This window comes from Cochlodiniinecator piscidefendens, from assembly GCF_011326755.1.
GTDB classification, from domain to species: Bacteria; Pseudomonadota; Alphaproteobacteria; order Rhodobacterales; family Rhodobacteraceae; genus Cochlodiniinecator; species Cochlodiniinecator piscidefendens.
In genome coordinates, this window is the sequence record NZ_JAAOIE010000010.1 from 1 (window position 1) to 57,671 (window position 57,671).

Below are 57,671 nucleotides of genomic sequence, written 5' to 3' on the forward strand. Positions count from 1 at the left end.
TGCAAGTGAACGTTACTCCCGCAACTTCTCCCGCAACGGTGCCCGCGAAAAAATCATTCCGGCCTATATGGGATTGATCAAACAAATTGATGACCAACTGGGGCATCTCTTTTCTTTCATGCAGGATCAGGGGTTGATGGGCAATACCATGATCGTCTTCACATCTGATCATGGGGATTTCTTGGGAGACCACTGGATGGGTGAAAAATACCTCTTTCATGATCCATCCGCCAAAGTACCAATGATCATCTATGATCCTGATGCCTCCGCAGATTCCACGCGGGGCACCACCTCAGATGCATTGGTTGAAATGATCGACCTCGCGCCCACTTTTGTAGATATAGCGGGGGGTATTGACGCGTCCCACATTCTCGAAGGGCGTTCGCTTATGCCACTGCTACGGGGGGAAAATCCCGATTGGCGCAATTACGTTTTTTCCGAATTCGATTTTGCTGCGGAAACTGTACGCCTGAAACTAAACCTTTCCGTGCAAAACAGCCGCTTGACCATGGCATTTGATGGTCGTTTCAAACTGATTGAATGCCATAACATGCGCCCAATGCTATTTGACTTAAAAACCGACCCCAAAGAATTGGTCGATTTGGGTGCAGACCCTGCGCATAAGGAAACATGTAATCGTCTCATTGATGCGATCCATTCTTGGTACCGGAATGCGCGCAACCGGATCACGGCAACAGATGCCACATTTACCCAAGATGATAAGTTGATGCAGGCCGGCGGCGATCCTGTGCTTCAGGCTGGAATTGTTATCGGCTACTGGGACGAAGCAGAACTAAACGAAGAACAAAAACGACTGCGCAAATTCAATCCTGAGTAAGTCTCAGAGGGTCGGATTACTTAGGACGTTTCAAAACGAACGTATCTGCGATGGCACTATAATCCTGATACCCAAGCCGCGTAAGCGGCCGATAGGTTTTAATTTCAAATTTGCCATCACGAATACAGTCATCTCGCATATGGACTGCTTTGACAAATCCCAAAACCAGATGATTGTTTTCGCCGGGTAAATCAATGATTTCATTCAAACAACATTCCAGCGATGCAGGAGCATTAGCAACGCGAACGCAATCGATGGTCTCGCAAGTGGCCTGTTCAACGCCTGCGTGCTCAAACTCGTTCATCTCTTTGGGCAAAGGTGCAGAGGATTTATTGACCGCTTCTGCCGAGGCGAGTTCCGCCACATTTATGCAAAATACACCGGTAGCTTCAATATTCGCCACGGTATCCTTTGAGCGTATCTGGTCAGTTTTCGTCAACGTCGAAGCAAACATAACCTGTGGCGGATCATAAGCCGTCAGATTGAAAAACGAATAGGGGGCTAAATTGCGCACGCCCTTCCCGTCCTGTGTGGAAATCCACGCGATCGGGCGCGGCGTCACAATAGCACTCAGCGGATTGAACCGGAACGGATGCCCGTCTTTGGTGTTGTAAAACATCGCCTTTAACTCGGCAAACTGCCAAGGCTCGTGCCCCCACACACATAAAGGACCTGCCCAGTTACAAAGCTAGACTTTTCATCCAGAAAAAACCCCGCAGCGTTGGCGATATCTTCCACATTGCCAATCCGCTTAACGGGTACTCCATTGGCAATTTTATCCTGTAGCGCGCCATCTTTAGGCACAACGCCCCAGAAATTTTCTGTCAATACTGGGCCCGGTGCAATGACATTAACTGTGATGCCTTTCGGACCAAGTTCCAACGCCCAGGTTTTGGCTAAACCATGCACCCCGGCTTTGGTCGAAGCATAGGCCGAACGGGTTGGCATCCCCATAGACGCCCGGGATGATACGAATAAAATTCGCCCACCTCCGCGCGTTTCCATCCCGGGTAAAAATGCCTGTGTCAGCGCCATAGGTGCAGCCAAATGCAATTGAGCAAGCGTCAGAATGTCCGTCGGATTTGCATCCTCCAAAAGGCTTGGCAGGATCATTCCTGCATTGTGTACCACCCCATCAACGTCATATCCTTCGGCGATTTTTGTTGCCACCTCAGCCACCGCAACGGCGTCGGTCAAGTCAACTGTAAAACCAATCAGATTGTCATGCTTGGTCGTCGGAAGCTCTAAACCAAGCGAGATTACGTTCTCCCCCCGCGCCAGTAACAAATCAGCAATCGCGGCCCCAATGCCCGAATTGCCACCTGTAATCAATGTGGTGGTCATACGTTCTTTCCTTCAATCATCGCAACAACGCGCAATGGGCTACCGGAGCCCCCTTCTATCTTCAGCGGGCAAGCAATGATCATCGCGCCAAAAGTTGGCAATTTGTCCAGATTGGTCAAACATTGCAGGCCAAACCTTCCGTTCCCGTGTAGAATTGAATGCGCAGGCAATGGCGGATTGAAATGCATCGCTTGTCCGGCATCCGTGCCCACAGTTTCCACCGCCAAACCGATGCAGTCGCGCTCATGAACCATAAACTCAACCGCGCTTGCATCAGGACCCGGTGAATGTGCGCCATCTTCCTGCATGTTCACATAATCCGCCGTGCCAACGCGCTTGTACCAATCGGTGCGCAGAGCGATCCAGTGGCGCGGCGGGATCCGGCCGAATTCCACTTCCCATTTTGTCAAAAATTCGCGTGTAACGACGAAATCAGGATCAACCGCAGATTCAGCGGAAATATCAATCACCACGGCTGGGGCCATAAACTCCCGCGCTGGAATTGCATCTACCGTGTTAGACGGGACATCCTTACCGGTCACCCAATGCGCAGGCGCATCGAAATGTGTACCCGTGTGTTCGTTCATCGAGATATTGTTCCAGTACCAAGCTGGGCCATTTTCATCATAACGCGAAACCTTTTCCATTCGAAAAGGTGCACATTGGCCGAACTCAGGTGGTAGCACGATTACTGGAAAGTCAGGGCTAAGCGTATTGGTCAGATCCACCATCTGCACCCGCCCTGAGACGAGCGCCCCAGCAAGATCGCTCAACAGGGAATTGCTCATTGGTTTTCCTCCCGAATGGTCAAGAATGGGTCAGCCTGCCAGCGCGCAAAAAGGTCTTTGGCGGCATCGCCGGCACAATTAATCTCAAGTCCGCGCGTCAACGCGTCGATCACGGATTTCGCTATCTGAGCAGGCGCAGTTTTTGGCGGTGGAACATGTTGATGCCAGACGTCGTCAACTGGCCCGGTCAGCACAGAAATGACGCGGATGCCGGTCTGTGCCATCTCGCCACGCAAACCAGAAATCAGTGCCAAACGTGCAGCAGCAGTGGCCGCCTGCCCAGCAAACCCCGCTCTTCCTGTCAAACCATAAACCGACGCCACATCGACAAATGCCGCTGCCGAATTGGTCCCATCATCCGAACGCGCAGACATCGCTGGACCAAACCCCTGAGCCAGCCGCATCAAACCTGTCACTTCGGACTCAAATCCAGCTTGCAAATCCGTCAGCTTACTGCCGAAGGCGACCCCACTTTGTCGCGTCACCGCTGCGGTATTCACCACGATATCAATACGCCCACCCAACTGATGGGCCAATTTTGTCACGCTGTTGGTATCAGTGACATTCAATGGCACAATTTCCACGTTCTCATGGGCAACCATTTCAGCCTCTCCGTCAAAACGCATCGTCGTGTCGCCATTGCCTAAAAACACAGCACGTGCGCCTGCTTTCAGCAACGCCTTAGCCATCGCCTGCCCGACCGGGCCGCGCCCATCGGTGACCAGCACACGGCGATGTTTCGGGTCTGCGGTAAAGGTGCGGTATTGTGCGTCATCAACCATATTTGGCGTCTCCTTTTCCGGCATTGCAAACAGTGCGGGATTGCCCCCGCGATCCAGTTTTAGCTCCATACGCACCCGATCCCCGGGACGCACATCGCTATGCAAATGAACGATTGCCGTTGGGCCCGCTTCCAACTGAACTGAACCAACGCGCCACGGTGCATGTTCCTTAAAGAATAGATCTGTGGTCACACGAATGGTGGTTTCCGTCATGACGGTCGCGCCTGTGGGTTGATCCTGCCAATCCAACGTGCCCCAACATTTTGGGCAACGATCACGCGGAGGATAGGTTGCCGTGCAACAGTAATCACAGACTTGAAGCACAAACCGCCCCTGACCTGCGCGCACCGCCATAGCGCGTGCCGCCCGACTACGCAGCCCCGGCGAGACATGCCCCATGCGTGTATTCTTCAACGGGTCTTTCTTGACCGGAGGAGACAACGGATCAGTCATCGCAAATCCTCCGGTTCGATGACAGCGGCGCCTGTGCAAACACCTCGGTCGTAGTTCACCAGCCCAAATCCCGATATCAGCGCCTTTTTTGCGTCAGGGACCTGATCACCAAGCGGACAATGCAGTATCTGACGCAGCCCCTCTGTCACATTTTGGAACCCTCCCGCTGCCCCAGCCTGCCCAGCGGACAACTGCCCCCCATTGGTGTTCAGTGGCAAGGAACCGGTGATCGTAAAGTCGTTATCAGCGATAAACCCAGGCAATTCCGTTTTGTCGCAAAACCCTAAATCGGCCAATTGCATCGCAACGATAACGGGGTAGTCATCATAAGCCTGCAACATATCCACATCCTGCGGACCACAACCCGCAGCAGACCAAAGGGCGTCAATATCCCGCGCCCAACCTCCGCGAGTCTGCACAGGATCATCAATATATGCATTGTGCCGTTCAATCGTGGCCGAAAGACGCGCCGTCGAGAGACCTAGCTCAGCTGCTTTTTCCGGCGTGGTAACAATAAAAGCCTCAGCACCAGCACAAGGCATAACACAATCAAAGAGGTGCACCGGGTCAGCAATAGGTCGCGCGTTCAAGTAATCGTCGTGGGTCAGAGGTTTTTTCAACAAAGCAATCGGGTTGGACAGCGCATTGTCCCGCTGCGCAACACAAAGCTTCGCGAAATCCTGCCGACTTACATTGTATTTCCGAAAAAAATTATCGGTGATCATGGCAAAGGTCGCATTAGGCCCCCCAAACCCATAGGGGTAGGTGGCGTCTTGCGAAAACCGCGAAAATCCGGCTAGCGTCTGGCGGAAACTGTCGATTTGATTGGTGTCGGCCGCCACGCAGGCCACAATCTCAGCATCGCCACATTGCACGGCGCGCGCCGCACGACGCAACGCCATCACACCAGATGCCCCCCCTGTCGGAATATGATCCATCCAACGTGGGCTAAGACCCAAATGCTGCACCATGCCGACCACACTGTCAGGCATCGCCGAAAAGCTGGCAAAACAAAACCCATCAAAATCGGCTGGACCTAACCCTGTTTCGCGGGCCAACGCCTGCATCGCGCCCCCAGCCCACCAATGGGCTGTTTCAACCGAAAACCGCACATACGGAACCGTAACAGGGGCGCAAATGACAACACCATCATATGGAAGCTGTCCAACCATCAAATCTTCCGCTTCTTCAGGTGCCGCATATCGATAAATGCACCCTTCTCAAACGTTTCCACCATCAAATCCTTCAACTGCCCGCGCAAAACCTTCTGCGTGGCGGTCAACGGTAAATCTGTTGCGAAAGCGATCCAGCCAGGCACCTTGTAATATGCCATCTGATCCAACGCCCATTTGACGATTTGTTCAGCCTGAACCACGTCTCCTGCGCCCTCTTCAAGGATCATAAACACAGCTACCTCGTCCCCGCGGACCTCATCCGGCGCTGCAACCGCTGCAGAGATTTTGATATCTGGATGGCGGTTCAGAATAGATTCCACTTCGACCGCAGCGATGTTTTCGCCTGAGCGGCGGATCACGTTTTTCTTTCGATCCACAAAATGCAGCGCGCCATCTTCGTCTTGTTGCACCACATCACCTGTGTGCAACCAACCACCTTCCCACAACTCATCAGTTGCCGTTTGATTTTTCAGATAACCTGAAAAGAAGCCATATCGTGGATTGTCACCTGAGCGACGCACCAACAGTTCGCCGGGCTGCCCCGTCATCACATCAAGACCAGCGTCGTCCACAACACGTACATCGACATCTTTGCAAGGACGCCCAAAACAAGAATTGCCAATTTTGCGCGGCTCCTCATGCGCGCAGATCACACCGCCCGAACCTGTTTCGGTACAGGCCCAGGCTTCGATCAACGGAAATCCATACCGATCCTCAAACGCCGCGTGCAACGTCTTGTCCACACCAGCGCCAAAGCCAAAGCGCACATTGTGATCGCGATCATCAGGCGACGGCTCTGCACCCATAAGCATAGGAGGCATAACACCAAGATAGTGCACAACTGTAGCGCCGCTTTTGCGCACGCTGTCCCACCAACTGCGCGGATGAAAACGGTCCAGCATAATCAGGCAACCGCCTACCGTGACCATTGCTGTAAACGAAACGGCCATAGCATTCATGTGAAAGACAGGAAGCGGGGTAAGCATCCGCTCGCTGTCTTTTTGCAAACTGATGTAGCCACCCGTTTCCGCATACCAGTCCCCAGAATGAAGGTAATATTCATTCGTCAGAATACAGCCCTTCGGTCGTCCCGTGGTACCAGAGGTATAAAGCAACGCACATTCCGTCGCGGAGCCAAGCTCCATCTCGCCTGCGGATTTTGCGGCGATAGGTAAACGGTCATCCGCTGTGATCACCGGTACCATCAACCCCGCATTGGCGACGGCCTGCTGCATCTCTTCAACTCGATCAGGTAAAACAATCGCAAGGATCAACTCTGAATGTTCCGAGAGATATTCAAGTTCGGCCACCCGCAAATCCGGGTTTATTGGCACCACCGAAACACCAAGCGCATTTAACGCAAGCCATATTTCCAAAAACACCGGACGATTTTGCAGCAACAGTCCAACCCGGTGCCCCGGACCATACCCAGCCTCAGCAAAGCGCGCGCGCCAACCGTCGACCCGCGCGGCCATATCCGCATAAGAAATATCGCCAGCCGGAATGCCGTAGATCCCAGCGGTTTCGTCAAGCACATGAAGGAACGGAGCATCCCCACGACGCCGCGCAGTTTCAATGAACCGCGTATATACTGTTTCGGTGGTCATCATATCCTCAGATGAACAATTGAATATTGCTGAAAGGCGCATCAAAATTGATCAGATCAATGCGTTTAAGTTGTATTTTCAAAGCCCCTTCGACCTCGACCAGTTCGTGACTGACCCAGCCGGAATAGCGATCCAAAAGATCCCCTCGCGTTTCGGTGTAAATAAACGAAGTCCGCATTTTATAGACGCCGTCCTCTTCGCCCATCGACACCACTTCAGGCCGTTGCAGCAAATGATGACAGCGGCTTTTTGGTTTTTGGCTAAAGGTCCGTTCCCCGGACAAACGCTCCACGCGTACAGTCAGCAACAGCTGATCCTCATACATCAAAGATGGTTGCAGAATGGGGTCCTCTTGTTGCCACTCAAGCGGCATCCAATACCGCCCGTCCTTGTGAAACAGTGCCAACCATTCTTTCCATTCCATCCGGTCCAGCGTGGCAGCCTCGGCGTAGACGAAGTCAATCAGATCATCGCGGTTCATTCTGCGGCCTCCACTGGGGTTCCTGTGGTATCTTCCATGTTCTGGATCATAAATTTGCGCCAAGCGTAGAATTGATTACGCATCTGCCGCTCCGAAGTACCGTTGACCACATCAGTGGCCTCTGTTGGCTCATCATCTTCCCATAATCGACGCAGATTGACCCATTCATTGCCATCTGACAGAAGGCCTTCTTGCGCTCGCTCGTACATCTCGAGATCATCGTGCCCCACAATAGAAGTCGGTGCATTGATGAAACGGTTGTACATAAGCGCCCGTTCATAAAGCTTGTCCGGCGCACCTTTCAGGCGGAAAACCCAACTTTCCACCAACGTTTTATCCACGCCTAGCGGAATAAATGTGCGCATTATTCCAACCGGGCCCTTTACCATGATATTGGGGAAATAGATCGTGTTGTGTCGCACATCACCCAAAATTTCACGGGCGCGCGCTTCACCATAGGCTTCGACCATTTGGGCCAGATACCCGTCCACGTCGTCGTAGTCTTGGTGGATTGATCCAGAGACCCCAGAATGCCCATGTCCGTTAGGCCAGACACGAATACCTGCACCTTCATAGAACTCATAGGGGCTCATGAATGGTGCATAAAGCTGCACCGCCATCGGGGTTTCCATATCAGGGTTTGCTTCTTTGGCACGTTCCCAGACGCTAACCGCTGTGCCGGCACTGCTTTCGTGAGCAACCATCGGATGGCAAGTATCCGTCTGGTTATCGACCAACATTTTCCAGTTGCAAGTGTGCATATAGCGGATTGGCTGACTTACAATCTCAAGCTCGCCCTCCGGCGAACGATCCGCCATATTGTCGATGGTGGACAAAGCGTCACCAAAATAGTCCTCAAAGCTTAGGCCCTGTTCAGCAAGACGGGCAAAAATCATACCACGATAGATTTTGACATTCTCAATCCGTGGTAAACCCTTTGCAGCTTCGTCCGTGTTAAAGCCGGTGCCTTCATAGCCTTTTTTCAACGGGATCGCTAACAGCGACCCATCTGTCTTAAACGACCAAGCATGATAGGGGCAGCGAAAGAATTTTCCGGTATTGCCGCAAGGCTCAGACGCAATTTTTACGCCTTTGTGGGGGCAACGATTGTGCATCACATAGACCTGACCATCGCGATGCCGCGAGGCCAGAACCGGTTGGTTGCCGATCTTAGAGGTGATAAAATCGCCAGTGTTGGGGATTTGGCTGTCATGGCCAATATAGACCCATGAATTTGGGAACAGGTGCTCCATTTCCAATTCATAAACTTCTTGGTCGACATAAACGTCCCTGTGGACGGCATAACCTTTGACCAGTTCGGCAATGGCTTGGGGATTTCCGCGGTAGCGATCCATGGCTTCCTCCTGTGAAATCAGATATCAATTACCAGTTTCGGTGATTTCGAGCGCGACACACAAATCTGCATCACATCGTTAGCGGCGCGTTCATCGTCGGTTAAAATGACGTCGCGGTGGTCTGGGATTCCTTCAATCACGTCACACTGACAAATGCCGCAGTCGCCGCGCTGACAATCATAAAGGGGGTCAAGCCCGGCCTCTTCCAACGCTTCGATGATGGATTTGTCTGCGGGTATATGCACCACCTGCCCTGTCGCGTAGATTTCCACATCAAAGGCTGCATCGGACGCATGATCGACATCCGCAGCAAATAATTCGTAATGTATACGCGTATTGGGCCAACCCAAATCAGCGGCAATAGATTTGATCGCCTCAATCATGCCCGCAGGCCCACAGAAATAAACGTGGGCACCCTCCGCTGCGTCGGAAAGAATGGCGCGAATATCCATCGCATTCAGTTGATCGTCGTAATGCAACGACAAAGCATCACCGCAGATTTCGGTCATTTCTGGCACAAATGCCAAAACACCCTCGGTACGCCCCGCGTAATGGGCTTCAAACGGGCGCCCGGCTTGTGTCAGCTCGGCAGCCATAGACAAAATCGGTGTTATCCCAATACCGCCCGCAATCAGAATGCTGGGTGCCGCGTGATCCGCCAATTCAAATAGGTTGTTTGGGTTTGAAACCTTCAGCTTGTCACCTGGCTTCAGGGCATGCATGAATTTCGACCCGCCAGCGCTTTGTTTTTCGCGCAACACGCCCAAAACAATATGACCCTTTGGCAGGGTTGGTAAACGGAGCAAAGAATACGCCCGATCTCCCCCTCCTGTCAAAGAAACGCGGACATGGGCCCCAGCGCGCCAAGCCATCGGAATCTGAACAACAGGCTTCAACTCTATACGTTTTACGTCTTTGGTTTCGCTGGTTGTAGCAACAACTTCATAGCTCATTGACGACATGTTGCCCTCTGATTCTATTTATATGGTTTTGCATAGATTTATATATAAACAAAAATCTGTCAAGCCGACCAACGTGCAGATCTAACTTGACTCAAAATTTATTTTATAGATAAAATTATTCCAATGCATGTAATTTTCAAACAACTGCACGCATCCATCTGGAGGAAATCGATGAAAAATCTTGCACTTCTTGCCACGACGGCCGCCATCGCTATAGCGGGACCTGCACTGGCCGACTATCCTGAAAAACCTGTAGAATTTGTAGTTCCCTTCCCGCCCGGTGATTTGGAAGACATCCTAACCCGGATGATCGCAGACGAATTTCAGGCGACTTATGGCGTACCAGCTGCCGTGGTAAACAAACCAGGCGGCGGTGGTGGACCGTTTCCCGGTGCCGTCGCCGTCGCCAATGCGCCAGCTGACGGTTATACTGTTGGCTCTTTTGTTTTGGACATCCCTCTGGTTGGCCCACATATCGGCATTCCCGATTTGGCAGATGACCCATTCGAACCGATCGGCATTTTCTTAACCTACCCTTTCATCCTCGCAACAAGTGCAGATGCGCCATATTCAACAATGGAAGAACTCGCATCTTATGCCCAAGATCATAATCTGATTGTTGGTCACTTCGGCGCGGGTGCTACCCCAACGGAAATCACGCTCGCGACGCAGGATGCCTATGGCTTTGAATGGGGCGGTGACGCGGCCTTTGACGCCTTAGACTGCAACACGCTGGCTTCTGGTGATGCGGATGTGATTAACACCACACTTCAGCTGGTGTTGCCTTGCATTGACGAAATTACCGCCCTTGCGGCCGTGACCGAAGCCCGGATTCCAACTCTGCCTGATGTTCCAACCCTGGGTGAAGAAAAACCAGAGCTGAACCTCGGAACGTGGAACGGGCTCTTTGTACATGAAGATACACCCCAAGACGCGCGTGACAAAATCGCCGAAGTTGCTGAACGTGTCATGGCCAGCGAAGAAGCCAGAGTTTTGGCTGAACAAACCGGCGCACTGATTTACTGGCAAAATAGCGAAGAAGCGGCTGCTCAAATCGCCAAAGATGGGGCCACCTTGGGCGCGATCGCTGAAATGAACGCGAACTGACCCGCAAACCTAATGTAACCTTCCTGACTTGCCCCGCCCTCTTTGGGTGGGGTTTTTTTGCTTTGTTAGAGGTTTCAAAGCCTAATATCTAAGCCAGCGATGCGTTCACAGGTCTGCCAATACCTAGGAGGCCCAAAGAAGGTTGAGCCCTATAAGTTATAGCATAGGGTTCATACCAATAGTTGGACTGTCACTGTGCAGCATCGTTATTTTATGCTCCGGCCCAAATTCCACTTCAACCGCTTCGACAAGCGCATTTTTTAAATGGGTCATAATATAGCGGCTCGAAAATTTGGTTTTCACTTTCAACGATAGGGTTGTGTTTTCCAGAGAAACAAATTGGACCCCCTTAAACCAGCTTTCATAGTTTTCCGGATGTAAATCCCGTAACCGTCGTTGGGCGGCCCGCCAGCGCCCGCGTGGGGTATCATCTGTTGGTTCTGTGTTTAAAGCAGGCTCAGGGGGTTCAATCCGCGGCCCAAAATCCACCTTCATGACGTTCTCATGTTCTGGTGATTTTCTACGCGGATCACTCGCTGTCATGCGTTCAACAAAATCAGGGCCAACGCTATCCCAATGAGGCTGGGACAATCTGTATATTTCCGGGAGGTTCAGCCGATAGGCCCCTACCCTGCCCCGAACGCCTTGACGCTTACAAATTAATATCTTGGTTTCAACGCAGCGTTTTATCTCTCGCTTTACCGTGCGTTCATTTACATTCCACATCTTAGCTAGATCGCGTTGACCAACTGAGAACTCATCAAGTTTCCAATTGTATCGTGCTGTGATAAGTCCGGTCAGGCGGGCCATCGTCATCTGCAACGTAGAAGTGCCATAAAAACCGGCAACCGAAATAGCTGTTAAGAGATCGTATTTCAACGATCCGGCATTTACGCCAGTGTATAATTTCGTCTGCATGTCTGCACCGCTCTACCGCTATCAGCTCGTTAACTGGCCGATTCTAACTTTCATCAATTCAGACATGTTTTCCCGTAATTTGTCAATTGTTCCAAAAATACGGGAAACTGATCATTCATAAATTAAATAAAGAAATTTAGGTTATATGGTTAAGGGTGACATTAAGTTGTCACCCTATGTCATAGTTGGTGTCACCATATCTGTCATGTTGCGGGATCAGCTGTCACCATATTTATTTGGTATTTCGTGTTTTTCCCCGAAAACTGAAAAAAACGAGATTTTAGAAAACTCATTTTGCCATTTTTCCCATTTCCCGTTATTCAGGAGAAGAGGAATAAAAGCAAGAGTAGTTCAATGAGAGACCATACCGACCTGCAGAACATGAATGATCGCAGTTTGGCCCAACAGGCCGCTGTGCGTCGTTCGACCTTTAGCCCCGGTGAAGTGAAGGCCCTGCGGCCCTTTTCAATCTGGGAAATCAGCCAATTCATGTTTGATGTGCCAGCGGATACTTTGCGTAAGAAATTGGCAGAGGACCCATCCCTGCCGCAAGGTGAGACCGAAGACGATGGGCGCCAGCGTTGGTTCACATTGAAAGAGATCAACGAGCTGCGCCGCCGTTTGCGTTTTCGTGGAAAGAACCTACTGCCTGAGCGCCCCAAAGGACGGGCGATGCGGGTTGCCGTTTCGAATTTCAAAGGCGGGGTTGGCAAGACCGTCGTCGCCCAGCATTTGGCGAATGCGGCAGCTTTGGATGGGTACCGTGTTCTCTGTGTCGATTTTGATCCTCAAGCCACTTTGACCCATTCGATGGGCATTACCGAAGTAAAGGAATGGAACACCGTCTGGGGCATCATGTGCCGGGATCTCTGTCGTGAGGCCGACCGGATCACCGCAAGCTATGATGACCCGGATGAATGCCCCTACCCTTCTGCGGACGAGTTGCCGGATGACGTTCAATCCATCGGCGCCCAGAGGTTTCAGGATTTCATTCAACCCACGTGCTGGCCGACGATTGATATTATTCCATCCTGTGCCAATGCGGCCTTTGTTGAATTTGCCTCGGCGCAATATCGGTCACTGCACAAAGCTTGGAGCTTTTTTGGCTGCGTCGCCCGGTATTTGGATGAGCTGCCAGATGATCAATATGACATCATCATCTTTGATTGCCCTCCGGCGATTGGCTATCAGTCTCTCAATGCGGCTTTTGCGTCTGATATACTTTATATCCCATCTGGTCCGGGGTATTGGGAATATGACAGCACCACGAGTTACCTCGGGCAGCTTGGCGATGCGATGGCGGATATCTCCGAAGGGTTTTCAGCTTTGGCAGAGGACGCTGGTTTAAAGTTGCCGAAGGTCTTTCATGATATTCGAATTCTCATGACCCGCTTTGAACAAACCAATCCGCTGCACAGTGCCATGATGGATGCCTTTCGGAATGTCTTTGGGGCTGACGTGTGCCAGAACCCTATTGAAATGACCCGCGCGGTTGAACAGTCGGGGCGTTTTCAAATGTCGGTGTATGAACAGGACTATCGTCAGATGACCCGCGAAACATGGAAACGGGCGCGGCAGAGTTTTGATCGGGCTTATGGTGAGTTCTTAGAAACGGTGTTGTCATCCTGGAGAGAGTCCAGCAATCAAGAGGAGAGAAAGTAGATGTCTTCAAGCAATAAGTTTGGATTTGCTCCGCTGGAATCCGAAGCAGGCACCAGTAAACGCAAACGCTCTGTTGGCCCAATGGGGGCGGCGGTACGCGAAGCGGCCGAGAGCCTTCAGGAAACGACGGAAGCAAAGGTTGAACAGCGCCGCCAGAATGCCCACGACGCCAAAGAGTTTCGCGCCGCCCAAGATGAGGGCAGGGTGCTGGTCACAATTCCTTTGGCTGATATCCAGACGAGCGATCTGCCGCGTGACCGTCTGGAACTAGAGGCTGTGGCAACATCTGATGAGATGGAAGAACTGAAGTCTTCGATCCGCCAGCGCGGCCAAAAAGAACCCGTAGAAGTCTATCAAGACGCCGCCGGATTGTTCCAGCTGAAGAAAGGTTGGAGACGCTTTACCGCGCTTTCACAGTTGTTGGCCGAAACAGGCGAGGCCCAATTCGGCGCGATTATTGCGCGTGTCGAAACAGGGCAGGGTGCGCGCCTAGATCGCTATGTCGATATGGTCGAAGAAAACGTTGTGCGCGAAGATCTGACTTTTGCGGAGATGGCACAGGTTGCGATCACCGCAGCACAGGACCCCGAAATTGACGAGGTGGACCCGGACGCCATGGTTGGGCGTTTATACGGATCACTGCATAAGATGAAGCGGTCGTATATCCGTAGCTTTGTTTTCTTGTTGTCAGTTCTGGGCGAAGATTTGAAGTGGCCAAAAGAGGTTGCCAGAAACCTAGGTGTAGACGTTGCGCGCGCCCTAAAGGGGCAGGCAGAGGCCGAACAATTGTGCATGTCTTTGTCAGCCGCGGCGGACCGTGCTGCGCAAAATGATGTGCTGGCAAAGTTTGTTGAACAGGTAAAGAAAAAGCCAACGGATAAGAAATCACCTGACGCCCCGAGGGAAAAGTTTGAGTTTCACGTAGGTGATATGAAGGTGACTGCCCGGCAGGGCGAATGTCGGATTGTAAGCTCAGAGGATTTTGCATCTGTTCCGCGACATCAGTTGGAAAAAGCCGTCCGCGCATTCGAAGAGGTGCTGGCACAGGGTAACCCACGGGTTACATCACTGTGAAATGTGGTTCAAAAATCAGGGTAACCCGTGGGTTACCCTGATCGTGTTTGTTTACCTCATGTAGTGTTAACAAATTGTTTTTAAATGATATTTAGATATATGGGCGCTTATTATTATCGCCAAAATCTATAAGTATTCCAAATCTCAGCTCAGGGGTAACCCATTAGAATTTGCATAATTCCAGCAGTTCGCGGGATACCCTTTGGGTCGTTCTAAAGTTCTGGATATAGGGTTAAATTTGGTTTTGCTTCACATTCGAAAGAAGTTTTGCGAGCGTTTTGATGCAGATGCGAAGGTCTTCGGCTGAGGTGTCTCGCACCAAATCTTGATAGGCATCGTTGACAGCCGGGGCGATTTTTTTCAGCGCTTTGGATCCGTCTGCCGTGAGTTTCGCAGTGCGAACGCGTTGATCTTTGGCGCTGATGCTGCGTTCGACCAACCCCGCAGCAACCAATTGTTCTACGGTTCTGCTGGTTGTTGATTGTTCGGTGACTGACAGAATGGACAGTTCGTTGATGGTCAATTCATCAAAAGAAGACAGGCAGGACAGGACCCGCATTTTTGCGCCTTGGAGGTCAAAATCAGCCAGTGCTTTGTTCTGTTCTGACGACCATCGATTGGCCAGCCGTGTGATCAAATACGGAATATAGGAATCCAGCTCTTCGGGTGAAGTAAATGGAAACACGATATCATCGGAGGTTTTATCAGTTGTCATGATCGGGCCCCTCGTTCAGCTTTACCGCCAGACCGCGGAGCAGGCTCGCTGTGTTTGATAGTTCGTCAGGTGAAAGCGTGCCAAGCAGGTCAGCCAAAACGTTCTGATGCACGTCTAAAGCCTCTTCAAACTTTGCGCGCCCCTTTTCAGTCAGCGTGGCGCGGAATGAACGACGATCTTCGCGTGACATTTCCTTGCATACATAGCCGTCTTTGATCAGACGATTGACCAAGCCCGACACATTGCCGTTTGAAACACGTAATGCGCTGGATAGGTCGCTCATGCTGATCCCGTCGGGAAAGCGGTAAAGCTGTGCCATAGTATCGAACTTGGCCAGGCTGATACTTGTCTCATTTGAAAGGCGTCGGTTCAGTTCCGAAAACACGGTGGTATGCAGGCTCATAATGCTTAGCCAGATCCGTGTTTGTTCCTTCTGAAGATCTTCTTGCGAGTACAGTTTACCACTCTCCTGACGTATTCTTTTTATTTTTACTCAATCTGTCGCATCTCGATAATTTTGCATGGCTGATCGAATATCCTGTGGAATTTCGATAGGCCGGTGGCTCTCGAGCGAAGTTGTTACAGTTGTAAAGTATCCGCGTAACGCTTCCTTGTCACCCTTCATTGCGTGTAGGGTGATTTCGTAGGATTTTCCGCCTAATTTGTGGACTCTGACGTAGATTTCTATTTCGTCTCCCATCATGCACGGGGCAAAGAAGGTCGCGGACGCGCTGACATATCCGAGCCCAACACGCCGAGGGCCTAACACATCATAATAATCGATATGCAGGTGATCGCAGAACCAGGCTTCGATCGCTTGATTGAAGATATCAAAGAATTTGGGGGTATAGACGATGCCCGCCGGGTCGCATTGGCCGTGACGGAACGTGTGTTTAAACGCCCACATATTTTTTGGCAGGCTATCCTGGCTCAAAGGAACTGGGCGTGCGGTCTGGGGGGGCGTATCGTGGTGATTCATGAAAAGGACTCTATTGTTTTGATTGTGCCGTCTAGTTCATCACCAGAGGCGTCTTTGATGGCTGAGGTCAGCAGACGTTGGGCCCAATCAGCCGCGTCCTTCCTTGCTGCGATGGATTTGGTTGTGGTCATGACCTTTGCAAATTTGGAATGGCCACGCACGTGGGTATCTGAGTAGCCTTTGATCAAACGTTGGAAGCTCAGAATTGCCACAGCAAGATCATAGTTGTGGGGCAGTGCATCGGTTGCGGCCGCTATCCATGCGGTGCGGTGCGCTGTTTCTGATTGATGCCGCAGAGAACGACGGCGCAGTCCCTTCATCGTGCCGACACTATACAGCGGGATGAACCAGCGTAGGCTATAGGTGCGCACGCGGCGGCCTTTGCTGATGCGTCGATCCAACCAATCGTAGAGCCCTTTGCGGCGCTTTAACCAATGGGCCAGCCCAACGGGTAGGGTCGAGGCAACCTCCTCCATACGTGGGTGCATGAATTCGGTTGTTTGCAGAATTTGATCTTCTTTCAGATTAACCTCATGGGCTACGCGATCACGACGTTGGCTAAGGGTCTTGAGCCGCGCAACGCGGATCACGTCGTCGTAGGCCATGGCATTGGCGAGGTATTTCGCTGCAGTCTGTGTAAAGGCAAAGCCATTGTCAGCGCCTTGTGCCGCAGTATCCAGCGCAGTTAGCGCGCGCAGTTGATCAAGGTATTCGTTGCCATAGGCGACATCCTGAAATGCGACAACTTTTTGAACACCCAAAAAAGCCAGCTGGTGGGCAGGATCCGGGAGTTCACTCCGGATGCGCTGCAAAAGCGCGTTGGCGCGATTGTCAGGCAGGGCGCTTGGTAAATCTGCGATGGCTGCAACCGGGGCAGGGGTGGCCGTGGGATCTTCGCCTGTTTCGGTACGTTTGAAGGCGGCGTCAAAGGTTCGGATGCTGGCTTCGACTCCTTTGCCGCTTTTTCGGATTACGTCGTAATAGACATCACGATCAAAGGGCAGGGTGCCCGAGGCCGCAAGGCTGCCGAACATGGCCGAAGAAATAACTGACCCGTTCTGTACGGCCATATCGTTCATATCAAAGACAATTTCTTGTTGCGCCACGACGCCGATGGCATCGTCTACGGCGGTGCTGTCTGCAATGCCTTCCCCCGGTGCCATTTTTTCGATGGTTGAGAGTGATCGGTGATTTGATGCAATCAACGTGGTGCGGTCTGGGGTTACGATCCCGCGTAGAATTGATCGACCTGCCTCCATGTATTCGGAGGCAATGACGACATCCACATCACCGGGAGTGGGCATCTGTGCCAGAATTGGTTTTTGGCCATCCGTGGCCGCACGCATCATTTCCACGTAGTAAATTGTAGCGCCCGTACGCTGTGCTACGCCCGGAACCGAAGTGGATTGTGCCACCCATCCTTGGCTTTCAGCCAGTTCAACAATCCAGCCGGTCAATACACCGCCGCCCTGGCCTCCCATCGCTACAATTGCGATTGAAATTGGGCGTTCGGTGGCTGGTCCAGCTGCCTTTAGGTCGAGTTTGACTGTATCGTCTTTTAGCATGGTTTACCCTTCGAAGCTGATCGCGCGCGCTTCGCGGCGGTTTTGTAGGAAACGGATGACGGGGGTTGATAGCCCCTGCTTGAGACGATCCCATCCGTTGGGGTTGTGGGTGACTTCTGCGCGAAAAAACGAGGGGCACAAAACGGCTGCATCGGCGACCTCGCCACAGTTTCCGCATGCCACACAAGTGCTGTCGATGGACGCTACGGGATCGTCGCGCAAAGGATCGTTCAGTTCTTTCACCGATAGGGAAGGGCATCCAGACAGGCGAATACATGCGTGATCGCCGGTACACACATCTTCGTCGACGCCAAATTTTTCTTTCACCAGACGCTTACCGCCTTTGATTGCTTTGGCCACTTGCGGTTTCACCCGGCGTTGTTTGTTCAGCATACATTCGGACGAAGCGATGATGATCTTTGGGCCTTCGTGGTCTGTCGTGAGTGCATCTTTCAGCACGTCGCGCATGCGGTTTACGTCATAGGTGTGGTCGATCTGTTTAACCCATTTGGCGCCAACGCCGCGCACGGCTTCGGTGATTGGATTGTTGGTTTGACGCCGCTTATTGAACGCACGAGACGACAAAATGTCCTGCCCGCCTGTGGCGGATGAATAGAAATTCTCAACAATCAGAAACACACCGTCATGTTTATTGAAAACCGCGTTGCCGATACCGCTGGTCAGGCCATTGTGCCAGAAACCACCGTCCCCCATGATCGAGATGGAGCGTTTGGCCCCGGGGATATTAAAGGCCGCTGCCGACGCCGGGCCAAGGCCGTAACCCATGGTGGTCGCGCCGATGTTGAACGGCGGCAAAATCGAAAACAGGTGACAACCGATGTCTGCAGAAACATGATGTTCGCCCATTTCTTCGAAAACCAGTTTCATGGCCGTGAAAATCGGGCGCTCTGGACAGCCTGTGCATAGTCCGGGCGGACGTGGGGGCACGACCTCTTTTAGTCTTTTGATTTTGGGATCGGTTAGGATCGGCACCGGATCTGGCACGGGTGCGCGATTGCCCAATTGTTTTGGATCATGATCTTCAAGGAAGCGGCCTATGCCGTCGGTCAACACGGCTGCTGTGTAATCGCCCCCCATGGGAAGGTAATCTTTGCCATGCACCTCGGTCGGGGCTTTTTTTCGGGCGAGAACGGTCGAAATGGATTGTTCGATATATTCTGGTTGCCCTTCTTCTACGATCAACACCGCATCCAGCCCTTCGCAGAATGTGTCTACTTCGGTTTGGATGGTTGGATAGGCTACGTTCATCACATAGATGGGCAGTTGAGAATTGCCATATGCGTCACATAGGCCCAGAAATTGGAGCGCGCGGATGGTGCTGTTATACATTCCGCCCACAACAATTAGGCCGGTTTTGCCCTGCTTTGCCTTGCCGGTTGGGCCGAAGAATTCGTTCAGCTTATGATCGCGGATGAAATCAATCGCGGCGGGCATCCGGGTTTTGATCTTTTCTTGTTCATGCTCGTAGGCGGCGGGTGGCAAAACAATTCTATCCAGATCGCGCTTGGGGGCATTTAGAGCATCGCGCAGGGTAAAATCTGGGCGTTTGTTGTCTTTGCACACAAACTCACCCGTCATATGACAAGATCGCACGCGCACTTGTAGCATGACCGGGGTGTTTGATGCCTCTGACAGTTCAAAACCACGTTCGATCAGATTGACCATGCAGGATTGGTCTGGCCGTGGATCAAGCAACCACATCTGCGATTTCATGGCGAATGCATGTGTGCGTTCCTGCATGATTGAGGAGCCTTCGCCGTAATCTTCGCCAACGATAACCATCGCTCCGCCGGTGACTCCGCCAGAGGAAAGGTTGGACAGAGCGTCAGAGGCAACATTGGTGCCGACGGTAGATTTCCATGCCACTGCGCCGCGCAGTGGATACATGACAGAGGCCGACAACATCGCGCCTGCCGTTGCTTCGCTGGCTGAGCTTTGGAAATTAACATCTAGTTCATCAAGGATATCATTCGCATCTGCGAGTACGTCCATTAGGTGCGAAATTGGTGAACCTTGATAGCCCCCGACATACGCCACGCCGGACTGCAATAAGGCCTTGGTAATTGCCAGAATTCCTTCGCCCCGAAACAGGTCGCCTTCCCCCAGCTTTAGATCTTCAACTTCTCTAGCGAAAGAACGTTCGGCCATGTGATCCTCCAAAAAAAATGTATGGTAATGAATAGATTTATATGTAAAATAAGTCAACAATCAGGATCGACACAGGCAGAACAATTTTTAAATTCAGCCTAAAAAGGGAGAAAAAACATGCAGATAGCAAGACCTGACACTGCGGTGGATGAAATCCATGCAGATGTGAGTAGCTTTCTTGATTCGCGGATTACTATGGTGATCGGTGATCAAAAAGTTGCGTCCGAAAGCGGGGCAACTTTGGATGTTTTTAACCCAGCAACCGGCAAAAAAATAACTGAAGTCCCAAAAGGGACGGCACAGGATGTGGATAAGGCCGTCACCGCTGCGCGTGCTGCATTAAACGGTGAGTGGTCGCAATTATTACCTGCAGATCGTCAACGTGTTATGTTGAAATTGGCTGATCTGATCGAAGCCAATGGCGAAGAATTGGCCCAGCTCGAAACGCTGAACAACGGCAAGTCGGTGATGATGTCGCGTCTGATCGAGGTCGGAGCCTCTGCTGATTATGTGCGTTACATGGCGGGTTGGGCAACCAAGATCGAAGGCTCCACTATTGATGTTTCGATTCCGGTGCCGCCGGGTGCGAAGTATCAAGCTTATACCCGTAAAGAACCTGTCGGGGTGGTGGGTGCGATCACACCTTGGAACTTTCCTCTGAATATGGCGATTTGGAAAATTGCGCCTGCGTTGGCGTGTGGTTGTACTGTCGTCATTAAGCCAGCTGAGGAAACCCCGCTAACCACTGTGCGACTCGTTGAGCTGTGTCTTGAGGCAGGTCTGCCAGCGGGTGTGGTCAATGTTATCACTGGTACGGGCGAAGAAGCCGGCGCCGCGCTGACCGCCCATCCGGGTGTGAATAAGCTGGCGTTCACCGGGTCCACAGAGGTCGGCAAGATCATTGGTGTTCAAGCTATGCGAGACATGAAACGCGTCACGCTTGAGTTGGGCGGTAAAGCTCCGATGGTTATGTTTGACGATATGGACATGGACCAGCTGGGCGTTGCGGCGGGCATTGGTGTGTTCTTTAACTCGGGTCAGACTTGTTGTGCGGGCACCCGAATTTATGCGCAAAAAGGTATCTATGACAAAGTCTGCGATTTTCTGGGGGGTATGGTTGGATCTTTGCCGCTGGGTTCGGGGCTCGATCCGGCCAACCAGATTAATCCGATGGTGTCTGCGAAACATCAGTCTCATGTGAACGCTTGTATCGCCCGCGGGGCGGAGCAGGGCGCTCAGCCGTTGCTGAAGTCAGGACCTTACGAAGGCGAAGGCTTTTTTGTGAAGCCTGAAATTTTCACCGATGTCGATCAAAACATGTCGATCATGCAGGACGAAGTGTTTGGCCCTGTGGTGACCATTACCCCGTTTGACGATCCCGATGATGCGATCCGCATGGCCAATGACACGCGCTTTGGGTTGGGGGCATCCATCTGGACCACCAATCTAAACACTATGCACAAATATGTGCCCAAGATCGAAGCCGGAACTGTCTGGGTGAATGCCCACAACCTGCCGGATCAGAACATGCCATTTGGGGGTTACAAGCAATCGGGTGTTGGGCGCGAACACGGTCGCGCGGCGCTCGATAATTACCTTGAAACGAAATCTGTCTGCATTGCTCTGGGTTGAGCGAGGAGTTTAGAATAATGGTCACGAAAGACGATAACTTTTTGCGCGAAAACAACGCGCGTCACCAGCTTCACCCAATGATCCACCCGTTGATCTCAGAAGAGCATCCGCCGCAGATCATCGTGAAAGGTGACGGATATTATGTCACCGACATTGACGGGAACACCTTTGTTGATGGGATCGGCGGGCTGTGGAACGTGAACGTCGGTCACAACCGCGCTGAAGTTAAGGCCGCAATCACCGCGCAGATGGATGAGATCAGCTATTACTCCAGCTTTGCGGGCACAACCACTGCGCCATCGATTGAACTGTCCGCCAAAGTGATCGAGATGTCCGCACAGGAAGATATGTCGAAAGTCTTGTTTTCGGCCAACGGATCAGATGCGGTAGAAACCGCGCTTAAGCTAAGCCGTCAGTACTGGAAGCTAGAAGGTCAGCCTGAGCGCACTGGGTTTATGTCCTTAAAACAGGGCTATCACGGGATTCAGTTTGGGGGGACCTCGGTCAACGGTTCTAGCTATTATCGCCACGCCTATGGTCCGTTGATGCCGGGGTGTTATCAGGTGGACAGCCCCTGGACTTATCGTAACCCGTATTCAGAAGATCCGTCGGAACTGTCAGCGGCGATCATCAATCAGATTGATCGGCTGATCCAACATAATGGCGCGCATACGATTGCTGCGTTTATTGCAGAACCAATTCAGGGTGCTGGTGGCGTGATCGTGCCGCCTTCCGAATTCTGGCCAGCCTTGCGGGCGTTGTTGGATAAATACGGTATCTTGTTGATTTCAGACGAGGTTGTGACCGGATTTGGCCGTTCTGGTTCTATGTTTGGTGCCCGTGGTTGGGGCGTGAAACCAGATATGATGTGCCTCGCGAAGGGGATTACCGCAGGATACATCCCGTTGGGTGCAACTGTGTTGAATGAACGTGTGATGAGCGCTTGGACCAAAGGCGTCGATCCGATGGGCTTTGTCATGCATGGTTATACCGCCACAGGCCATGCGCTGGGATGTGCGGCGGCCAATGCAACGCTGAAAATCGTCGAAGACGAAAACCTGCCTGCCAATGCGGCGGCTATGGGTGATCGTCTGATCAAGGGTTTGGAAGACCTTCCGAACTGGTCGTCCCTGGTGGGCGAAGTGCGCGGTAAGGGGTTGATGGTTGGCGTTGATATGGTCGCTGATAAGGCAACCCGCGAGCCAATTGATCCGGGTAAAGGGCAGGGCGAAATGGTTGCGGCCTTTGCGCGCGAAGAGGGTGTGATTGTGCGCCCGGCCGGATCCAACATCATCCTGTCGCCACCCCTGACTATGGACGCCGATGGCGTGGACAAGATCATTGACGGCCTGACCAAAGCCTTCCGCAAGTATGAAGAGGTGAAATGACCATGCTGCCCGGTAAGGAATTTCCCAAATTCACAGCGGCTGCAGTGCAGGCCAGCCCGGTTTTTCTGGATGCTGAAAAGACTGCTGATAAAGCCGTTAATCTGATCAGCGAAGCTGCTGGCAACGGCGCGCGTCTGGTGGTTTTCCCCGAGGTGTTCATCCCGGGTTACCCTTATTGGAGCTGGATCACTGACCCTGTCACCGGCAGCGCATGGTTTGAAAAACTGGTCCGGGCGTCGGTTTTCGCCGATGGTCCGGAGGTTGGAAAAGTCAGAGCCGCTGCCAAAGCGAATAACTGTTATGTGGTTATGGGGATAAACGAACGCAGCTCGGTATCGCTTGGCGCGCTTTACAACACGCTTTTGTTCATCGGTCCCAATGGGGAGATTGTGGGCAAGCACCGCAAATTGGTTCCGACCTGGGCTGAAAAACTAACATGGACCGGTGGGGATGGATCTAGCCTTAAGGTTTACGACACAGAAATTGGCCCTCTGGGTGGGTTAGCGTGCGGTGAAAACACCAACACATTGGCACGCTTTTCTTTACTGGCGCAGGGGGAGCTGGTGCATACGGCCAGCTATATTTCGTTGCCCGTTGCGCCCCCTGATTATGATATGGCCGAAGCGATTAAGCTGCGCGGTATGTCGCATAGTTTTGAAGGCAAAGTATTTACGGTTATCGCCACGTCCACTGTGTCAGACGAAATTATCACCGCGATGGAAGCTATTCGACCCGACGCCCGTGAGATGTTGGAACGTAAGTCTAGTGCTTACTCTGGCATCATTGGTCCGGATGGTCGTCCGGTTGGGGATGGGTTGGTCGATGATGAGGGTATTGTTTACGCCGAAATCGATCTGGCCCGCTGCATCCAACCCAAGCAAATGCACGACATCACCGGCCACTATAATCGATTTGACGTCTTTAACCTTCAGGTGAACCAGCAAGCGCAATCCCCGGTCAGTCTGACCGGTGCAGCGCCAGCGATATCCCTGCCCGAACGCGAACAGGTAGACGGCTCTCTCGAGTCGGAAACCAAATAATTCAAAGGAGTTTCCTTTATGGCACCATCAGATATCAAAGCCGAAGATGATATTCTTGGCCGCGCGCGGGTGCGCGATACGGCTGAACTTGAGGCATATTATAAGGATTTGGCTAAGTTCGAGACTGGCGCATTGTGGACCGTGGCCAACGACATCGAACCTTGGGAACCAACACCGAAATCGGCGCCAGTGTTGTGGAAATGGGATGATCTACGACCTGAAGTTTTGCGGGCCATTGATTTGGTGCGCCCAGAGGATGCAGGGCGCCGCGTCGTATATTTGCGAAACCCAAAACGTCGTGATGTAAGCGCCGCTTGCGGTTGGTTGTTTTCGGGTATTCAAACGATGAAGGCAGGCGAGCGGGCAGGGGCGCATCGTCATGCTGCGTCAGCGCTGCGTTTCATCATGGAAGGTTCTGGGGCTTATACAATTGTTGATGGCCATAAAATGAGCCTAGGCGCGCGCGACTTTGTTTTGACGCCCAACGGCACATGGCATGAGCATGGGATTGAAGAAACCGGTACGACATGCCTTTGGCAGGATGGTTTGGATATTCCGCTCACCAACGCGCTTGAGGCGAATTTTTACGAAGTACACCCTGATGACTATCAGGCGACGAATTTGCCTTTGGATGATAGCCCCGCGACCTATGGTGCACCGGCGTTAATTCCAGAACTGGATAAGTGGGATAAACCTTATTCTCCTCTTTTGAAGTTCCGATGGGACCAGACATATGAGGCGTTGCAGAACTACGCGAAGGTCACTGATGGATCGCCTTATGACGGGGTGATTATGCGCTACATCAGTCCTAAAACCGGCAATGATCCGATGTTGACGATGGGCGCGAACATGCAATTGCTGCGCGCGACTGAGCATACCAAGGCGCACCGCCACACAGGCAATATTATCTATCAGGTCGCCAAAGGTGAAGGGTATTCGGTGATCGGTGGTAAGCGGTTCGACTGGAAGGAAAAAGATATCTTCTGTGTTCCGCCTTGGACCTGGCATGAGCACTGCAACACGCAATCCAGCGACGACGCTTGTCTCTTCTCATTTCATGATCTGCCGACGATGAGAAAGCTGGGTTTTTATGCTGAGCAAGCGCTCGAAGACAATGACGGTCATCAGATCGTCGAAGATTAAACGCAAATAGGAAAGAAACAGATGAAACTTGTAACGTATCGCGATTCTGCGGCCGGTGAAGGCCGTCTTGGAGTTGTCAAAGACGGGCTTGTCATTGACGTTGAATATTTGGGTGATGCCGTGGGCGAGGTTCTGCCTTCGTCGATGCTAGAACTGATTGACCTTGGACCAGATGCGCAGGCGTCTATCACCCGTGCGTTGGCAGCCACTGACGGAGCCCGCCCGGCAGGCATTGCGGTTCCGCAAGAGAATGTGCGCCTGTTGGCCCCAATCCCGCGTCCTCGGAAAAACATATTCGGTATTGGTCTTAACTATACTGAACATGTTGCAGAAAGCGCGCGCGCTTTGGATACTTCGGTTGAGTTGCCGCAGGAACCTGTCGTGTTCTCAAAACCGCCAACGACGGTTATTGCCGATGGCGAACCCATTCAGCACAACGCAAATATGACCCAAATGCTAGACTGGGAAGTTGAGCTGGGTGTGATTATTGGTAAACGTGCCACCCGCATCAGCAAAGATGATGCTATGAGCCACGTGTTTGGCTACACTGTGATCAACGATATCTCAGCACGCGACAATCGTCGGGCGGGCCAGTGGATTTTCTCTAAAGGTCAAGACAGCTATGCCCCTATGGGTCCAGCTATTGTTACCGCAGATGATGTGGCTGATCCCCATGATCTGGAACTTTGGTTGAAAAAGAACGGTGAAGAAAAGCAGCGTTCAAATACCAAATTTATGCTGTTCAACATCCCTGAACTGATTGCAGATCTATCGTCCGGAATCACGCTTGAACCAGGCGATATCATTGCAACGGGTACGCCTGCTGGTGTTGGTGCTGGGCGTGTGCCTCAGGAATGGATGTGGCCGGGCGACGTGATTGAATGTGGCGTCGAAGGTATCGGTATTTTGCGCAACCCAGTCGTGAAAATTGGCGATTGAGGGACGCGTTATGGAGAACATGCATAAGACATTAAAAATAGGCCAGATCGTTCCATCCTCGAACTTGACGATGGAACGGGAAATCCCGGCCATGCTGCGCGCGCGCGAAGCGATTTTGCCGGAGCGGTTCTCGTTCCATTCGTCCCGTATGCGGATGAAGAAGGTAACCAAAGAAGAGCTGGCCGCAATGGATAAAGATAGCGACCGGTGTGCGCTGGAATTATCTGACGCAGATGTAGATGTGATGGGCTACGCCTGCTTGGTGGCGATTATGTCGATGGGCAAAGGATACCACCGTGAAAGTCAAAAGCGATTGCATCAGGTAACAGTCGACAATGGCCATCCTGCGCCGGTTGTTAGTTCTGCAGGTGCATTGGTGGATGGTCTTCATCTGATGGGGGCCAAACGTATTTCGATTGTGACGCCATATATGCGACCACTGACGAATATGGTGGCTGACTATATCGAGGCCGAAGGTGTCGAAGTTTCAGATAGCATTGCGTTGGAAATTCCGGACAATTTGCAGGTTGCAGCGCAGGATCCATTGAACCTGACTGAGATCTACAAACAGGTGAATCTAAAAAATATCGATGCGTTGGTGTTGTCAGCTTGTGTGCAGATGCCGTCATTGGCCGCAATCCAAAAAGTTGAAGATGAATGCGGCATACCGGTTCTATCTGCTGCTGTCGCGACCACACATCAGATGCTTAAAAACTTGAACCTCGAGGCCCGCGTGCCGGGGTGCGGGACACTCTTGTCGGGTGAATACGCCTGATTGGGAATGCTGTCGGCAACGTTGATTGTCGACAGCGCTACATTGAATGCAACGGGAGGTGCAAAGATGCTTTTTAACAAGACGAATTTGACAGGAATGGCAGCAGCTATGGCTATTGCCATTGCTGGGGGAACGGCACAGGCACAGGAAACGACTTTGACGATTTCCACATGGGCCCCGCCTACGCACGGCATTAATTCTGTGATGTTTCCAGAATTGATCCGGCTGATTGAAGAGGCCACCGAAGGGCGGGTCACTGCCGAGATGAAATATAATCTCGCCCCACCGCCCGCGCAGGCAGACATTGTGTCAGATGGCATTGCGGATATTACTTGGATCGCGCACGGCTACACTCCGGGGCGTTTTCCATCTGCCTCCATGGCGGAATTACCGGGTTTTGGCGGGAGCTCCGAAGCGCTGGCCGTTGCTTATTGGCGTACATTTGAGCAATTTTTTGCAGAGGCCAATGAACACCGTGATTTGAGGGTCTTGGCAGTCCATACGCATGGCGACGGAATGCTGCATTCATCAACCAGAATAGAAAACCTAGACCAAGTCGCCGGAATGAAATTCCGCGTTGGTGGCGGTGTTGCTGGTCATGTTGGTGAAGCTTTGGGTCTATCCGCAATTAACGTACCTGCGCCACGCGTTTATGAAACCTTGGCTTCAAATGCCGCCGACGGTGCGATGATGCCCATGGAGGCAAAGGTGGGCTTTCGCCTGACAGAGGTTGCCCCGCACAGCTATGATATGCCGTCTGGTTTTTATCGTACCTCAATGGCGACAGTGATGAACCAAGATGCCTTTGATGCATTGCGTCCCGAAGATCAGGCTGCGTTGAACGAATTGTTTGGTGAAGAATTATCGCGCATCACTGGTGCGATGTGGGATCAGTTTGATGAAGAGGGTCTCACTGCATCAGAAGCTGCTGGTACGAACACGATGACCATTGCTTCTGAAGCGGATCAACTTGCGTGGGCTGAAACGGCTAACAGCATCGTTGATGAGATCGTTGACGGTATTTCGGCGACCGGGATCGACGGTGATGCAGCCTATGCGTTTTTCCGTTCGGAGTTCGATCGTCTGAATACGGAGCAATAGGCGGTGTCTGGCCTGTTTTCCGAAACCAAATTGGCGCGCCTGTCTGACAGGCTCGCCCTCGGTCCCGCACGTATTGCTGGTCTGGCGCTGATGTTCTTGATGGTGTTGACTTTCTTAGACGTCATCATGCGCAGTGCTTTTTCGGCACCTCTAGGGTTCTCCGCGGAACTGACCGAGATTTCGATGGCGGTGATCGTCTTTGCGGCGCTTCCGATGGCAACGCTAAAGGACGGCCATATCGTGGTCGATCTTCTGGATGGTTTGTTTGGGCGCAAAGCTTCGTTTGTTCGGGATATGATCCTTGATGTGATTTGTCTTATTGCGTTGGCCTATCCGGCTCTGAGGGTCTGGACTCTAGGCACCCGCAGCAAAAGTTATAACGAGGTCACTGAGATCCTCGGCTGGCCACAATATTACCTGATCTATTTTGTTTCGATCGCGCTGTTCGTCTGCTGCATTTTCTACGCATTGCGTATTGCGATCAGGTTTCAAACTGGGTGGAACCCAGAGCAGGAGCATTCATGCTGATTTCGATCTTTGGTTTTTTTGCGGTTTTGGCTTTGGCTTTCGTCCGTATACCGATCGCCTTTGCCATGGGGCTAGTTGGTTTTGTCGGAACGGCGTGGCTAACCAGTACAAAGGCGTCGTTGTCCCTGACCGGACGATTGATCATCGACACATCGCAGGATTATGGACTGTCGGTTGTGCCATTGTTTATTTTAATGGGGCTGTTTGTGAACAAAGGTGGCCTTTCGCGGGAACTATATCGCGCAGCCTATGTTTTCCTAGGCCATATGCGTGGCGGATTAGCAATGACGACAATCACCGCATGCGCGGGGTTTTCAGCGATTTGTGGTTCCTCTTTGGCGACCGCTGCGACGATGTCCAAGGTTGCCATGCCCGAGATGCGGCGCATGGGGTATTCGGACTATTTGTCCACGGCGTCGATCGCGGCTGGTGGCACGTTGGGCATCTTGATCCCGCCTTCGGTTATTCTGGTGATATATGGCTTGATGACCGAAACCAGCATCGGGAAGCTGTTTATCGCAGGGATAATCCCAGGGCTTTTGGGTGTGCTGTTTTACCTTTTGGCGGTTCAATACACTGTCCGGCGCGACCCTAAGGCGGGCCCCGCTGGGGAACGTAGCACTTGGTCGGATCGATTTTCTGCCTTGCGTGGAATTTGGATGGTCTTGGCGTTGTTTTTCCTCGTTATCGGGGGGCTATATGGTGCATTTGATTTTTACCCATTTTACTTGACGTTCTCGCCAACGGAGGCGGCAGGAATGGGAGCCGCAGGCGCATTTTTAATTGCGCTTGCCCGAGGGCAGCTGTCTTTGCGGTCAATCAACGAGGCATTGACTGAGACGGCGGTGACTTCTGCCGGTTTGTTTTCAGTGTTGATCGGGGCTTGGATGTTTTCAAACTTCGTCAACCTCGCTGGGTTGCCCGAGGCGTTACGCGCTTTTGTTTTGGATGTCGGCGTCTCGCCTATGTCGGTCATGTTGGTGATCATATTGATCTACATCGTTTTGGGCTGCGTCTTCGAAAGCCTATCGATGTTGTTATTGACCGTTCCAATTTTCTTTCCGCTTGTGACATCGTTGGGATTTGACCCTGTTTGGTTTGGCATCATCGTGGTTGTTGTTACCGAGATTAGCCTGATCACTCCGCCGGTCGGGTTGAATGTGTTTGTCTTGAAAGGCGTGGTCAAGGATGTGTCTACCGCCACGATTTTCAGAGGTGTCACCCCATTCTGGGTCGCGGACATACTGCGGCTGATCCTTTTGCTCTGGTTCTCAGGGCTTGTTCTCTTCCTACCCAACTTGATGTGAGGTCATATGGAAAAGGTCATCGTGAGACTAAAAACCTTTCAAGAGCTGTTTAAACGCGACAGGCGGCCGGGGGATCTCGTGTTTGCTTGGATGTTCCTATTCTTCTGCGGCTTCTTGCTGATCAATTTAGGAGGGCAGGTGCAGTGGGGCATGCGCGGATCTCTTGTTGCGCAACCGGCGTTTTGGCCGACAATATCGGTGGTCGGAATGAGCTTTTTTGCTGTGATGCATTTGATCGGATCGCTGTCCTCGCCACGTATTCCAGGGCGAATGAAGGAGTTTAGATTCTGGCTGAGATCTCTTGAATATGTGGTGTATTTTCTTGCCTACGTGTCGATGGTGCCTATCATTGGCTATTTGCTAGGGACATTGATTTTTGCTTTGTTCCTGACCTTTAGATTGGGTTACCGCCGTCCAACGGCTTTTTGCGTGACAGCTGTATTTGCCGTTGCGGTGGTGCTCATTTTCCGGGCTGGTTTGCGTGTGAAAATTCCTGCGGGGCAGATTTATGAACATCTGCCAGATGCCATTCGTTCTTTTGCAATGATCAACCTGTGAGGCCCAGACCATGGACGCTGTTTTAGGTGGAATTCAAATCTTGATGAGTTGGCAAGTGCTTATGGCATTGCTGATAGGTTCAATAGGTGGCGTGATTATTGGGGCGATCCCTGGCGTAGGTGCTGCTGTCGCTATTGCAATATTGCTTCCTGCTACATTTTCATTTGAACCAATTGTTGGATTAACTATGCTGCTTGGGATCTATGGTAGCTCGATGTATGGCGGGTCGATTCCGGCGATCCTGTTGAATACCCCCGGCACGCCTGTGAACGCGTTAACGACGTATGATGGATTCCCGATGACACAGCGGGGACAGGCCCATCGCGCGTTATCTTTGGCATATTCCGCAAGTTTCTTTGGTGGCGTGTTTGCTATTGTTTGCCTGATTATTTTAGCCCCTGTTTTGGCGTTGGTGGCCCCACATTTTGGCAGTCGAGAGATTTTTCTGGCCGCATTTCTGGGGATTGTTCTGGTGATCTTGGCACACCGCGGGCAGATTATGGCAGCAGGTATGATGGCGTGTTTTGGGATTTTCCTAAACACAATCGGATTGGAGCCGGCGAATTATACGCACCGATATACGTTTGGTCAAAATTGGTTGACCGGTGGTGTTGATTTGATTGTTTTGGTTTTAGGATTGTTTGCCATTAGTCAGGCTCTTTTCCTGATGCTGGAAAACGATAGCACGCCGCAAGCCGAACGCGTGCAGGGTAATTTGCTTGGTGGTTTTGCGGAACTGTTGGGTTTGAAGCGCGTGGCGTCAGTCGCGGCGAGCTTTGGTGTGATGATGGGAACCATACCAGGAGTGGGCGAGTTCACAGCGCAATTTCTCTCCTACACTTACGCTCAAAAAACGTCAAAAACGCCTGAGGCTTTTGGTGACGGCTCGGCCGAAGGATTGGTGTCGTCCGAGGCTGCAAATAACGCGGTTCCGCCGGCGGCCATGATACCGCTTCTGGCGCTTGGCATACCGGGTGAGGCCCTAACCGCGATGATGTTGTCAGTTTTCTACGTGCATAACGTCATTCCGGGACCTCAGTTATTTCAAGGTAACCTTGATTTTGTCATGGCGCTTTACATTGCAATGCTGCTTTTGAACGTGATTGTAATTGTGTTCCTGCTGTTTTCCACAAATCTTTTGCTTCGGATCACGCAGATACCGACCCGCTATTTGGGTTTAATGATCCTGACTCTTAGCTTTGTTGGTGTCTACAGCTTGCGTAACTCTCCGGTTGATTGCGCCATAGCGGCTGGGTTTGGTGTATTTGGGTTGGTCTTAAAACGGCTCAACTTACCGATTGTTCCTATCATCCTCGGTGTGGTCTTGGGTGGTATTATGGAAGTGAAGTTACGCAGCGGTATGGCGCGTGTTGACAGTCCGATCGACTTTGTAAACCGCCCAATTTCGGCAATTTTAGTGCTGCTAATTCTTTTTGTTATCTTTCAGCATATCCGGGCTTTACGGTTCGAACATCAGCAAAGAAAACTAAAACGGGAACAAAGTTAAAGATTGGCTGAAGTCGACATGGAGCAGGTGAGCACGTTTAGAAGGCGCCTTTGATTTCATGCGCGCTCATTTCGCACGGCTTGCGTCGGAAATTTGCGTCACGTTTAAAGGGGGCTGTCGCGCATGCTTCCATTGGCTCGGTGAGACGCCGGTTTTTCGCAGGAACTCTCTGTTGAAATTTGATTTGGTGTTAAAGCCGCTGTCTTGCATGGCGACAGTGACGCTTGTGCCATCTTCGATTAATTTACACGCATGGCGGATACGCCAGCTATTTATGTACCGCGAGACATTGCCGCCCGTCGCACGATTGATAGCTGATGAAAGGCGTTTTTCCGGCTTGGAGGTGTGCGCTTTGCCGATCATCCCGGTTTCGAAAAGGATGCGCGTGATGTGCGCATCACTCAAGCGGTGATTGTTGATCCAGGCTGCGGTGATGCCGTTGACCCTGAGACATTGCCAAATGCCTTGCCAGAGATAACTTTAGTTAATCTTGGTGGCGTGGATCGCCTTCGGGCAGCTGATGTCGGTCCGAGCGGCAACGATTTGGCAAATCGTCTCCCCCAGTGTGGAGCGTATGGCTGATGGCGATTTGTCTATGTTGAACTCAGTGACTCAAGATCCGGCGCAACAACAGGCCATTGCTTACAAGGTCATGGAGTTGGAAGCGAAATATGATCATATCGGCACCGCCCAAGAGGTCCTTCAAAAAGGGCTGGAGCTGCACGACCCAGCCCCAGGACATGAGCAGATGACATTCTCTGTAATTTGTCAGGACGTGTATTTTTGTGAGAAGCTTCAATTCCGGCGTTTACGTAAATTGGGTTAGTATTACTTATATATTTGACATAATACAGATTACGACAGTTTTATCTATTGCCGGTACATTCTAAACTGGGAAGCGATTTTTCCTCTACGCGACCGCTACAATTTTACACTCTCGGGGACCGTAAAGCGTTCCGTTGTCTGCATGGGTTTACGTTAAGCCGTTTGTGAAGCGTCAAAAGAACGACGCAAATGACGCAGAAGCGATCGCGGAGGCCGGTTTGAATTTTGGCGATTGTTTCGCGTACGGCTGTGCAAGCGCCTATAATGTTCGATTGGTTTATTAGGGTGATGATTTTGTCAAAACGGATTTGGCGTAAAGGGTAGTTCTATGTTGGAAGTTTCGAAAACTGTTAACCGTGTTTGGAAGTCAGTGCTGCTTTATATTGGGTTCCATCGTGGTCAATAGGGCAATGCTCGATCGGAAGCGAAAGTCTGGTCTCCGAAGAATGGCAACGTCAGTATTCATGCACAACCTGATGTGCAGGAGGCATTTTGGGTTGTGAACGGTTGAGGTTGAAGAGACCATACGACTACGGGCATATTCAACCGCAACCTTGCGGTCTTCATCGCTTAATGTGCTTTCGTATTCATCAAGGATAATTCGTTTCCAGCGTCAAGGATTTCATTCGCTAAGCGTCTCAGCATCCGTTCATTGTCACTCCATGCGTTCAGTTTCCACAGCGGAGGCAGAGAACCCTTGATCTCCTTGCCACTCGGAATTGATCTAATAAACCGCAGAGAGTTGCCTTCAGGATGAAGGCTGCGCTGCCATGGGTCTCCCTACAGCTTCCGGTAGACCTCAAGGTAACCGGCTTGAGGCAAATCAGTTCCCTCCCCTCGAAAACGTGCAGGTCTCTCGACTACGAATTCCAAACGTATTGGGCATTTAGTTGGGAGGTGGTTTGTTTGCTTCCAGCCCGCGTAGATGAAATGCGGAAAACCCTCATGACTGCTATGCCAGCCAGGAACGCCATGAATTTCTCTCTGCTTAAGAATGGAGAGCGCTCGGTCAAAGCTAGTGTCATGCTGTATCGTATGGCGGGATTTCCGGTCAATTTCAGCAAACCAACGTGGTCCGTCCAGACTCATTCCGCCGCGTGAAGTGTAGGAATGTTAGAAACATCGACGTTACGGGTTGCATTCCAGGCGTCATATGCCCCTTGTAAACGCACCCAGAATAACGGGGCGTTATCAAACAGTTTTCCAAGTCGTACAGCGACTTCAGGGCTAACTGGCTTGCGCTCGGAAAGAATGTCGTAAAGGTGTTGGCGTGAAATGCCCAGCATCCGCGCAACTTCAGCCTTCGGCTTTGCTGTTGCCGGGATTACATCTTCGCGAAGAATTTCACCAGGATGCGTAGGGCAGCGATCTGTAAAGCGGGTCATCTGTCTCTCCTAATGGTATTGCTCGAAATCCAAGACATAGGCGTTGCCATCGCGGAATTCGAAAGTGATGCACCAAGGGCCATTTACATGAACCGTAAAGCGCGTTGGGGTGTGGCCTCGCAAAGGGTGGAAGTCGAAACCTGGAAGGTTCATGTCTTCTGGTTCGGTTGCCGCATCCAAAGCATCAAGCCTTCGGAAAACCCGATTGTGCATTCTGGCATCAATTCGCGACTTTCCAGTTTCCCAAAGCGATTTTAGCTGTTTGTGTGCGAAGCTTTCTATCATTTCCTATGTGTAAGCTATAAGCTTTCAGATGTCAATATGTAGCTTACACATTTATGCAAGTTAATCCGCTCCTTTCTTAGAAGTTCTATTACAGCAAGTCGTCGCAGAAAATGTAACCTGGCCCTAAGATCGAGACTTGTGCGATTGCTCGCAAGCCGGACGGTTCATTTGGGATATTAGGACGAGACTGCCCAATCATCCTTGATACTCTGACGTAGCCAAAACCTTCAGCTTCTTCGATCCCAGCAAGAAAATCGTAAGGGTCGAGATTTTTAGTGAAGTCGTGCTGGATCAAGGTTTCAAGATCTATTCCAAGCATCTGTTCTCCGACGACTTCTTGAATGGCCACACCTGCCCAATTGTAATGTGGTCCCGTACGCACCGAACCACCCTGCCCTGTTTGCTGCTCTGAAAAACTAACCTGACAATGCCACTAATTATGCTATGTCTTCTCGACACCAATTCCTGACCATGCGGTTTAGAGAATTGCAAAGTTTTGATGAAGCGAAGGTGAACGGGAATTGGGCAGTCTTGTAGAACAGAGTGCAATAATCAGATGTTCCGATGAGGCCCCTTGCGCAGTGGTTAGGGGTGTTTTTTTCCATTCAATACTGACGCAATTGAGGAGAGCAATTTCTGGCAAGCACGGCCAGTTTCCCCATCGGAATCTAAGTGGCCGTTCCAACCGCTGAGGGATATTGCACATATGGAATTTTGTGAGGCAAACGCTATGCAATTTTCAATAACGGCATTCAAGCTGGGGCCATTTGGTACCGGATAGTTGTTTGCCGGGACCTCCTCCGCGTCAATTATATCATTGTCGATATGAAGATAGACTGGCCGATCGAGCACCAACTCGCTCAGCGCTTCTATGGAAATGCGATTGATCTGAGACGAGCCTAAAGCAACCTCTTCCAGCGGATCTAGATCGCGAGCGTCAACCAACCATACGTCTTGCTCTGAGACTGGGGTTTGGCCGGAGGTCTGGGCAAGCGAAAGATCACCGCGCCCAACCATCATCGCTAAAGGCATACCACCTAGAAAACCGGAAGGGGACGTCTCTGGGGTGTTGAAATCACCATGGGCGTCAAGCCACACGAGGACAGGCCTTATTCCTGCGCTTTGTAGTCCGGCTACGACAGGCAGGCTAGCAGCGCAATCCCCGGCAATAGACATGGGTATTTCACCGCGTTTTACTGTTGCGCTAACAAAGTCTGCAATTGGGCCATGTGTTCTTGATAAGCATTCTGGCGTTCGATTTACAACGCTATTTGCCTCATTTGTCGCGTGAGATAAATGCGATGGAACTGCCTCTCTCAGTCGTGGATCGTGTTCATCAAAGAAAAATGGAGTGACTAAGCAGCATAGGTTCATACTGGTTCTCTAACATTCATGACCCCCCGTTTCAACGTTGGTATGATTGGTATCACCCTCACGGGGAAAATTAGTAAATCGAGATTTAGCCACTCAGTGTAGGGTGCTGTTGTGCAAAGGAATTATGCGATGCTGCATGTTTACGAATGGGAAAAAGTGCGGCTCTGAGAGCAAAACGGCAAGCTGTAGCGGAAATGATAATTGGCTTTGCAGTTCTTGCTATAGGCAATTGTAAGCACAGTCCAGATATTGGGGGTACCAGTGGCATCTGTCTCGAATACATAGATATTCTAAGCCCGGGTTTCACGGTTCAATATGTCTACACCGAGTTGGTTCCAAAAATGCAAAAGATCTATAAAAACCCAGTTTTCAGCGAGTTTGTCGCCTTCGCGCCGGTAGATGTCTATTACTCGAAATTCGCCTCTCTCCTGAGATGCGGGCATACCCATAAAACCGCCGGTATGAATAGCTGAGAAATTTGGCCAGCCAAAGAAACCACCATAATTCCCTTCAGCCATACGGCAAATATGACTGGTTTTGGAGCGTTCTGCGAATGCGGCACGGAATGGGCCGGAATGTTGTTTCGCATACCGTTCAATCGTGTAGGTTGCGCCTATACCTGCAGGCCCCCACCATACCATGTCGTCTTTCCATGTGAGTGCAAGTTCATCTTCCAATGACAGTTCGCTATCCCACTGCCCCAAATCTGTTATCATCGCGTTGATAGTATTAAGCGTCTTTTGGCCCGTTTCGGCACTTTGCTCTCCATAGAGCAAACCGTCATGTGTGAGCGGGCCAGGTTGCACCAGGTGGACGGCGGTTTGAGGAGGAAATGGATTTTGACCTGCCTGCATCATGAGGTGCGGTATGTCGAAATACATCGCCGTTTGCGTTATTTTATTGCCCTCGACACGGTGAAATGCGCAATAGCGCAAAAAGGCCATTTTCCCGGTTGGACAAATACCCAGCCAAGGTTTGTCAAATAGACCCATTAAATGCCCCATTGAGCAAACCCATACTCCGCCAGCTTCTAAGGTATTTTCGCCCGCCATGAAGATATCGAGCCGCCGTTGGATTCGCGTCAAGCTTCGGCGAAGTGGCTTCCAGAATTGCTCGGCTACTTGCTCAGGACCGCGAATCCCGTGGAACGGGTGAAAACCATGCCAATCGTAATCTGATGAGCAAAACCGCGCTATGACATCAGGGATTTCGTCAACTGACGATGCATCTAGGGCTCCATAGAATTCGCGGACAAGTGTTTTTTCTGACTGGAAGGGCACCGTTCTTTCCTTAGTTATTTTATATCTTTCAAAGGGGTATAATCCCCAATTTGCATTTCTTTCATCCATTTTTGCATACGTATGCAAAAATGTCTTGCTATTTTTGCGAGGCGCAGAATATATTTTTGAAATCGTATGCAATTTAACTCGCATATTCGAGGGAGAGAACATGGCTGAAATTCAACTGCGCAATGTGAGTAAGCGTTGGGGAGATTTTGTTGGCGTTGATCATTTTGACCTGACTATCGAGGATAAAGAGTTTCTAGTGCTGCTCGGTCCATCAGGTTGTGGAAAAACAACAACCATGCGAATGATTGCTGGCCTTGAGGATGTGTCCGGTGGCGAGGTTCTGATTGATGGCAAAGTTGTCAACGAATTGGAGCCTAAAGATCGCGATGTCGCGATGGTGTTCCAGAGCTATGCGCTTTACCCAAATATGAACGTGTATGAGAATATTCGGTTCCCCTTGAAGGTTCGCGGTATCGATCCGACAGAGCATCATGACCGAGTGATGAAGGCTGCAGAGCGAGTTGAGTTGCTTGAGTTTCTAGAGCGTAAACCCGCAGAGCTATCTGGTGGACAGCGGCAGCGTGTAGCATTGGCACGCGCCATTGTACGTAAGCCAAAAGTGTTTCTCATGGACGAACCTTTGTCCAACCTTGACGCTAAATTGCGTGTATCCACCCGAGCACAAATCAAAAACCTTAGTCACGATCTAGCTGCGACGACCATCTATGTAACTCATGATCAGATCGAAGCAATGACATTGGCCGATCGTGTTGTTGTGATGAAAAGAGGTATTGTTCAGCAAGTTGGTAGTCCGACAGAAATCTACGATCGGCCAGCAAATACCTTTGTGGCGAGTTTCATTGGCAGCCCTGCAATGAACCTAATAGATGGTGTCGTTGACGATGGCCATTTCCGTACTGAACATGTTGATATCCCCAGTCTGACACAAACTGATGGATCCGTGACCGTAGGGTTTCGCGCTGAGGACGCAAGCCTTGCGACTGACGGTGAGGGGCAGATCAATGCGCCAATCTACACGCTGGAACTTCTGGGAGATGCGACCATGGTTTCGGTTCGAATTGGTGGCGCGCTGGTGTCTGTGAAGGCTGACAAAACCTTCCGGGCTAAGATCGGGGCTATGGTGTCAATTAATGTACCGCATGAAATTTGTCACATTTTCAACGGTGAAAATGGTGAACGTATCGGGGAATAACCCGGTTCTATCTTCTCCGCTATCTGGGGAAACTTAGGCCCGACCCTAAAGGTTTGGCCTTTCAATGGGAGGAAAAAATGAAATTTAGATCACTTCTTCTTGCGGGCGCTGTTGCCATGTCCGCGGGCGCTGCCTTTGCTGATTGCGCCTATGAGAACACAACACCGCTGACGTCACTGTCTGCTGGTTTCGAGGCTTGGAAAGCCGTAACTGACGCGATGGCTGAATGTGGTAACTTTACTGCGTCTCTTGATCAGGAATTCCGCGAAAAACAACCCGAAGCTTTTGCGGCTAATCCATCGCTATATCAGATTGGTGGAGTTGCGAATGCAACATTGATCCCGTTGCTAAATGCAGGATCTATTCGACCGCTTGACGATCTTATCGCTACCTACGGTCAGAATTTGACCCCCAATCAGATGATTCAAATTGATGGCACGACTTATGCGATCGCTATGGCCGTCAATGCGCAACACTTGATGTACCGCACAGACATTTTAGCGGACCTCAATTTGGAGGTGCCAACAACCTATGCTGAAGTGCTTGCGGCTGCGCAGGTTATTCGGGATGCTGGTGTTGTTGAATACCCACTCGGAGGCACATTTAAAACTGGCTGGAATCTGGGTGAAGAATTCGTCAATATGTATCTTGGCGAAGGCGGAGAGTTCTTTGCAGACGGCAACATGCCTGCCATCAATAATCCTCAAGGTATCGCCGCTCTAGAAACGCTTTTGGCGATGACTGAATTCATGGATCCAGAATATCTGGTGTCCGATAGTACGTATGTTCAGCAGCAATTTCAGCAGGGCAAAATTGCAATGGCTAATCTGTGGGCAACCCGCGCGGCTGCCATGAACGACGAAGCTGAAAGTGAAGTGGTTGGATTAGTGGGCATGGCTTCTGCGCCTATGGGGTCTGCAGCTCCTGCGTCATCTCTATGGTGGGATGGTATTGTTCTAGCGGCGAATATGACTGACGAAGAAGCCGAAGCGGCTTTCCAAGTCGCGCTCGAGGGCATCGATAACGAAATGGTTGCAGCGAACAATGATACAGCTGTTTGGCTCGTGTCAGGGTATCAGCCCGGAGAATTGGCCGCAGGCGCCGCAGGTACAGCCCAAAACGGTGCCGTACCATATCCGGCGTCTGGCCCCATGGGGATCATGCACACCGAATTAGGGAATGGTCTAGCTGACTATCTGAACGGTAACAAAGACGCTGCAACTGCTTTGGCGGATATCGAAGCAGCCTACATCACAGCAGCACAAGAAGCTGGATTAATCCAGTAACCTTTGCACCCCTTTATGTGCCGGGCGACCGCTTGTTTGCCCGGCAATTTTCCAACAGCTGAAGAGTTACGCTCATGAACTTCAGAACATTTGCCGCTTTCGTGGGGCCGTCCATCGTTATGATGCTGCTGTTCATCGCGTTTCCGTTGATTAGCGTCTTTACGCAAAGCTTTTACATTACACAGCCTATTTATGAGGTCGTAGAAGTTGAAACGTGCACCCCAGGGTTCCTTACGCAGACATGTGTGACCGAGGAAAATTCGGTGCCTATTTTAGATGAGCACGGGGAAATCGTTACGAAGACGGAGTTTGTTGGCTTACAAAGTTATAGAAACGTTCTCGAATTGGATCGGGTTTGGACCGCATTTAGAGAGGGTAGCTGGACAGCATTTCAGACAATTGATTTCTGGAAAGCGCTGCGTTTCACACTCACGTTTACTCTGATTACATTACCCTTAAACTTGGGTGTCGGTCTTGGCATTGCATTGATGATAAATAACGCGGCGAAATCCATCCGTGGTCCTGTAATTTTTATCTCATTACTACCGTTTATCATTACGCCGGTAATTGGGGCTCTTTCAATTAACTGGCTATTTCGCGGCGATGGTATTTTGACCGCAATAATGGAGTGGTACTCTGGCCGTGACATCGCATTATTTGCTCAGGCGTGGACAATCGAAATATTGATGATGCTCTACCGGGTTTGGCATGTCGCACCTTTTGCTGGAATCGTACTTTATGCCGGGCTGCAGACTGTCAATCAGGACAGCTTGGAAAGCGCTTTAATTGATGGTGCTTCGCGTTGGCAGCGGATGCGTTACGTCATAATCCCACATTTGATGCCGCTCATTACTTTTATTTCCATGATCCATCTTATGGATAGCTATCGCGTATTCGAAGAAATTGTTGGTTTTTCAAGCCAAGGTCACGTGATTTCCCTACAATGGTTGACTTACGATTTCCTTGTTCCGGATCAGGCAGGCAACCGTTCAATCAGCCGAGCCTCAGCAAGCGCAATGCTCACCATGGTTGGAATTGTAATTCTATTGATCGCACCATTGCGCCGTACGTGGCGCGACCACAAAGGAAGCAACTGATGTCATCTCGCGCCCTTTCCCAACCTCGCAGCCTGAAACTGACTTCAGCTGGCTTCCTGCTTTTGTGGTGTATTGCCGCCGCTTTTCCGATCCTATGGATCACAGTGATGAGCGTAAAATCCCCTGTGGATGCTTTCGATGGAAACGCCCTAAATGTAATATTCGGGCCAGCAACACTCGCAGCTGGACAGGGCATTTCAGTTTTAGATATAATTCTTTGGATGTTTAGTCTTTGGGGCGCATTTATTTTAACCGCCCGTGTGGCGCCACGCATGGTCACAAGTTACGCGCCGCCCAAGGCTCTTTGGCTAGGTTGGATGATTGCAATTGCGGTACTATTTATTGGCGCAATTGTGTGGTTTTTTTCGATCTTCCCCGGACTCTCAGACAATTTGTCTCCGTGGCTTGGCCCGCTTGGGCGCGATGGGATTGGCTTTACAACCGAACATTACAAAACGGTCTGGGTGGAACGCGGTTTTTTTAACAATTTCCAGAACTCCTTGATCGTGACTGTTGGGGTTGTGACCATTTCGCTGTCCGTTGGCACGCTCGCTGGTTATGGTCTCGCGCGCTCAGGATCGACATTGGCTTTCTGGATTCTCATTATTGCGCTGATTTTTCGCGCGCTGCCCCATTCGGTCCTGGTTGCAGGTTACCTGCCTGTATTTATCTCTTCCGCAGAATGGCTCGCTCCTATTTTGGGCGAGAATGCCCCGACGTTGTACGGTAAACCTTGGGCGGTAATTGCGGTTCTTGTGGCCATCAACCAACCCTTTACAATTTGGATGCTGCGCTCATTCTTTCAAAACATCCCGGCGGACCTCGACGAGGCTGCGCGCGTAGATGGATGCAGCCACTTTCAAGCATTTCGTAGGGTGATTATGCCGGTTATGTGGCCTGGGGTGATAACAACAGGGCTGTTTAGTTTTCTTCTGGGATATAATGATTTTCTCGTGACTTCGCTGCTGCTGGATGCACAAAACCAGACCATGGTTCCGGCTATTGCAGGTATGTTTAACCGAGAAACCACAACCACAGATCAGGTGGTTGCCGTTGCGGCCGCCGTATCCATCACAGCCCCTTTGTTCATTTTGGTCATGGTGTTTCAGCGCCAGATCGTCAGCGGCCTAACCGCAGGCGCGGTGAAAGGCTGATGAGCTGTAACGCACGTCATAACGCCCTTGGTCGGCATCCTGCATTGAACCGGATGCCACGGGATTTTCTGAGCCGCTTTTAAGTTTTGAGCCCCAGAAACCAACGGTAATTAGGAGAGTAAGATGAAAGGTTCACGTCCAGAGCAGGCGGTTCTAACCCGCGATACGGATATGTCCAAAACCGAAGACACCCGCCGGGTGATCGAGACCATGGTAGATGGCTTAAATGACCATCGGATCGATGACATTGGCGATTTCTTCACCCAGGGGTTTCGCTGGATGGGCAATCAAGGCTGCGGTACAAAAAACGGTCTGGAGGAATTTCAAAACAACTGGCAACGCCCTTTTCAGGCGGCTTTCTCAGACAAGGTCTGCATCGATGAGGCGCGTCTTTACATGGGGGAATGGGCTGCTGCCTTTGGCCGTCAAGAGGCCACTCATAGTGGAGAGTTTCTAGGTATTGCTGCCACCGGAAAGCGGGTCGAAATTCGCTATATGGATTTTTGGAAAGTTATCGATGGTAAGATTGTAGACAACTGGGTGAACGTGGATTTTCCCCATGTTGCCGCCCAACTTGGGGTTGATCTGTTTAACGGTGAAGGCTGGGAAACCTATGATCGCAGTGAAAAAACACCTTCTTCCCCTGAAACCACATCTGCTTAAGACGTAAGGAAAACGTTATGACTATCGAGTATCTCAAACGCGGCAAACCTGACGCAGATCGTGCTGAGGATGACGCGAAAACCCGCGCCGTGGTTGAAGCGACGCTGCTAAACATCGAAACCCGCGGCGATATCGCAGTGCGTGAGCTTAGCAATAAGTTTGACAACTACTCGCCTGCGTCCTTCCGCCTCAGCCAAGATGAAATTGACACGTTGATCGCACAGCTTTCTGTACGAGAACTGGAAGACATTAAATTTGCACAAGAGCAGGTGGTTAAATTTGCTCAAGCGCAACGAGATTCTATGCTAGACATCGAAGTTGAGACCATGCCCGGCGTTATCCTTGGCCACAAGAATATTCCCGTGCAATCTGTGGGCTGTTATGTGCCCGGTGGAAAATTTCCGATGGTGGCATCTGCCCATATGTCGGTCGCCACGGCCAAGGTCGCGGGTGTCCCGCGTATCATCGCCTGCACCCCGCCATTCAACGGGAAGCCTAACCCTGCAGTGATCGCCGCGATGTATCTTGGCGGGGCGCATGAAATCTATGTCATGGGTGGCATTCAGGCGATTGGCGCAATGGCTTTGGGTACGGAAACCATTGATCCAGTGCATATGCTCGTCGGTCCAGGTAATGCTTTTGTAGCAGAGGCCAAGCGCCAGTTGTTTGGTCGAGTGGGCATCGACCTGTTTGCAGGCCCTACCGAGACCATGGTGATCGCTGATGAAATGACTGCAGACGGTGAACTTTGCGCGACCGATCTGCTTGGGCAGGCCGAACACGGCTATAATAGCCCAGCAGTTTTACTGACAAATTCACGCAAGCTAGCTGATGATACGCTTGCAGAAATTGATCGATTATTGGAAATTTTACCTACTGCCGATACCGCCCGTGTCAGTTGGCAAGAATACGGCGAAATTATCGTCTGTGACACCTACGATGAAATGCTGACAGTGGCTGATGAGATTGCATCAGAACATGTTCAGGTGATGACAGATCGCGATGATTGGTTCCTTGAGAACATGACCTGCTATGGTGCATTGTTCCTTGGTTCACGCACAAATGTTTCTAACGGCGACAAAGTCATCGGTACGAACCATACTCTGCCGACTAAAAAGGCGGGGCGCTATACAGGTGGTTTGTGGGTTGGAAAATACCTGAAGACACACAGCTATCAACGGGTCACAACCGACGAAGCCGCAACTTTGATCGGGGAATATGGCTCGCGGCTATGCATGCTCGAAGGCTTTGTCGGTCATGCAGAACAATGCAATGTGCGTGTGCGCCGCTATGGCGGTATCAACGTACCTTATGGCAAAGCCGCCCCCTATCGCGAGGCTGCTGAATGAGTAACCGCCATTCGGAACACAAAGCATTGGTCGCGCCTTTGCGCGCGGCCATGTATGACTTTAACGCAGACCGGGTACGGGCTGCGTTAGATGAACTGGCTGTGCCAGAAGCAGTGTTTCGCATGTGTCATCCGATTGGCACTATTCTAGGCGCGCAGGCGTTTTATGCAGAAGCCTACGCGCCTCTTTTTATTGCGATTCCTGATTTGGAGCGACGCGATACGATTGTCATCGCAGGGGCTGATGATCACGATCAAGATTGGGTCGGCTGTGCGGGATATTACACAGGCACATTTGCGGCTCCTTGGTTAGACATTCCGCCAACTGGTCATCAAATTGGGATGCGATTTCACGAGTTTTACCGATTTTGCGACGGCAAGCTGGTCGAATTACATGCAATCTGGGACATCCCTGAAGTCATGATGCAAGCCAGTGCTTGGCCAATGGCGCCGAGTTTGGGGCGTGAATGGCAGGTGCCGGGGCCGGCAACTCAGGATGGGGTCGTATCAAATCATGACCCAGATATGGGTCAGGACACCTGCCGGTTGGTTCTCGATATGCTGGATTATTTGCAACGCCACCCTGCACAAGGTGGTCCGGAGACCATGGAGATGGATCGGTTTTGGCACCCTCGTATGAACTGGTATGGACCAGCAGGGATCGGAACCTGTCGCGGTATTTCGGGGTTTCGCAACTGGCACCAAATCCCGTTTTTGGCAGCGATGCCTGACCGGGGCCAATTCCCGAATGAAGCCACGCATCACTTCTTTGGCGACGCAAATTACGCTGCCGTCACAGGCTGGCCAAACATGACGCAAACCCTATCCTACGGTGGTTGGCTCGGTATAGCTCCCACAGAGAAGAAAATATCACTACGCTCACTGGATTTCTGGCGGGTCGAGGGGGGCTTGATCCGCGAAAATTGGGTGCTTCTGGACTTTTTGGATATCTATAGGCAGCTTGGGGTGGATGTTCTGGCCCGCCTGCGCGAATTTAATAAAGCTCGCAACTTGGGCGCGATCGACATTCACACAGGACAAATTGAATGACCCACCTTCCCCGTACACCTTCAATCTCGCTGGCTGGTAAAGTTGCTTTGGTCACTGGCGCATCTTCGGGCATTGGGCAAGGTTGCGCAGTGGCGCTGGCTGAGGCGGGGGCACATGTGATCTGCGCTGCGCGCGGAATGGATCGGTTGCAAGACACTGTAAAGGCTATACAAGCGGAAGGATATTCAGCCGAGGCATTGGCTTTGGATCAGAGCGATCTATCTGCGCTAGAACCTGCAATGTCACGGAGTTTTGACGTTGTAGTCAACTCGGCTGGCCTGGCACGTCATGGCCCGGCCGTGGATACAACACCTAAAGATTTCGACGCAGTTATCGGGGTCAATTTGCGGTCGGCGTATTTCTTGTCAGCCTATGCAGCCCGTGCAATGCAAGCAGCAGGAAAGCCTGGAACGATCATTCATATTTCTAGTCAGATGGGACATGTGGGTGGCGTTGATCGCGCACTCTACTGCGCTACGAAACACGGGCTTGAGGGTATGGTGAAAGCTATGGCCATCGAATGGGGAAAATCTGCGGTTCGGATCAATACGATCTGTCCGACCTTTATTCGTACGCCACTGACACAGTCGACTTTTGACAATCTGGAACGTGCGGCATGGATTATGGACAAAATTAAACTGCCTCGGGTGGGCGAAGTTGAGGATATCATGGGTGCGGTACTTTATCTAGCATCAGATCTGTCAAACATGGTCACGGGAACGGCAATGATGATCGACGGAGGTTGGACTGCAGGCTGATGGTAGACAAGGTCACATCACTTCAAGTCGCCGAGCGCGCAGGCGTCAGCCAGTCGGCAGTTAGCCGGGTGTTTACGCCAGGCGCATCTGTTAGTAAAAAGACGGCAGAAAAGGTACGTAAGGCAGCCCAGGATTTAGGCTACCGTCCAAATGTGCTGGCGCGTGCAATGGTCTCCGGTAAAAGCCGCATCATCGGGCTGGTTGTAGCTTATCTGGACAACTATTTTTATCCGACAGCGTTGGAAAAACTATCCAATGAACTGCAAGAACAAGGCTACCATGTCCTGATTTTCATGGCTTCGAAAACTGCCGGGAATGTAGATGATGTAATCGAAGAAATTCTCGATTATCAAGTAGATGGAATTGTTGTTGCTTCGGTCGCAATGTCATCGGAAATCACCACACGCTGCCAACAAGCAGGAGTTCCGGTGGTATTGTTCAACCGCTCGCAGGACATTGATGGAATTAGCACAGTAACATCAGATAACTATGCAGGCGGGCGCAAAGTGGCTGAGTTTCTGATCGCCGGTGGCCATCGGCAGATTGGATATATTGCCGGCTGGGAAGGGGCATCTACCCAGCGTGATCGAGAAGCCGGGTTTGCTGAGGCCCTAACGCAAGCCGGTCAGAATATCTATGCACGCGAGGTTGGTGATTTTCGGACCGAGGCTGCACAAAACGCAGCGCGCCGAATGTTTGCAACTGATAATTATCCCGATGCGGTTTTTGTCGCCAATGATCATATGGCTATTGCTGTGCTGGACGTGATCCGAGGAGAGTTGAGCCTGTCTGTACCCGACGATGTTTCGGTTATTGGTTATGATGATGTGCCCCCGGCAAGCTGGGCCGCTTATAACCTTACGACGGTTCGCCAGCGCGCCAATCTGATGGTACGCGATACAGTGGCAGCTTTAATCGATCAGATTACATCGCCCGAAACAGCCCAAACCGTGCAAACAAAAATTGATGGTCCTTTGATCATTCGCGGGTCTGCTCGCGTGCCCAAAAACTGGAAGGAAGAAAAGTAGATGCAGGGTTTTGACAAAAAGTTCAAAGACTTCCCCGATTACATCATCGGCATCACAAAAGAAATCTGGGAAGGTCGCAACATCGCGACCCTGCACGACTATTACGCCAAAAATATTGTTGTGCGGATGCCTGGCTCTGTGTCTACCGGAAATCAGGGCGTGATTGGCGCGACCATGGCTACATTGGCTGAGTTTCCCGACCGCACACTTCTGGGCGAAGATGTGATCTGGTCAGGTACACCCGACGTTGGAATGCTTAGCTCGCATCGCATTATGTCGACAGCGACCCACCTTGGGGACGGAGTTTATGGTAAGGCAACGGGCAAAAAATTACGCTATCGGATTATTGCTGACTGTCACGCTAAGAACAACGCGATCGATGATGAGTGGCTGATCCGCGATCAAGGTGCAATTGTACGTCAGATGGGCTGGGAACCCAAAGAATATGCTGCGGATTTGATCCGGCGTGAAGGTGGGCTTACGGCTTGCACCCATCCCTTGACTCCAAACAATGACATCGATGGTCCCTATAAGGGTCACGGAAATGACAATGAATGGGGACAGAAATACGCTGATGTTCTGACACGGATCATGAATGCTGATATGGGGGTGATCCAATCTGATTACGATCGCGCGGTCTTGACCGAATACGCGGGTGGACTGACAGGATCGAGCTGGAGTCCGGTCGAACGGTTTTGGATGGGGTTACGCGCCTCATTTCCTAACGCTGAATTTCACATTCACCACCAGATTGGCCGTGAAGATCCACTGATGCCGCCCCGCGCGGCTCTACGCTGGAGTCTTTGGGGCAAACACGACGGGTGGGGCACCTTTGGGGAGCCAACTGGTGCTGAGATCTATGTGCTTGGCGCAAGCCATGCCGAGTTTGGCCCATGGGGCTTGAGGCGAGAATTTTCACTCTTTGATGAAACCACGGTTTGGAAGCAGATCTTGATGCATACAGGCGAGGTCTGAGTGATCTGCCATTTCTCATATCGGTTAAACGCCACTCAGGCTGCACAGCGGTTTCATGCCCATCGCGCCAGCCTACGTGCGCGCCGCTTGAATAATCGGCCACCGGGACAAGGGGAGACCGCCCTCCCCTTAATTCTCTCGTGATAGGACTAAAAATGAGCACAGTTCAAAACCGCATCGTTCGCTACGGCGACCTGAAACCCTGTAAAACCGCCTTTATTGACGCTCACACACCCGGGTCAGACCAAAAAGAAAACTTTACCATTATCGGCGGGGGGGTTTCGGAAAGCCCTGATCAACATGTACACATCGCCGACAAAATCGGTTTTAATATAGGAGCCGCTGGTCAGCCTCCAAAATGTCGGAACTCTTTACACAGTCATACTACAGCTGAAGTATTCTTTGTTGCAAAGGGACGCTGGCGTTTCTTCTGGGGGCTGCACGGCACGGCGGGTGAATTTACTGCCGAGGAAGGTGATATTTTTAACATTCCCACGGGGATTTTTCGCGGATTTGAAAACATCGGAACGGACTATGGGATGATCATGGCTGTGCTAGGTGGAGACGATGCTGGAGGCGGTGTTACCTGGGCTCCACACGTTATCGAAGAGGCGCAAGCACATGGGCTAATGCTCGGCGACAACGGCGTTTTATATGACAGTAAAAAGGGTCAAAATTTGCCCCATAATGTGCGTCCAATGCCGGTGCTCAGTGAAGAAGAGCTGAAGCTTTTTCCGGAGGTGCCTGTAGATGCTGTTGTTGGCAAATACGTTGCCCGCTATTGGGATCTGATGGCGCTTGGAGCTAAAGAACCAGCCCGTGTGATCGGTGAAAATGGTATTATTCAGGATAAGCCGGGATTCGAGGTTGATTTCTTGACTCGTGGGTCAGCTGAGACATTGCCTGTAAAGGTCGACAAGCCTGTGGTTTTGATGCCAATGCGCGGCCATTGGAGGATCAATGTGGATGGCTATGAAGTGTCGTTATCCAACGGAGATACAGCTCTTGTTATGCCCGGTGAGACGTATGTTGCAGAGCCTTCAATGACTGGTGAGGCGAGCCTCTATCGTATTACCGCGACCGGAGATACAGCCGGAACGACTTGGGTGGGCGCATAGCTTTTTGCCGGACGTATGATGCGTCCGGCATTGGAACAGGGTCTTCAGATGACATATAAAACCCCTCTTTTATTAATCCCAGGTATGATGTGCGATGCCCGGTTATTTAGCCCGCAAATTGCTCAGTTTTCAGGTACACGAGCCATACAAATCGCTCCAATTTCCGAATTTGACAACGTCGAAGCACTGGCCGCTGGCATATTGTCAAGTGCTCCAGATCGCTTTGCTTTAGCTGGGTTATCTATGGGTGGGATTGTTGCGATGGAGGTTCTACGTCAAGCCTCCAATCGTGTTGAACGGATCGCACTCCTAGACACCAATCCTCGCGCTGAGCTAGATCTGATCAAGGAAAGACGCGGGCCTCAAATGGATGCGGTGCGCGCAGGGAAGCTCGAACAAATAATGTGCGAACAGATGATTCCCAACTATACTCATGATGGGGTCGATACGCCTGAAATTGACGCCTTATGCTTACGCATGGCATTGGATTTGGGGCCAAAGGTGTTTTTACGCCAGTCGTTAGCATTAATGAAACGTCCGGCACAAATGGACACGCTCGCCACGTATCAAGGGCCCGCGTCGGTTCTTGTCGGTGAAAGTGACAAGCTTTGTCCTCTCGACCGACATACGCAAATGGCAGGTCTGCTGCCCAATGCGCAACTCAACATAATTCCCGGTGCAGGCCATTTGACCACGCTGGAACAGCCTGACTTAACAAACGCAGTACTTACTCGCTGGCTGGAGGCCACATGACCCCCCCGATTACCAACGACCTTCTTAAAATACTACGCATAGTCGATACCCCCACAGTCTGTAACGCAATTGAGGTAGCCCAGGGGCAGCGAGGGTTTAATCACTTCACTCGTGGCACAATGCTATGTTCAGATCCAGAAGGTGCTGCTGTTGTGGGCCGTGCCCGCACTGCAAAAATCGCTGCTGTAAATCCGCCGACGGAAGACCCAGACGTGATTAGAACTCGGCGAATGGCGTACTATCGATACATGGCCGAAGGTAATCAGCCCTCGGTAGCAGTGGTCGAGGACATAGATTACCCCCATTGCATCGGTGCCTATTGGGGCGAGATTAACACAACCGTTCACAAAGGTTTTGGTATGTCTGGTGCGCTGACCAATGGTGTGATGCGGGACCTAGGCGATCTACCCCAAGGTTTCCCGGTTGTAGCCGGATCAATCGGCCCTAGCCATGGATTTGTTCATGTTCGTGAGTTGAACACCCCCGTTGAGGTTTTTGGCCTGAAAATTCGTCCCGGCGAACTTATCCACGCTGACCGCCATGGCGCGCTCGTAGTGCCCGAGGATATTATCCCTCAGCTACCGGACGCGATTGAAAAGCTATTGAAAACTGAACGGGTGATCTTGGACGCCGCCAGGGAAAAGGGCTTCGATTTCGATGCCTTTGAAGTGGCTTGGCAAAGATTTGAAGCATCCCGCACCTGATTTGGCAAATATCTTAGCCCCCTAGAAACGGCTTGGGTATTCTCAATCAGATTCTTCACATACGATCTGATAAGGAGTATATGTGGGTCTCTCGGAAGATGACTTAAATTCGCCCGGATCATTGCCACACTTGGATTTGGGGCTAAACTTCAGCAGTTAACCCCTGCTGCCAAGGCACAAGCCCGCTTTTGATTGCATCGTTTCTCTTTCATGGCCCAGCTTGCAGCCTTGCGTCGCGCACTAAGCCTAATTTTTTTTCTAGCGTTTTCTCAGAAGACAACTTTTTCAGTTTGGCATTTTGCCTCAAACGCAGGACATTTCAGGGGGGGCAGGTCAACAAGCTTGAAACAACGAAACGTCGAGGAGTGAAGGAAGGTATAAACTGAGTGGATCAATGATCGATCAGTGTATGATTAAGTATCAAGCACTTCTATTACACTCATACCAGCTTTCAAACCAGCTTTGACTCCTTGGGGAGAGTCTTCAAATACAATTACATCTGAGGCAGCTACTCGCAACGAAGACGCGCCTAATGCAAAAATATCGGGTGTAGGTTTCGGGCGAACATCGTCAGAAATCGATATAACATGGTCAAACGCGTCAACGATCCCGACCGCCCTCAACGACGCTAGCGCCACGTCTCTCTCCGCATTCGTACCAACAGCCATCGGCAGTACACCTTGCAAGTTGCGTACCAATGCAACCGTTTCCGCGATTGGCCCAACATTGTGACTGCGTTGAATAAAGGCAGAAATGCTATCGCTTATCGCTTGATCCACCGACATCTCAAGCTGAAACTCCTGTGCGAACGCATTCAAGATACTACTACGATCAAGGCCAGTTCGACTATTATACCAAGCAGCATCCATAACGTGGCCCTGTGCACCCACGGCCGAAACAAAGGACGCAAAATGCTCATGTTCGCTGCGTACTAACGTTCCATCGCAATCAAAAATAGCGGCTTTGAAACCTCCGTCAGACAGCACCTGCATCCAGTCGTTTGAACAAATGCTGCGCGTGTTTCCGTCAGCATGATAGAGTGAATGAATCATTGGGATCAGTTATCCTATTAGGTGGTTAGCACTGCACGATTTGCAGTGTCTGAGACAGAGTTTCGAGAGAAAGCGGTTTGGGTAAACACATCACTTGTTGTTGGTTTTCCGTCGTCAGGTGGTCCACGGTTTGCGCACGCCCAGAAACCACAACAACATTTCTACTGGGAAAAAGCTCTAGGAAGTATCGGACCAATTCCCACCCATCAGGCCCCGGCCCTAAGTCGATATCAGTGAGTAAGAGATCATAGGAATTTAGCGATATCAGTCGTTTTGCCTCTTGAACATTCACTGCTTGGTCAACGATAAATCCGCACGTTTCCAATAGCACAAATGCATGCTTTCGCGCTCGTTCGTCATCCTCAACCAACAACACCTTATGATTTTCATAACAAGGCAAGACCTCAGATACATCTGCAACCACCGGCAACGTAAGCGTAATTGTGGTGCCCTGCCCCGGTTTACTTGAGATCTGGACGTCTCCGCCAGTTTGCTTGATAAATCCATAAACTATGGACAAACCAAGCCCTGTCCCACCTTCGGAATGACGTGTCGTATAAAAAGGCTCTACGGCTCGCTTGAGAACCTCAGGTGACATACCTGACCCGGTGTCAGAAACACGAATAATCGCCTCTTTGGTACCTTCACAATCCAATAAAACATTGATCTGACCAATATCGGCAATTGCATTGTTGCTGTTCAAAATGAGGTTGAACAATGTACTTTCCAACTGCCCAGGATCAACCGAAATAAAAATGGGATTATCGGAATAGCGAATATTTAGTTCGACATTAGGTTTTAGACTGATTTCAATCAAATCTGCCAACCCCGCAACCAACAAATTCAAATCAACCACTTCCGGCGTGAGCTGCTGCTTTTTCGCGAAAGCCAACAAACGCTGGGTCAGAGAAGTACCATATTCGACAGCCGCTATAATCGCATTTAGGGCCGGACGGTCCTGCGTTGCTCCTTCGCGTTCCATCAAGTGAGCATGGGTATTTATTGATGACAAAACATTAGCAAAGTCATGGGCGGTGTCGCCCGCCATTTTTCCCAACGTTTCAATACGATCAATTTGTTGCAATCGCTCGATGAGCTGCCGCCGTTCCGTTACATCAGAACATAACCAAACCCGGCCATCATCTGGTAATCGACTAGCCCTCATTTCGATGAACTTCCCGTCATCGCCCTGCAATTCACAAAAGCCACGGTGATCATGCGCAAGCCCTTGAGCGGCCTGTTCAAATGGACTCGATTTAAGAAGATCAATCAAAGTGAGCGTTCCGTTATCATGCCTCGGCTGACCAAGCATTTTGGAAAATGCGCGGTTCACAGCGGTCAAACGCCCCGAAGAATCCGCTATAGCTACTCCGTCAGAAATGTTGACGAATACTTTTTGGAACAGAGTGTTACGTTGATTTAACTGTCGATTTGACCTGTCCAATCTCAAAGCGTTTGCGCGAAACGAACGAAATGACCGCAGCAAATCACCTATTTCATCATCTTTCATAGCATGACGCGGCAGCACGCTACTGCGATCTCCGCTGGCCAAACGCACCATCGCAGCTGACACGCGTGCAATGTTAAACGTAACATAGCGAGACACATAAATTGCCGACACGAGTGCGACGGCAAGACTCGCCAAAGCAATACCAACAACTATCGCTTTCACGAGCTGTATCATTGACGAGGAACGGCTACGCTCATCCGCAAGATATCGTTCGGCCTCCTGCGCATAAACACTAGCCAATTCACTAATATGCCCAGCATCAAACCGGATGCGGAATAAGGCATTTTGCGCAGAAAGGTTCGCCGATAATTCATGCCGCCGCTGCTCGAACAGGCCATCATTCCCTTCGGTCAAAGCGACTATTTGCATCAAGAAGCTCTGCTGTTCGTCGGTCAGCTCTTGACCGTTTAACTCTCGGTGTTGATTGGCAAATCGGCGGCGTTCTTCGCCAACTCCGATTTGGTTCCCTACCACCACTGCGTTTAGTGCTGCAGTGGTCATGCTTTGCAATCCCCACCATCTGATCTGATCGTTTTCAGGTGTCCCTGAGGCACTACGTTCGGCGGCAGCTTGTCGGCGCAACCGACTTAATTCACTTGCCACTTGATGAAGTTCACTTTGGATTGTCTCTAACCGCGAGGACGCCGCGACCAAATCCCCAACGCCATCTGCGATTCTCTGAATTGCAGATGCAACCTCGACATTGCTTCCGACTAACGTTCCAAATCCGCCGGCAGGCCACTCAGAGCGCACTTCGCTCAAAGCGGAAATTAGGTTTTGACCTTCTTGATTAATCAGAAAATTAGATCTCTGATTCAATAGGTATGGGGCCGAAGTCGCCAAATCTGTCGATCGTTTGGACAAATTGAGTGCAAGTGCAACCTCGCTCAATGTCTGGCGATGTAATTCTTGTAAGCGCTTATCTACCCGCTCCAACGAAACCCAAGTCACGGCACCAATCAACAAGGTTGCCAAAGACAGCAAAGCTAGAGCCATCCACAGACGGCCACGAATACTACGAAGAGAAAACTTGCCTATCACGACATCGGGCTTTGCAATTCAGCAACAAAAATATACCCCTGCCCACGCCGTGTTTGCAGGTGCACTGGCTTAGATGGATTTTCTTCAATTTTCCGACGCAATCTTAGGATCAATACATCAATCGTACGATCCATATAGCGACTTAGATCGCTCCCGATTTCAGCCAACAACTCAACACGCGTTACTATTTGGTTAGGGCGTTGCAAGAAATACTCCAGCAATCGATATTCCGCATTGGTTAGGGGAACTTCTTGCCCTGTGTCATTTTGCACAATCCGCAAGGATGGATCAACACTCATTCGCCCAAAGACAATGCTATTTGGGGATGGCTTATGTGTTATAACGGGCCCAGCCCCGACATGGTCATATCTGCGCAACACAGCTCGAATTCTGGCAATCAATTCGCGTGGGTTAAAAGGCTTAAGAAGGTAGTCATCTGCTCCAACCTCAAGTCCCACAATTTTATCCGTCTCTCCACCAACGCCAGTCAGCATTACGATCGGAAGATCATATTGAGTTCTGATTTGCATCGCCAACGAGAGACCCGATTCACCTGACAATTTCAGATCAATAAGCACCAAAACCAAACTCTGCGGCGCCTCCAACGCAAAGAAATCGGCACTTCCGGCCATGGGCACAGGATCAAAATCATTTTCGCGCAGCAATGCAACCAAAGCATCACGCATTGTGGCTTCGTCATCTACGATCCCAATTCTTGGCCGCTGTATCACCGGTGCCCCGCCCTGTTGATCTAAAATGACTTTATCTTCTCTCACCCGACCTGTCTTATGAATTTGCGTTTCGAATATTACAAATCAGCACAGGCAACCCGCTTGCATTGTAATACTGTTAACCCAAAAGCCTATGTGTTGTAGTTTTGTTAATCGTGTTGTTCTCACGCATTTCAGGTCTTGAGCTAAGGTTCATTATCCGATTGCACCGGGAGGGTGACAACGGGTCAATACCGGGAGAACACCAATGAATAAAACCACAGTTATTTCTGCGGCTATTTTTACCGCCGTTTGCGCCACGGGCGCACAGGCAGACGAACTTAATGTTATCTGTAGCGCTGAGCAAGAATGGTGCGAACTGATGGTCGCTGCATTCGAAGCCGAAAACCCAGACACCGAAGTTCTGATGGTTCGCAAATCTTCAGGCGAAACCCTCGCGCAAATCCGCGCCGAGGCTGGCAACCCAAAAATCGACGTCTGGTGGGGTGGAACAGGTGATCCGCATCTGATCGCAGCAGAAGAAGGTCTGACACAAGAATCCGGGGCTTCGACTGACGAATTGCTTGGTTGGGCACGTAACATGTCAGACATTTCCAACGGACGTACCGTTGGTATTTATGCAGGTGCGTTAGGCATCGGGTATAATTCTGAAATTTTGGAAGAGCGCAACATTGAACCTCCGGCTTGCTGGATTGATCTTACAGATGCACGTTTTGCAGGTGAAATTCAGGTAGCAAACCCCAATAGTTCTGGCACTGCATATACAGAACTCGCCACATTTGTTCAGCTTTTTGGTGAAGACGAAGCATTCCGTCTTTTGGCTGAAATCGGTGAAAACGTGAATTCGTACACGCGCTCTGGTTCCGCCCCATCTAAGGCAGCCGCACGTGGCGAAACCGGTGTTTCAATCGGTTTTATGCACGATATGGTTAAGCTAGCCTCAACGGGTTTCCCTCTTGAAATCGTAGCGCCATGCGAAGGCACTGGATACGAAGTTGGCGGCCTTTCCATAATAGAAGGCGCGCGTAACCTAGAAGGTGCACAAGCTTGGGTCGAATTTGCACTGCGTGCCGACATTCAATCTCGCGCGCCCGAGGCGGATTCTTTCCAAGTCCCTTCCAATTCGAATGCCGAAGTTGCCCCTGAGTCACCCGATCTCGCATCAATCAAACTGATCGATTATGATTTCGCGACTTACGGATCTAGCGACACCCGTGCACGTTTGTTAACGCGTTGGGATGCTGAGGTAGGCGATCCAAATCCTGAGCAATAAGTTTGAAGTTCGGGCGTAATTCATTGCGCCCGAACATTCTTTGGTGATGCCGAGAAACGGGTATCACGGCCTTCCCCTTAAAAATTGAGTGTCCGATGAAACGAACAATCGTGATTTGGCTTATCGCCCTATTCATAGGTTTTGCTGTATTGCCATGGCATATGACGAATGATGGATTTCTGTCATCTGAATGGCTTGTGGGTGCAACCCCAACCACTGCATTATGGCTGATAGTTCAGGATGGGCAGTGGTGGTTAATTGGTCCATTGCTTGCAGGGCTATACATATCCTGTATTCAGCTAAGCGTTAAAAACCCAGTGCGCCGCGCGAAGTTAAGCGTTCTCGGGGCGGCCATCGGGTTGGTCCTGACGATGATCCAAGGTTTGATCATCGTACGCTCTGGCCCTCGCATTCTGAACAGTTTGTTCGAAGGGACTGCCGCCATAGACGGTCAACTGGGATTTGGACTAGGGGCTGGCCTTTGTTTGATATCCCTCTTGTTCATTCTCACCAACGCGCTGACGCAGACAGGCAAAGCACAAGGCGATGCGTTTGTAATTAGCATGATTGGCCTCATCATTGCATTGGTCGCCGTATTTGTATTTTACCCAGTTCTTCACATTCTTATTCGCGCGTTTCAGGTCGAAGACGGCTATTCATTTTATGGCTTCTTTCCACGTTTCTTTAGTAGCAGCATTTGGGGCTTGCAGTGTTTGACTGGCGGCCGAAGCTGCGGAACCGCCATTAATTCCTTATTCTTGGCAACGATGACCGGCGCAGGAACAACTTTGTTAGGGCTTTCCTTTGCTTTGATCCTGACGAGAACACAATTTCGCGCGAAAAAATTGCTACGTGTACTGACAATTATTCCAATTATCACCCCACCCTTTGTGATTGGCTTGGCCTTGATCCTGCTGTTTGGCCGCAATGGAACCATCACCGCATTCGTCGCAGATTTTTTCGATATTTCGCGCACCCGTTGGCTCTATGGATTCTGGGGCGTTTATTTTGCGCAACTCTTGTCCTTCACCCCGATCGCATTTTTGGTTTTGATTGGCGTTGTCCAAGGTGTCAGCCCATCAATGGAGGAAGCTTCACAAACCCTAGGCGCTGATCGCTGGGAAACCTTCAGGCAGGTCTCTTTGCCGCTAATGCGACCCGGACTCGCAAATGCTTTTTTGCTTGGTTTCATTGAAAGCCTCGCAGATTTTGGAAACCCATTGGTGTTGGGCGGAAACTACGGCGTACTCTCAACGGACATATATTTTGCCATTGTAGGATCTGTAGCAGATCCCGCCAACGCTGCCGTTCTATCCATCGCCTTGCTTACGCTCACCCTTTCGGCATTCTTATTGCAGCGAAAGTGGGTTGGTAAGAAATCCTATGCGACGATAACTGGTAAAGCTGATTCAGGGCAAAATGCGTCCCTCAGCCCCGGCGTAAAAGCGCTCTGTTATCTGACCGCTTTGCCGTGGGCAGCACTAACCGTCGTTGTATATTCCATGATCGTTTTCGGAAGCTTTGTTAAACTTTGGGGTTACAATCATTCTTTCACGTTTGAACACTATCTTCGCGCGTTCAGAATTGATTTCAGCAATGGCTGGCGCTTTACTGGTGTGGCTTGGGATAGCTTTTTCACCACCCTGACAATATCAAGTATCGCTGCGCCACTGACCGCATTAATAGGCCTTTCGACAGCTTACCTATTGGTCCGGCAAAAATTTGTAGGCAAAGAGGCATTTGAATTTTCAACAATGCTCAGCTTTGCCATCCCAGGTACGGTCATTGGGGTCAGCTATATCATGGCCTTCAATTTTCCACCGATTGAACTGACCGGTACCAGCATTATCCTGATTATCGTCTTTGT

The 57,671-nt window shown here is 50.9% G+C and carries 56 protein-coding genes (1 of these 56 running past the window's edge); 32 read left to right on the top strand and 24 right to left on the bottom strand.

Annotation, left to right across the window (positions count from 1 at the left end):
- A partial coding sequence (locus tag G9C99_RS16800; protein ID WP_166418695.1) for a sulfatase/phosphatase domain-containing protein occupies window positions 1-838 on the top strand: 838 nt, incomplete at its 5' end.
- A 16-nt stretch (window positions 839-854) separates the two neighbouring features.
- Here G9C99_RS16800 and G9C99_RS16805 read toward each other — a convergent pair.
- The 9 genes from G9C99_RS16805 to G9C99_RS16845 are packed head-to-tail and all read right to left on the bottom strand — an operon-like array spanning window position 855 to window position 9,785.
- Window positions 855-1,457 (bottom strand): flavin reductase family protein, encoded by a 603-nt coding sequence (locus G9C99_RS16805; protein WP_166418696.1) that lies wholly within the window; start codon window positions 1,455-1,457, stop codon window positions 855-857.
- Window positions 1,458-1,462: 5 nt separating this feature from the next.
- Entirely contained in the window at window positions 1,463-2,182 is a 720-nt protein-coding gene (locus G9C99_RS16810; RefSeq protein ID WP_166418697.1) for an SDR family NAD(P)-dependent oxidoreductase, read from the bottom strand.
- On the bottom strand, window positions 2,179-2,970 hold the full coding sequence (locus G9C99_RS16815; protein WP_166418698.1) for a cyclase family protein: 792 nt from the start codon (window positions 2,968-2,970) through the stop codon (window positions 2,179-2,181). Before G9C99_RS16815 ends, G9C99_RS16810 begins: the two co-directional genes overlap by 4 nt.
- Window positions 2,967-4,205 carry an SDR family NAD(P)-dependent oxidoreductase gene (locus tag G9C99_RS16820; protein ID WP_166418699.1) on the bottom strand — a complete coding sequence of 413 codons (1,239 nt, stop codon included), beginning with the start codon at window positions 4,203-4,205 and terminating at the stop codon, window positions 2,967-2,969. The genes G9C99_RS16815 and G9C99_RS16820 overlap by 4 nt, the downstream gene beginning before the upstream one ends.
- Window positions 4,202-5,377 carry a thiolase family protein gene (locus tag G9C99_RS16825; protein WP_166418700.1) on the bottom strand — a complete coding sequence of 392 codons (1,176 nt, stop codon included), beginning with the start codon at window positions 5,375-5,377 and terminating at the stop codon, window positions 4,202-4,204. The genes G9C99_RS16820 and G9C99_RS16825 overlap by 4 nt, the downstream gene beginning before the upstream one ends.
- The gene (locus tag G9C99_RS16830; RefSeq protein ID WP_166418701.1) at window positions 5,377-6,987 is read right to left on the bottom strand and encodes an AMP-binding protein; all 1,611 of its coding nucleotides are present in this window, start codon (window positions 6,985-6,987) and stop codon (window positions 5,377-5,379) included. Before G9C99_RS16830 ends, G9C99_RS16825 begins: the two co-directional genes overlap by 1 nt.
- A gap of 7 nt (window positions 6,988-6,994) precedes the next feature.
- Window positions 6,995-7,468: an aromatic-ring-hydroxylating dioxygenase subunit beta gene (locus G9C99_RS16835; protein ID WP_166418702.1), complete on the bottom strand. Its 474-nt coding sequence runs from the start codon at window positions 7,466-7,468 to the stop codon at window positions 6,995-6,997.
- Window positions 7,465-8,823, bottom strand: a complete 1,359-nt coding sequence (locus G9C99_RS16840; RefSeq protein ID WP_166418703.1) for an aromatic ring-hydroxylating dioxygenase subunit alpha — start codon at window positions 8,821-8,823, stop codon at window positions 7,465-7,467. The genes G9C99_RS16835 and G9C99_RS16840 overlap by 4 nt, the downstream gene beginning before the upstream one ends.
- Before the next feature lie 17 nt (window positions 8,824-8,840).
- Window positions 8,841-9,785: a PDR/VanB family oxidoreductase gene (locus G9C99_RS16845; protein ID WP_166418704.1), complete on the bottom strand. Its 945-nt coding sequence runs from the start codon at window positions 9,783-9,785 to the stop codon at window positions 8,841-8,843.
- 171 nt (window positions 9,786-9,956) lie between these two features.
- On the opposite strand from G9C99_RS16845, the gene G9C99_RS16850 reads away from it, so the two are divergent.
- On the top strand, window positions 9,957-10,892 hold the full coding sequence (locus G9C99_RS16850; RefSeq protein WP_166418705.1) for a tripartite tricarboxylate transporter substrate binding protein: 936 nt from the start codon (window positions 9,957-9,959) through the stop codon (window positions 10,890-10,892).
- 156 nt (window positions 10,893-11,048) lie between these two features.
- On the opposite strand, the gene G9C99_RS16855 is transcribed toward G9C99_RS16850, so the two are convergent.
- Window positions 11,049-11,810 (bottom strand): DnaA N-terminal domain-containing protein, encoded by a 762-nt coding sequence (locus G9C99_RS16855; RefSeq protein ID WP_166418706.1) that lies wholly within the window; start codon window positions 11,808-11,810, stop codon window positions 11,049-11,051.
- 354 nt (window positions 11,811-12,164) lie between these two features.
- On the opposite strand from G9C99_RS16855, the gene G9C99_RS16860 reads away from it, so the two are divergent.
- Window positions 12,165-13,472, top strand: coding sequence for an AAA family ATPase (locus G9C99_RS16860; RefSeq protein ID WP_205859880.1), 1,308 nt, complete (start codon window positions 12,165-12,167; stop codon window positions 13,470-13,472).
- On the top strand, window positions 13,473-14,546 hold the full coding sequence (locus tag G9C99_RS16865; RefSeq protein ID WP_166418707.1) for a ParB/RepB/Spo0J family partition protein: 1,074 nt from the start codon (window positions 13,473-13,475) through the stop codon (window positions 14,544-14,546).
- 232 nt (window positions 14,547-14,778) lie between these two features.
- On the opposite strand, the gene G9C99_RS16870 is transcribed toward G9C99_RS16865, so the two are convergent.
- The 5 genes from G9C99_RS16870 to G9C99_RS16890 all read right to left on the bottom strand — a co-directional run bounded on the left by G9C99_RS16870 (window position 14,779) and on the right by G9C99_RS16890 (window position 19,974).
- Window positions 14,779-15,261: a MarR family winged helix-turn-helix transcriptional regulator gene (locus G9C99_RS16870; RefSeq protein WP_166418708.1), complete on the bottom strand. Its 483-nt coding sequence runs from the start codon at window positions 15,259-15,261 to the stop codon at window positions 14,779-14,781.
- Complete coding sequence (locus G9C99_RS16875) at window positions 15,251-15,664, bottom strand: MarR family winged helix-turn-helix transcriptional regulator (protein ID WP_166418709.1); 414 nt, start codon at window positions 15,662-15,664, stop codon at window positions 15,251-15,253. The genes G9C99_RS16870 and G9C99_RS16875 overlap by 11 nt, the downstream gene beginning before the upstream one ends.
- Window positions 15,665-15,754: 90 nt before the next feature.
- Complete coding sequence (locus G9C99_RS16880; protein WP_166418710.1) at window positions 15,755-16,240, bottom strand: acyl-CoA thioesterase; 486 nt, start codon at window positions 16,238-16,240, stop codon at window positions 15,755-15,757.
- On the bottom strand, window positions 16,237-17,805 hold the full coding sequence (locus G9C99_RS16885) for an indolepyruvate oxidoreductase subunit beta family protein (protein ID WP_166418711.1): 1,569 nt from the start codon (window positions 17,803-17,805) through the stop codon (window positions 16,237-16,239). Before G9C99_RS16885 ends, G9C99_RS16880 begins: the two co-directional genes overlap by 4 nt.
- 3 nt (window positions 17,806-17,808) lie before the next feature.
- Complete coding sequence (locus G9C99_RS16890; RefSeq protein WP_166418713.1) at window positions 17,809-19,974, bottom strand: thiamine pyrophosphate-dependent enzyme; 2,166 nt, start codon at window positions 19,972-19,974, stop codon at window positions 17,809-17,811.
- Between the two features lie 117 nt (window positions 19,975-20,091).
- On the opposite strand from G9C99_RS16890, the gene G9C99_RS16895 reads away from it, so the two are divergent.
- The 11 genes from G9C99_RS16895 (at window position 20,092) to G9C99_RS16945 (ending at window position 31,892) form a co-directional block, all read left to right on the top strand.
- Window positions 20,092-21,606 (top strand): aldehyde dehydrogenase family protein, encoded by a 1,515-nt coding sequence (locus tag G9C99_RS16895; protein WP_166418714.1) that lies wholly within the window; start codon window positions 20,092-20,094, stop codon window positions 21,604-21,606.
- A 17-nt stretch (window positions 21,607-21,623) separates the two neighbouring features.
- Window positions 21,624-22,994 carry an aminotransferase class III-fold pyridoxal phosphate-dependent enzyme gene (locus G9C99_RS16900; RefSeq protein ID WP_166418715.1) on the top strand — a complete coding sequence of 457 codons (1,371 nt, stop codon included), beginning with the start codon at window positions 21,624-21,626 and terminating at the stop codon, window positions 22,992-22,994.
- Window positions 22,991-24,034, top strand: coding sequence for a carbon-nitrogen hydrolase family protein (locus tag G9C99_RS16905; protein WP_231704114.1), 1,044 nt, complete (start codon window positions 22,991-22,993; stop codon window positions 24,032-24,034). The genes G9C99_RS16900 and G9C99_RS16905 overlap by 4 nt, the downstream gene beginning before the upstream one ends.
- 18 nt (window positions 24,035-24,052) lie before the next feature.
- On the top strand, window positions 24,053-25,177 hold the full coding sequence (locus G9C99_RS16910) for a cupin domain-containing protein (protein WP_166418716.1): 1,125 nt from the start codon (window positions 24,053-24,055) through the stop codon (window positions 25,175-25,177).
- Window positions 25,178-25,198: 21 nt separating this feature from the next.
- Window positions 25,199-26,116, top strand: coding sequence for a fumarylacetoacetate hydrolase family protein (locus G9C99_RS16915; RefSeq protein WP_166418717.1), 918 nt, complete (start codon window positions 25,199-25,201; stop codon window positions 26,114-26,116).
- Between the two features lie 19 nt (window positions 26,117-26,135).
- Complete coding sequence (locus G9C99_RS16920; RefSeq protein ID WP_166418718.1) at window positions 26,136-26,891, top strand: maleate cis-trans isomerase family protein; 756 nt, start codon at window positions 26,136-26,138, stop codon at window positions 26,889-26,891.
- Window positions 26,892-26,957: 66 nt separating this feature from the next.
- The gene (locus G9C99_RS16925; protein WP_166418719.1) at window positions 26,958-27,992 is read left to right on the top strand and encodes a TRAP transporter substrate-binding protein; all 1,035 of its coding nucleotides are present in this window, start codon (window positions 26,958-26,960) and stop codon (window positions 27,990-27,992) included.
- A gap of 3 nt (window positions 27,993-27,995) precedes the next feature.
- Window positions 27,996-28,520 (top strand): TRAP transporter small permease, encoded by a 525-nt coding sequence (locus G9C99_RS16930; RefSeq protein ID WP_166418720.1) that lies wholly within the window; start codon window positions 27,996-27,998, stop codon window positions 28,518-28,520.
- Window positions 28,514-29,827, top strand: a complete 1,314-nt coding sequence (locus G9C99_RS16935; protein WP_166418721.1) for a TRAP transporter large permease — start codon at window positions 28,514-28,516, stop codon at window positions 29,825-29,827. Before G9C99_RS16930 ends, G9C99_RS16935 begins: the two co-directional genes overlap by 7 nt.
- A gap of 21 nt (window positions 29,828-29,848) precedes the next feature.
- On the top strand, window positions 29,849-30,385 hold the full coding sequence (locus G9C99_RS16940) for a tripartite tricarboxylate transporter TctB family protein (RefSeq protein ID WP_331460027.1): 537 nt from the start codon (window positions 29,849-29,851) through the stop codon (window positions 30,383-30,385).
- Window positions 30,386-30,395: 10 nt separating this feature from the next.
- Window positions 30,396-31,892 carry a tripartite tricarboxylate transporter permease gene (locus G9C99_RS16945; protein ID WP_166418722.1) on the top strand — a complete coding sequence of 499 codons (1,497 nt, stop codon included), beginning with the start codon at window positions 30,396-30,398 and terminating at the stop codon, window positions 31,890-31,892.
- A gap of 66 nt (window positions 31,893-31,958) precedes the next feature.
- On the opposite strand, the gene G9C99_RS16950 is transcribed toward G9C99_RS16945, so the two are convergent.
- Window positions 31,959-32,255: a helix-turn-helix domain-containing protein gene (locus G9C99_RS16950; protein WP_166418724.1), complete on the bottom strand. Its 297-nt coding sequence runs from the start codon at window positions 32,253-32,255 to the stop codon at window positions 31,959-31,961.
- Between G9C99_RS16950 and G9C99_RS16955 the strand changes: the two genes are divergently transcribed.
- Window positions 32,238-32,474 (top strand): hypothetical protein, encoded by a 237-nt coding sequence (locus G9C99_RS16955; protein ID WP_205859881.1) that lies wholly within the window; start codon window positions 32,238-32,240, stop codon window positions 32,472-32,474. The two genes, G9C99_RS16950 and G9C99_RS16955, sit on opposite strands and share 18 nt — an antisense overlap.
- Window positions 32,467-32,718 (top strand): hypothetical protein, encoded by a 252-nt coding sequence (locus G9C99_RS16960; RefSeq protein ID WP_166418726.1) that lies wholly within the window; start codon window positions 32,467-32,469, stop codon window positions 32,716-32,718. Before G9C99_RS16955 ends, G9C99_RS16960 begins: the two co-directional genes overlap by 8 nt.
- A gap of 1,084 nt (window positions 32,719-33,802) precedes the next feature.
- On the opposite strand, the gene G9C99_RS16970 is transcribed toward G9C99_RS16960, so the two are convergent.
- From G9C99_RS16970 to G9C99_RS16990, 5 genes are all read right to left on the bottom strand, one after another.
- Window positions 33,803-34,102, bottom strand: a complete 300-nt coding sequence (locus G9C99_RS16970; RefSeq protein ID WP_166418727.1) for a HigA family addiction module antitoxin — start codon at window positions 34,100-34,102, stop codon at window positions 33,803-33,805.
- Between the two features lie 9 nt (window positions 34,103-34,111).
- Window positions 34,112-34,387 carry a type II toxin-antitoxin system RelE/ParE family toxin gene (locus G9C99_RS16975; protein ID WP_166418728.1) on the bottom strand — a complete coding sequence of 92 codons (276 nt, stop codon included), beginning with the start codon at window positions 34,385-34,387 and terminating at the stop codon, window positions 34,112-34,114.
- Between the two features lie 88 nt (window positions 34,388-34,475).
- Window positions 34,476-34,769, bottom strand: coding sequence for a hypothetical protein (locus G9C99_RS16980; RefSeq protein ID WP_166418730.1), 294 nt, complete (start codon window positions 34,767-34,769; stop codon window positions 34,476-34,478).
- A 203-nt stretch (window positions 34,770-34,972) separates the two neighbouring features.
- Window positions 34,973-35,761, bottom strand: coding sequence for an arginase family protein (locus G9C99_RS16985; protein ID WP_166418731.1), 789 nt, complete (start codon window positions 35,759-35,761; stop codon window positions 34,973-34,975).
- Between the two features lie 290 nt (window positions 35,762-36,051).
- Window positions 36,052-37,182: an ester cyclase gene (locus tag G9C99_RS16990; RefSeq protein ID WP_231704116.1), complete on the bottom strand. Its 1,131-nt coding sequence runs from the start codon at window positions 37,180-37,182 to the stop codon at window positions 36,052-36,054.
- 28 nt (window positions 37,183-37,210) lie between these two features.
- Between G9C99_RS16990 and G9C99_RS16995 the strand changes: the two genes are divergently transcribed.
- From G9C99_RS16995 to G9C99_RS17055, 13 genes are all read left to right on the top strand, one after another.
- A complete protein-coding gene (locus G9C99_RS16995) occupies window positions 37,211-38,263 on the top strand; it encodes an ABC transporter ATP-binding protein (RefSeq protein WP_166418732.1) in 1,053 nt (350 codons plus the stop codon).
- 77 nt (window positions 38,264-38,340) lie between these two features.
- Window positions 38,341-39,549, top strand: coding sequence for an ABC transporter substrate-binding protein (locus G9C99_RS17000; protein WP_166418734.1), 1,209 nt, complete (start codon window positions 38,341-38,343; stop codon window positions 39,547-39,549).
- Window positions 39,550-39,623: 74 nt separating this feature from the next.
- Window positions 39,624-40,646, top strand: coding sequence for a carbohydrate ABC transporter permease (locus G9C99_RS17005; protein WP_166418736.1), 1,023 nt, complete (start codon window positions 39,624-39,626; stop codon window positions 40,644-40,646).
- Window positions 40,646-41,800 (top strand): carbohydrate ABC transporter permease, encoded by a 1,155-nt coding sequence (locus G9C99_RS17010; protein WP_205859882.1) that lies wholly within the window; start codon window positions 40,646-40,648, stop codon window positions 41,798-41,800. The genes G9C99_RS17005 and G9C99_RS17010 overlap by 1 nt, the downstream gene beginning before the upstream one ends.
- A gap of 123 nt (window positions 41,801-41,923) precedes the next feature.
- Complete coding sequence (locus G9C99_RS17015) at window positions 41,924-42,463, top strand: ester cyclase (RefSeq protein ID WP_166418737.1); 540 nt, start codon at window positions 41,924-41,926, stop codon at window positions 42,461-42,463.
- A gap of 17 nt (window positions 42,464-42,480) precedes the next feature.
- The gene (gene hisD, locus G9C99_RS17020; protein ID WP_166418738.1) at window positions 42,481-43,812 is read left to right on the top strand and encodes a histidinol dehydrogenase; all 1,332 of its coding nucleotides are present in this window, start codon (window positions 42,481-42,483) and stop codon (window positions 43,810-43,812) included.
- Window positions 43,809-44,861: an ester cyclase gene (locus tag G9C99_RS17025; RefSeq protein ID WP_166418739.1), complete on the top strand. Its 1,053-nt coding sequence runs from the start codon at window positions 43,809-43,811 to the stop codon at window positions 44,859-44,861. The genes hisD and G9C99_RS17025 overlap by 4 nt, the downstream gene beginning before the upstream one ends.
- Window positions 44,858-45,619, top strand: a complete 762-nt coding sequence (locus G9C99_RS17030) for an SDR family NAD(P)-dependent oxidoreductase (RefSeq protein ID WP_166418740.1) — start codon at window positions 44,858-44,860, stop codon at window positions 45,617-45,619. Before G9C99_RS17025 ends, G9C99_RS17030 begins: the two co-directional genes overlap by 4 nt.
- Window positions 45,619-46,647: a LacI family DNA-binding transcriptional regulator gene (locus G9C99_RS17035; RefSeq protein ID WP_205859883.1), complete on the top strand. Its 1,029-nt coding sequence runs from the start codon at window positions 45,619-45,621 to the stop codon at window positions 46,645-46,647. The genes G9C99_RS17030 and G9C99_RS17035 overlap by 1 nt, the downstream gene beginning before the upstream one ends.
- A complete protein-coding gene (locus tag G9C99_RS17040; protein ID WP_166418741.1) occupies window positions 46,648-47,622 on the top strand; it encodes a nuclear transport factor 2 family protein in 975 nt (324 codons plus the stop codon).
- 155 nt (window positions 47,623-47,777) lie between these two features.
- Window positions 47,778-48,740 (top strand): cupin domain-containing protein, encoded by a 963-nt coding sequence (locus G9C99_RS17045; protein WP_166418742.1) that lies wholly within the window; start codon window positions 47,778-47,780, stop codon window positions 48,738-48,740.
- A 48-nt stretch (window positions 48,741-48,788) separates the two neighbouring features.
- Window positions 48,789-49,493, top strand: a complete 705-nt coding sequence (locus G9C99_RS17050) for an alpha/beta fold hydrolase (protein ID WP_166418743.1) — start codon at window positions 48,789-48,791, stop codon at window positions 49,491-49,493.
- Between the two features lie 8 nt (window positions 49,494-49,501).
- Complete coding sequence (locus tag G9C99_RS17055; protein WP_166418784.1) at window positions 49,502-50,197, top strand: RraA family protein; 696 nt, start codon at window positions 49,502-49,504, stop codon at window positions 50,195-50,197.
- A 413-nt stretch (window positions 50,198-50,610) separates the two neighbouring features.
- Here the strand turns inward: G9C99_RS17055 and G9C99_RS17060 are convergent, their stop codons facing one another.
- The 3 genes from G9C99_RS17060 to G9C99_RS17070 are packed head-to-tail and all read right to left on the bottom strand — an operon-like array spanning window position 50,611 to window position 54,576.
- Window positions 50,611-51,249: an HAD family hydrolase gene (locus G9C99_RS17060; protein WP_166418744.1), complete on the bottom strand. Its 639-nt coding sequence runs from the start codon at window positions 51,247-51,249 to the stop codon at window positions 50,611-50,613.
- 25 nt (window positions 51,250-51,274) lie between these two features.
- Window positions 51,275-53,755 carry an ATP-binding protein gene (locus tag G9C99_RS17065; protein ID WP_166418745.1) on the bottom strand — a complete coding sequence of 827 codons (2,481 nt, stop codon included), beginning with the start codon at window positions 53,753-53,755 and terminating at the stop codon, window positions 51,275-51,277.
- 41 nt (window positions 53,756-53,796) lie between these two features.
- Window positions 53,797-54,576, bottom strand: coding sequence for a response regulator transcription factor (locus G9C99_RS17070; RefSeq protein ID WP_331460028.1), 780 nt, complete (start codon window positions 54,574-54,576; stop codon window positions 53,797-53,799).
- A 202-nt stretch (window positions 54,577-54,778) separates the two neighbouring features.
- Here G9C99_RS17070 and G9C99_RS17075 point away from each other — a divergent pair, with 202 nt between their 5' ends.
- Entirely contained in the window at window positions 54,779-55,804 is a 1,026-nt protein-coding gene (locus G9C99_RS17075; RefSeq protein ID WP_166418746.1) for an ABC transporter substrate-binding protein, read from the top strand.
- Between the two features lie 95 nt (window positions 55,805-55,899).
- Window positions 55,900-57,671, top strand: the 5' portion of a protein-coding gene (locus tag G9C99_RS17080; protein ID WP_166418747.1) for an ABC transporter permease. 397 nt of this gene lie beyond the right edge of the window; 1,772 of the gene's 2,169 nt are visible here — the first part of the coding sequence; it begins with the start codon at window positions 55,900-55,902; its stop codon lies beyond the right edge, outside the window.

What these genes read in the sequence shown, in the direction of transcription:
- G9C99_RS16905 (WP_231704114.1), top strand. Translation starts at nt 22,991, where the DNA reads ATGACCATGCTGCCCGGTAAGGAATTTCCCAAATTCACAGCGGCTGCA.
- G9C99_RS16945 (WP_166418722.1), top strand. Translation starts at nt 30,396, where the DNA reads ATGGACGCTGTTTTAGGTGGAATTCAAATCTTGATGAGTTGGCAAGTG.
- G9C99_RS16850 (WP_166418705.1), top strand. Translation starts at nt 9,957, where the DNA reads ATGAAAAATCTTGCACTTCTTGCCACGACGGCCGCCATCGCTATAGCG.
- G9C99_RS17030 (WP_166418740.1), top strand. Translation starts at nt 44,858, where the DNA reads ATGACCCACCTTCCCCGTACACCTTCAATCTCGCTGGCTGGTAAAGTT.
- G9C99_RS16820 (WP_166418699.1), bottom strand. Translation starts at nt 4,205, where the DNA reads ATGACTGATCCGTTGTCTCCTCCGGTCAAGAAAGACCCGTTGAAGAAT.
- G9C99_RS16920 (WP_166418718.1), top strand. Translation starts at nt 26,136, where the DNA reads ATGCATAAGACATTAAAAATAGGCCAGATCGTTCCATCCTCGAACTTG.
- G9C99_RS16855 (WP_166418706.1), bottom strand. Translation starts at nt 11,810, where the DNA reads ATGCAGACGAAATTATACACTGGCGTAAATGCCGGATCGTTGAAATAC.
- G9C99_RS16900 (WP_166418715.1), top strand. Translation starts at nt 21,624, where the DNA reads ATGGTCACGAAAGACGATAACTTTTTGCGCGAAAACAACGCGCGTCAC.
- G9C99_RS16870 (WP_166418708.1), bottom strand. Translation starts at nt 15,261, where the DNA reads ATGACAACTGATAAAACCTCCGATGATATCGTGTTTCCATTTACTTCA.
- G9C99_RS16840 (WP_166418703.1), bottom strand. Translation starts at nt 8,823, where the DNA reads ATGGATCGCTACCGCGGAAATCCCCAAGCCATTGCCGAACTGGTCAAA.
- G9C99_RS16815 (WP_166418698.1), bottom strand. Translation starts at nt 2,970, where the DNA reads ATGAGCAATTCCCTGTTGAGCGATCTTGCTGGGGCGCTCGTCTCAGGG.
- G9C99_RS16935 (WP_166418721.1), top strand. Translation starts at nt 28,514, where the DNA reads ATGCTGATTTCGATCTTTGGTTTTTTTGCGGTTTTGGCTTTGGCTTTC.
- G9C99_RS16995 (WP_166418732.1), top strand. Translation starts at nt 37,211, where the DNA reads ATGGCTGAAATTCAACTGCGCAATGTGAGTAAGCGTTGGGGAGATTTT.
- G9C99_RS16845 (WP_166418704.1), bottom strand. Translation starts at nt 9,785, where the DNA reads ATGTCGTCAATGAGCTATGAAGTTGTTGCTACAACCAGCGAAACCAAA.
- hisD (WP_166418738.1), top strand. Translation starts at nt 42,481, where the DNA reads ATGACTATCGAGTATCTCAAACGCGGCAAACCTGACGCAGATCGTGCT.
- G9C99_RS17075 (WP_166418746.1), top strand. Translation starts at nt 54,779, where the DNA reads ATGAATAAAACCACAGTTATTTCTGCGGCTATTTTTACCGCCGTTTGC.
- G9C99_RS16950 (WP_166418724.1), bottom strand. Translation starts at nt 32,255, where the DNA reads ATGATCGGCAAAGCGCACACCTCCAAGCCGGAAAAACGCCTTTCATCA.
- G9C99_RS16960 (WP_166418726.1), top strand. Translation starts at nt 32,467, where the DNA reads ATGGCTGATGGCGATTTGTCTATGTTGAACTCAGTGACTCAAGATCCG.
- G9C99_RS17015 (WP_166418737.1), top strand. Translation starts at nt 41,924, where the DNA reads ATGAAAGGTTCACGTCCAGAGCAGGCGGTTCTAACCCGCGATACGGAT.
- G9C99_RS17010 (WP_205859882.1), top strand. Translation starts at nt 40,646, where the DNA reads ATGTCATCTCGCGCCCTTTCCCAACCTCGCAGCCTGAAACTGACTTCA.
- G9C99_RS16835 (WP_166418702.1), bottom strand. Translation starts at nt 7,468, where the DNA reads ATGAACCGCGATGATCTGATTGACTTCGTCTACGCCGAGGCTGCCACG.
- G9C99_RS17035 (WP_205859883.1), top strand. Translation starts at nt 45,619, where the DNA reads ATGGTAGACAAGGTCACATCACTTCAAGTCGCCGAGCGCGCAGGCGTC.
- G9C99_RS16865 (WP_166418707.1), top strand. Translation starts at nt 13,473, where the DNA reads ATGTCTTCAAGCAATAAGTTTGGATTTGCTCCGCTGGAATCCGAAGCA.
- G9C99_RS16925 (WP_166418719.1), top strand. Translation starts at nt 26,958, where the DNA reads ATGCTTTTTAACAAGACGAATTTGACAGGAATGGCAGCAGCTATGGCT.
- G9C99_RS17025 (WP_166418739.1), top strand. Translation starts at nt 43,809, where the DNA reads ATGAGTAACCGCCATTCGGAACACAAAGCATTGGTCGCGCCTTTGCGC.
- G9C99_RS17060 (WP_166418744.1), bottom strand. Translation starts at nt 51,249, where the DNA reads ATGATTCATTCACTCTATCATGCTGACGGAAACACGCGCAGCATTTGT.
- G9C99_RS17005 (WP_166418736.1), top strand. Translation starts at nt 39,624, where the DNA reads ATGAACTTCAGAACATTTGCCGCTTTCGTGGGGCCGTCCATCGTTATG.
- G9C99_RS16910 (WP_166418716.1), top strand. Translation starts at nt 24,053, where the DNA reads ATGGCACCATCAGATATCAAAGCCGAAGATGATATTCTTGGCCGCGCG.
- G9C99_RS16875 (WP_166418709.1), bottom strand. Translation starts at nt 15,664, where the DNA reads ATGAGCCTGCATACCACCGTGTTTTCGGAACTGAACCGACGCCTTTCA.
- G9C99_RS16985 (WP_166418731.1), bottom strand. Translation starts at nt 35,761, where the DNA reads ATGAACCTATGCTGCTTAGTCACTCCATTTTTCTTTGATGAACACGAT.
- G9C99_RS16915 (WP_166418717.1), top strand. Translation starts at nt 25,199, where the DNA reads ATGAAACTTGTAACGTATCGCGATTCTGCGGCCGGTGAAGGCCGTCTT.
- G9C99_RS17050 (WP_166418743.1), top strand. Translation starts at nt 48,789, where the DNA reads ATGACATATAAAACCCCTCTTTTATTAATCCCAGGTATGATGTGCGAT.
- G9C99_RS16885 (WP_166418711.1), bottom strand. Translation starts at nt 17,805, where the DNA reads ATGCTAAAAGACGATACAGTCAAACTCGACCTAAAGGCAGCTGGACCA.
- G9C99_RS16890 (WP_166418713.1), bottom strand. Translation starts at nt 19,974, where the DNA reads ATGGCCGAACGTTCTTTCGCTAGAGAAGTTGAAGATCTAAAGCTGGGG.
- G9C99_RS17000 (WP_166418734.1), top strand. Translation starts at nt 38,341, where the DNA reads ATGAAATTTAGATCACTTCTTCTTGCGGGCGCTGTTGCCATGTCCGCG.
- G9C99_RS16895 (WP_166418714.1), top strand. Translation starts at nt 20,092, where the DNA reads ATGCAGATAGCAAGACCTGACACTGCGGTGGATGAAATCCATGCAGAT.
- G9C99_RS16880 (WP_166418710.1), bottom strand. Translation starts at nt 16,240, where the DNA reads ATGAATCACCACGATACGCCCCCCCAGACCGCACGCCCAGTTCCTTTG.
- G9C99_RS16805 (WP_166418696.1), bottom strand. Translation starts at nt 1,457, where the DNA reads ATGTTTTACAACACCAAAGACGGGCATCCGTTCCGGTTCAATCCGCTG.
- G9C99_RS16830 (WP_166418701.1), bottom strand. Translation starts at nt 6,987, where the DNA reads ATGACCACCGAAACAGTATATACGCGGTTCATTGAAACTGCGCGGCGT.
- G9C99_RS16970 (WP_166418727.1), bottom strand. Translation starts at nt 34,102, where the DNA reads ATGACCCGCTTTACAGATCGCTGCCCTACGCATCCTGGTGAAATTCTT.
- G9C99_RS16825 (WP_166418700.1), bottom strand. Translation starts at nt 5,377, where the DNA reads ATGGTTGGACAGCTTCCATATGATGGTGTTGTCATTTGCGCCCCTGTT.
- G9C99_RS17040 (WP_166418741.1), top strand. Translation starts at nt 46,648, where the DNA reads ATGCAGGGTTTTGACAAAAAGTTCAAAGACTTCCCCGATTACATCATC.
- G9C99_RS17045 (WP_166418742.1), top strand. Translation starts at nt 47,778, where the DNA reads ATGAGCACAGTTCAAAACCGCATCGTTCGCTACGGCGACCTGAAACCC.
- G9C99_RS17065 (WP_166418745.1), bottom strand. Translation starts at nt 53,755, where the DNA reads ATGGCTCTAGCTTTGCTGTCTTTGGCAACCTTGTTGATTGGTGCCGTG.
- G9C99_RS16975 (WP_166418728.1), bottom strand. Translation starts at nt 34,387, where the DNA reads ATGATAGAAAGCTTCGCACACAAACAGCTAAAATCGCTTTGGGAAACT.
- G9C99_RS16860 (WP_205859880.1), top strand. Translation starts at nt 12,165, where the DNA reads ATGAGAGACCATACCGACCTGCAGAACATGAATGATCGCAGTTTGGCC.
- G9C99_RS16810 (WP_166418697.1), bottom strand. Translation starts at nt 2,182, where the DNA reads ATGACCACCACATTGATTACAGGTGGCAATTCGGGCATTGGGGCCGCG.